Origin of the sequence: Corynebacterium sp. HMSC06D04 (assembly GCF_001807315.1) — a bacterium.
Lineage (GTDB): Bacteria > Actinomycetota > Actinomycetes > Mycobacteriales > Mycobacteriaceae > Corynebacterium > Corynebacterium simulans.
In genome coordinates this window covers 94,819-140,637 of the sequence record NZ_KV788556.1, presented here as the reverse complement: position 1 = coordinate 140,637, position 45,819 = coordinate 94,819, and the positions used below count along the sequence as shown (strand labels likewise).

Below are 45,819 nucleotides of genomic sequence, written 5' to 3'. Positions count from 1 at the left end.
TACATTGGCACACTATTGAGTTCTCAGACATCATTCGCACTAGTTAAACAACATTTAACCTGCTGTTTCTCTAAGCGACTGGAGTTCATACTCTAGCTAACAACATGATAGCTTGTCAACCCGGAGTTAATCTCTCCGCCAACCGCTTGTCGCGGCGACCCCGATAAATATACGCACGACCCCAAAGGTTGACAAATCGCCAGGTCAAAAAAGAAAACCGCCCACCAACGGTGGACGGTTTCACTAATTGAGGCGCTAGAAGCTCCTAAGCCAGGCGCGCACCGGCAAAGTTCTTCTTACCGCGACGCAGGACGAGCCAAGATCCGTGGAGCAGATCGTCAACTGCAGGCTCCCAGTCATCCGATTCAATGCGCTGGTTGTTGACGTAAGCGCCACCTTCCTTAATGGTGCGGCGCGCAGCGCCCTTGGAGTCAGCCAGACCGGAAGCCACCAGAAGATCAACGATGGTCCGCGGATCGCCTTCCGCAATCTCAGCGACTGTGGTTTCAGACAAAGCCCCAGTCAGGGTTTTCTTATCCAGTTCGGTGAGCTCCGCCTTGCCGAAGAGCGCCTGGGCAGCAAGCTCGACTGCCTTGGTTGCCTCCTCGCCATGCACCATGTTGGTCATCTCCTGAGCCAGGCGACGCTGCGCAGCACGCTTGTACGGCTCATCAGCCACGGCCTTCTCGTACTCAGCGATTTCTTCCTGATTCAGGAAGGTGAACCAACGAAGGTAATCGATGACCACAGAGTCACCAGCGTTGAGGAAGTACTGGTACCAGGAGTACGCGGAGGTCTTCTCCGGATCCAGCCACAGCTTGCCGCCACCCGTAGACTTACCGAACTTCTGCCCCTGGGCATCGGTAACCAGCGGAACGGTGAGCGCATGGACCTTAGCGTTATCCATGCGACGGTTCAGATCGACACCAGAGACAATGTTCCCCCACTGATCGCCGCCGCCAATCTGCAGCACGCAGTCGTACTCACGGTGCAGGTGCACGTAGTCGTTGGACTGCAGCAGCATATAGGAGAACTCGGTGTAGGAAATTCCGTCGGATTCCAGTCGGCGCTTGACGGTATCGCGGTCAAGCATCGTGTTCAGGGAAAAGTTCTTTCCGATATCACGCAGGAAGTCGATAACGGAAAGGCTCATGGTCCAATCAGCGTTGTTAACCATGATGGCGGCATTCTCGCCTTCAAAGTCCACAAAACGACGCAGCTGCTTCTGGATTGCCTGGAGGTTCTGCTCGATGACGTCCATGCTGAGCATGGAGCGCTCGCCGACGTCGCGCGGGTCACCAATGGTGCCCGTCGCACCACCTGCAACGGTGATTGGACGGTGCCCGAATTCCTGGAAGCGGCGCAGCATAATCATCGGCACTAGGTGCCCTGCGTGGAGGGAATCCCCCGTCGGGTCGAAGCCGCAGTACAAGGTAATCGGCTTTTCGCACTCTTCGTGCAGTGCGTCGAGGTCGGTGGACTGGTTGATGAGGCCGCGCCAAGACAGCTCGTCAATGATGTTCATAAAAGTCTTCCTAGTCTCTTCCTAGATTCGAGGTGCAGAAAAATTTGTTAGGCCCCAGCTTCTGCAGGCCATGCTTTTGCGTGATCAGCTAGCATCACTGGGATGTCATCTTCGATGGGATAGGCAATGCCGAGACGCTCATTAACCAGAACCTGTGCATCCTCGTTATAAGTCAGCGGTCCCTTGTCTTGGGGGCAGACCAAAATCTCTAGTAGCTGTGGATCAAGACTCATGGCGTTCATCCTACATCTCGGTACGTTTAGCGGCGGCTTCAACCCTGTGATGTGAAATGCACAAGCGAAAAGCCGGCCGCCTTCACGCATTGAAGATGACCGGCTTTTCTGGCTTAGGCCCCTGGAATAGCCGGAGTCTGTGCCCATTCCTTAAATTCCGCGGCGAGCTCGTCAACGCGTTCACGCTGTTCGGCGACGCGAACACCTGCGGTTCCGCCCTTGGTAGAACGCGAGGCTACTGCGCCATCGATGGTGAGTACGTCACGCACTGCCGGCAGCAAGCGCTTATCGACGCCGGCGAGCTCCTCGTCGCTGAGGTCCACTAGGTCCACTCCCCTTGCTTCGGCAATCTGAACGCACGCGCCCGAGGCCTCGTGCGCCTCACGGAATGGAACGCCTTGGCGAACCATCCACTCGGCGAGGTCCGTTGCCAGAGTGAATCCACGTGGGGCAAGCTCACGCATGCGGTCTTCGTGGAATTCCAAGGTGGAAACCAGGCCGGTCATGGCTGGCAGCAGCAGATTGAGCTGCGCCACCGAGTCAACAATCGGCTCTTTATCCTCTTGCAGGTCACGGTTGTAGGCCAAAGGCTGTGCCTTCAGCGTGGCCAACAATCCGGAGAGGTTGCCAATGAGGCGGCCCGTCTTACCACGGGTTAGCTCCGCAACATCGGGATTCTTCTTCTGAGGCATGATGGAAGAACCGGTCGACCAAGCATCATCCAGGGTGACGTAACCATATTCCGGAGTGCACCAATAGATGATTTCTTCCGCCAGGCGAGACATATCGACCGCGATCTGTGCCAAGACGAAAGCTGCCTCCGAGGCAAAGTCACGAGACGACGTTCCATCCAGAGAGTTCTCTGCGGCAGAATCGAAGCCCAGCTCCGCAGCTATTGCCTCTGGGTCGAGGTGCAGCGAAGAACCCGCCAGCGCGCCAGAGCCATAAGGCGATACTGCTAGGCGCTTGTCCAAATCTTTTAAGCGATCGACGTCGCGAAGCAAAGGTTGCGCGTGTGCCAACAGCTGGTGCGCCAGCAAGATAGGCTGCGCAGCCTGCGAGTGAGTCTTACCTGGCATGATTGCCTCCGGGTGCGCCGCCGCCTGCTGAGACAAAGCATCCACCAGATCAGTGACCTGCAAGGCAATATCGCGAATGGCATCGCGGACCCACATGCGAAACAGGGTTGCTACCTGGTCGTTGCGGGAACGACCCGCGCGCAGGCGGCCGCCGACCTCAGGCCCGACGATGTCGATAAGCCCGCGCTCCATCGCGCCGTGCACATCCTCGTCGGTGGGCAACGGGCGAAACTCGCCGGAGGCTACCTTCTCCCCCAGCTGCGTCAGGCCATCGAGCATGGTCTGCAGGTCGGCGTCGGAAAGCAGGCCTGCCTTGTGCAGCACCTTGGCGTGTGCCTTGGAAGCCAGGACATCATATGGCGCCAGGACCCAGTCGAAGTGAGTGGATACGGACAGGGCAAACATTGCCTCGGACGGGCCGCCGGTGAAGCGGCCGCCCCACAATGCGCCCTCGTTAGTCTTATGCATTATTTCTTTCCGGTTGGGAAACCGCCATCGCGGTCACGCTGGTTGGAGATCTGGGTGGACAGGCCATGCAGCTGGACAAAGCCCTTGGCCGCGGTCTGATCGAAGGCGTCGCCAGTGTCATAGGTGGCCAGGTCGAAGGAGTACAGAGACTCCCCCGAGCGGCGACCATTGACAGTTGCGGTGCCGGCGTGGAGAACCATGCGGATATCGCCGGTGACGTTCTCCTGGGAGGACTCGATGAAGGCATCCAGGGAACGCTTCAGCGGTGAGTACCAGAGGCCGTCGTAGACCTCTTCGCTCCAGCGGGCGTCGGTCAGGCGCTTATAACGTGCGAGCTCACGCTCGACGGTGACATCCTCCAGTGCCTCGTGAGCCTTGATGAGCACCATGGCACCCGGGGCCTCGTAGACCTCGCGGGACTTGATGCCTACGAGCCGGTCCTCAACCATGTCGAGACGGCCGACGCCTTGTGCACCCGCGCGGCGATTGAGCTCTTCGATTGCTTCCAGAACGGTCACCGGCTTACCGTCGATGGCGACGGGCTTGCCCTTTTCAAAGGAAATGATGACCTCATCGGGGGCGTTACCCAATGCCGGATCCTCGGTGTAGGCGTAAAGATCCTTTGTTGGCGGATTCCACAGATCCTCCAAAAAGCCGGTTTCTACCGCGCGGCCCCACACATTCTGGTCGATAGAAAATGGCGAGGATGCGGACTGCTCAATCGGCAGGTTGATCTCCTCCGCGAAGGCGATTGCCTTGTCACGAGTCCAGGCGTAATCACGCGCTGGCGCGATGATCTCTAGCGAAGGATCGAGTGCGCGGAAGGAAACCTCGAAGCGGACCTGATCGTTACCTTTGCCAGTGCAACCGTGGGAAACGTGTGTTCCGCCGTGCTCCTGCGCAGCTTTCACCAGGTGCTTGGTGATAAGCGGGCGGGAAATCGCAGAAACGAGCGGGTACTGCTTCATGTACATGCCGTTAGCCTTGATGGTAGGCAGGCAGTACTCTTCTGCGAATTCATCCTTAGCGTCAATGACGATGGACTCGACCGCGCCGCAATCGAGGGCGCGCTGGCGTACCGACTCCATATCCTCGCCACCCTGGCCAAGGTCAAGAGAGACAGCAACAACGTCGCCGCCCGTCATCTTAGCCAGGTAAGGGATCGCCACGGACGTATCCAGTCCGCCGGAATAAGCCAGTACAACACGTGCGCTCATAATCATTCTCCTTTGTTCATCTTCGAGCTACCGTTAATATTATACGATAGAACGTATAAAACCTAAATGTCGCGTGATATGAGCTTCTTCGCAAGTTCCTCGCCGGTGGTCGACTCGCGCGCGAGGACGAAAACAGTGTCATCACCAGCAATGCAGCCGACTACATCGCTCAAACCAACGCGGTCAATAAAGGAAGCCAAATACTGCGCAGCGCCGGCTGGAGTGCGCAGCATGGCGATGTTTCCTGAATGATCATGCGAGACAACAAGCTCGTCGAGCATGCGGCGCAGCTTCTCGCGAGGTCCGTTAAGTTGGTCTTCGAATTGCTCCAGCTCGCCGCCGACCATATAGAAGGAACGCCCGCCACCGCGCTTTACTTTCTTCGCACCGAGCTCGTCAAGATCGCGCGAAAGGGTTGCCTGGGTAATGTCGATTCCCTCATCAAGCAGCAGTTCAGAAAGCTGCACCTGGCTTGTAACGCGGGTGCGATCCAAAATTTCCAGGATCTTGGCTTGGCGCGCATTGCGCGTGGTCGGCGTCGTTGTCATCGCTAGAGAATTCTCCTTAAAACTCATGCCGGCAATCCGATATCCTCAAATGCGCTAAAGCATAGTGCATTAAATTCGCTTTCAAGCATAAACCTTCAGCGTGAAGGATTCCGGAATTGTCCCGGCGGGCGCCATTAACCTTGCGCACGCTCGAAAGTTGCACGGATATAGTCTGCGGATTCAGCCAACTTCTGGGTCTCCCATTCATCGAGCTTGGGGGCCAAGCGCTTTTCGACACCGCGGCGGCCGACAACCGATGGCATGGAAAGTGCAACATCGTCGATGCCGTATTCCCCCTCCAGCATGGAGCAGACCGGATGTACCGCCTTCTCATCCATCATGATCGATCGCGCAATCGCTACCGCGGAACGTGCTACACCGGCGTCGGTCCAGCCCTTTGCATTGAAGACGTCGTAGGCCGCGCCGACAACGGTTTCTTTGAGCTCTTCCCTACCTGGTAGCGAGCCGTGATGGAGCTCTTCAAGTTCTTCCCAGTCCAAGCCTTGGACGTTCAGTTTCGACAGCACTGGGAAGGCAGTCATGCCGTGTTCACCCATCATGTAACCGGTGACAGACTTTGGATCGATACCGAGCTCACGCCCTACAGCCCAGCGCAGACGCGCTGAATCGAGCATGGTGCCGGTACCAAAGAGTAGCGAGCGCGGGTAGTCGAACTCGCGGTGCGCAAGGGTAACCATTGCGTCCAGAGGATTGGTGATAAACAGGATGACCGCTTCACTCGTATGGGCAGTGATGCCTTCCATGACATTGCGAATTACGCGGCCGGAAGATACTGCCAACTCGGCACGGTCAGGAGCAGAACCCGGATTGTCCGGGTCCGGCTGCATGGACGCACCGGCAGAGACGATAATGAGGTCAGCATCAGCGCAGTCCGCGTAGGTACCGGCGTGGACGTGGATATGGTCAACGCCAGGCACGCCGGTGGATTGATCATGGTCCAGCGCCTCACCGTGTGCCACCTTTTCGTTAACATCGATTGCGGCGATATCCGCGAAAAGGCCAGACTCCATGGCATAAGCAAGGACCGAGGATCCAACGTGACCCAGGCCAATACAAACAAGCTTTGTGGTGTTTAGGTTCTTCATATTCCCGAGCATAAACCTCACGCCGGACACGTGGTGCTTTAGCTGACGGTGGCGTCGGAAAGCGCCAGCGCAAAGCGGTTAACCGCGGCGTCCAGCTCTGCCTCTTCAATCACCAGCGGCGGCGTCAAACGCACGACGGAATCATTCGGCGCATTCACAATTACTCCGTGCTTGAAGCCGGCGCTGACCACCTGTTTAGCCACCGGGCGTTCCAGAACCACGCCCAACATCAGGCCGCGACCGCGCACTTCTACTACGCCAGGCAACGCAGCTACGCGTTCTGCGAGCCGCTCTCCTTTGTTGCGTACCTCAGCAATGAACGCGGCATCGATAGTGTCCAGTACCGCATTTGCCGCCGCACACACAACGGGATTGCCGCCAAAGGTCGTGCCGTGGCTACCCGGAGTAAGCAAATCCTTCGCCGCGCCCCGTACGATGGTCGCGCCGATGGGCAGGCCCGCCCCCAAGCCTTTGGCCATGGTAATCACATCGGGCAAGATTCTCGCAGACTGGAAAGCGAAGAAGTCACCAGTACGCCCGACGCCAGTCTGAACCTCATCAACAATCAAGAGGAGCTCGTATTCATCGCATAACTGGCGCACCTTAACCAGAAATCCATCCGGCGCGGGAATCACTCCGGTCTCGCCTTGGATAGGCTCCAAAATGATTGCCGCGGTATTGGCTGGGTCCTGTTCCACCAATGTGCGCAGATATTCAATGTCGCCATAGGGATAAAATTCCACGCCAGCTGGCAGCGGCTCGAAAGGCGCCCGTTTGCCCGGCTGCCCCGTCATCGCGAGCGCGCCCATCGTACGCCCGTGGAATCCGTGGTGCGCCGCCAGCACCCGCTTCTTTCCAGTCAAGCGTGCTACCTTGAACGCAGCCTCGTTGGCCTCGGTACCGGAGTTGCAGAAGAATACCCGGGCATCGCTATCGCCCACCCTAGCCTTGAGCTTTTGCGCGACCTCAACCACAGGCTCACTCGCAAAAAGATTGGATACGTGCGCCAACTTAGCCACCTGCTGGCTTACCGCCTGAACTACGGCAGGATGCCCGTAGCCTAGTGAATTGACCGCAATGCCGGCCAGCATGTCGATGTAGGACTTCCCTTCTTCATCAACCACGGTAGATCCTGCACCTGAGACCAATCCGAGCGGCGGAGCGCCGTAGGTATTCGCGATCGCCTCGTTCCACTGCTTTAAAAACGAAGTCATGCGTTATCGTCCTTTCTAAAGACCGTTCCTTCCGGATAATCAGCGCGGTCATAGTTATCAGGCAGAATCATCGTTCCGATGCCGCCGGAGGTCAGCAGCTCTAGGACCACCGCATGCTCGGTGCGGCCATCAATAACGTGGGCCGCGTTTACCCCTGCCTCCACTGCTTTAAGGCAGGCCTCCATCTTGGGGATCATCCCGCTGTCTAAGGCGGGCAAGAGCTGCGAAAGCTCACTGCACTCAATCTTGGAGACCAAAGAATCGGAATCTGGCCAGTCGGTATAAAGCCCCTCCACGTTGGTTAGGACCACGAGCCTTTCCGCACCCACAGCGCTAGCGAGCGCACCCGCCGCGGTATCCGCATTCACGTTATAAATCTCGCCACCCCTACCGGGCGCAATGGTTGACACAACGGGAATCCTTCCTGCATCCACGATGTCCATCAAGGCTTCGGGGTTGACATCAGTAATATCGCCGACCAAACCGATGTTTGTCAGCTGCCCATCGATGTTGACCAGGCGCTTTTGGGCGCGAAATAGTCCTGCGTCCTCGCCCGAGGTGCCCACCGCGTAGGGCCCGTGGGAGTTAATGAGGTTGACCAATCCCCTGCCCACCTGGCCAAACAAGACCATCCGTACGACTTCCATCACCTCCGAGGTGGTTACCCGAAAGCCACCTTTGAATTCGCCCTCGATGCCAAGCCTGCCCAGCATCTGGTTGATCTGCGGGCCGCCGCCGTGGACGACAATCGGCTTCGCGCCTACCGCACGCAGAAACACCATGTCTGCCGCGAACGCCGCCTTGAGCCGCTCATCCACCATGGCGTTGCCGCCATACTTCACCACGACTATTTTGTCGCGATAATGCTGGAGCCACGGCAGTGCCTCCGCCAAGACCGTGGCCCGCTCCAAGTTCGTTAACTGCATAGTCTCCTCGCCTTTGCCTATTCCCCGAAGCTAAGAGCTATAGGCCGAGTTGATTTCGACGTACTGATGAGACAGATCCGTAGTCCGTACAAATGCTCGGCCTGGCCCGTTAAGACCTAAGTGAACGTGGACGTCAATATCGATTCCTGAAAGGTCCACCTCGCGCGCGCCGGGCGCGCCCGTGGAGTTGATGCAGACAGGCTGATTGTTGAAGGCAACAGAAATGTTTTCCGGATCCATATCCGCGTCCGCCATGCCCACTGCCGCAAGGACGCGGCCCCAACTGGGATCGGAGCCAAACATCGCACACTTGAACAGGTTATCCCGGCCCAGCGTCCGCGCAGCGGCAAGCGCCTGCTCATCGGTAGTGGTGCCCTCGACGGTGATTTTGACGCGCTTGGTCACCCCTTCCGCGTCGGCCTGCAGCTGGTCCGCAATGTCGGCGCAGGCCTGAACGACGGCCTCGTTAAGTTCATCCTGCGAAGGCTCGATGCCCGATACACCATTTGCCAAGATGATGACGGTGTCATTAGTCGAGGTCGAGCCATCAATATCTAAAGTATTGAAGGTCGCATCGCATGCCTTGTGCAGCGCTTGCTGCAAAGCAGCAGGAGTGGCCGCGGCGTCGGTTGTCAGGCACACGAGCATCGTTGCAAGCGAGGGCGCCATCATGCCCACGCCCTTGCCCATCGCACCCAGAGTCCATCCACCACCGTGCACCACAGCTTCCTTCGCCACGGTATCGGTGGTCATTATCGCCTCGGCGGCAGCGTGACCTCCTTCTGAGCTGAGTTGCCCCACGACGCCGCGAACGCCGCCCAATGTTTTATTCATCGGCAAAGGCTCGCCAATCAGCCCTGTGGAGCATACAGCGATATCTTGCCCGACAATTCCAGTTAGAGCAGCAAGTTCATCCACCATGGCTTGGGCATCTTTGTCGCCTTGCTTCCCGTTACAGGCGTTGGCGTTGCCCGAGTTATACAACACGGCCCTTACCTGCCCGTCTGCGACGGCGGCCTTGGAAAGTTTTACCGGTGAGGCAACGACCCGATTGCGGGTAAATACCGCCGCTGCATTAAAATGTGGGCCTTGATTTACAACGAGCGCCATATCTGATTTTCCAGATGGCTTAATCCCAGCAGTGGTTGCTCCCGCCACAAAACCTTTCGGCGCGGTAACGCCAGTTGGTTTGGTCACGGGCACTCCTGGCGTGGTGGGTGATAGTGACATGATCTTCTCCTAATTAAAAAGGTGGCTATTAATAACCGCCTAGGGCGCGACGGCCACTTGTGGCAGGCCGGCGGCTTCTTCAAGCCCTAGCGCGAGATTCATACATTGAACGGCGGCACCGGCGGTGCCCTTGGTCAGATTGTCGAGCGCAACAGTGATGAGCAATCGTCGGGCACGACCGTCCACATGAGCGTGGATATGCACCATGTTGGAGCCCACTACGTTCTGCGTTTCTGGCTGGATTCCTTCTGGCAAAACCAAGCAAAAAGGCTCGTCCTTGTAGAAGTCCGCGAAGGCTTTGTGCACCTGGGAGGCATCCACTCCTCCGGCAAGAGGAGCGCTGATAGTGGCCAAAATCCCCCGCACCAGCGGGGCCAAGACCGGAGTAAAGCTGAGGTTGAGCTCAGCGTCACCGTGCACGAAAGGCGCCAGGTTCTGCACCATCTCCGGGGTATGGCGGTGCGTGCCGCCCGGCGAATAGGCGCGCAAACTGCCCATGGTCTCAGTACCAAGCAACCCCACTGCGGCCTTCTTGCCTGCGCCGGAAACGCCAGTAACCGCAACCACGTTGAGCTCAGGTTCGATGAGCTCCTGCGCCAAGGCCGGCACAGCACCCAAAGTCACGGCGGTGGGAAAGCATCCCGGCACCGCTACCTGCGATGCCCCCTGCAGCTGTGCGCGATTTCCAGGCAGCTCTGGGATGCCATAGGGCCATGCGCCTGCATAATCCTCACCATAAAATTCCCGCCAGTCTTCTTCGCTCCGGAGGCGGAAATCGGCCGCGCAATCAATCAACACCGGCACGGCGACGCCGGTGCTTTGCGACGCCGCCTCAATCTCCCGCGCCAACTTCGCCGAGTGTCCGTGCGGCAGCGCCAGGAAGACCACCGAATGCCCAAGCAGGTTTTCCGCCGCAATGTCTTGAATAGTATTCCCCCACACCTGCGGCGCATTTGGCACGACCTGCGCCACCGGTTGCCCGGCTGTGGAGTGCCCACAGAGGGCGCCAATCCGCAGCTTACCGGACAAATATGCTGGATGGGACAAGAGCAGGCGCAGAATCTCGCCGCCTGCATATCCGGAAACGCCCGCGATGGCTACTGAAATACTCATGCGGGAAACAATAACAAGTTATGCAAGGCGCTGCAATATATACGAGGAGTCTTTTATATCGCTCCAAAACGCAAAGTGCCTCCCGCGGCCCTCCTCTAACAATTGAGTGGAGAAGAAAGCCAAGCGGGAGGCACTAAACACTGAGCCTGAGGGCCTCCACCCTCGAGCCACAGCTTAGGAGTAAATCAGCACCTGAGTTACCAGCATGATGCCGCCGAAGACCAGAAGGAAGACCATCATCGGCCAGACGAAGCGCAGCCAGTGCGTGTACTTCATCTTCAGCATCTGCAGCGTTGCCATGACCAGGCCGGTCGGGCAGATGAACAGCATTGCATACTGTCCCCACTGATAAGCACAGACCACAATCCAACGGTCGATGCCCACCGTATCTGCCAGCGGCGCCATAATCGGCATGGACAGCACAGCTAGGCCGGAGGAGGAAGGAACAACGAAGCCCAGCAGGAAGAAGATGATCATCAGCATGATGATGAAGACTGGACCATGCATTCCCTCAACCAGGTTGGTTGCAGAGTTCAGCAGTGTATCGGAGATATGACCATCATTGAGCACCAGGTTGATGCCGCGGGCCAGACCGATAATCAGGGAAACGCCGACCAGGCTGGAAGCACCCTCAGTGAAGGCGTCGCAAAGCTCAGCTTCGCCCAAGCGATTCTCACCGGTTGCCGCAATGAACATGATGGCCAGGGCCACCGTGAGGAATGCGGCCGCCATCGTTGGGAACCACCAGCCCTGGGACATAACACCCCAGACCATCAACGGGAACGCGATAGCGAAGAGGATGAGGATGACCTTCTGACGAAGGTCGAACTTCTTAACGTCACCGGTGGCGTCCATGGACCACTGGCCCTCAAAGACTTCCTTATCCTCCAGGACATAGGAGAAGTTCGGGTCTGCCTTGAGGCGACGCGCATACCAAGCCATGTAGCTAATCACCACGATGCCGCCGACGACACAGCCGACCAGACGCCATACGATGCCGTCTGTGAAGTTGATACCCGCCGCGTTCGACGCGATAACAACCGAGAACGGGTTAATCGTAGAGAACGCCGTACCCATGGAACCTGCCAGGAAGATGGCGCCCACCACGACGATGGCGTCATAGCCTAGCGAGATAAAGATTGGGGCGAGGATTGGGTAAAAAGCAACAGCTTCCTCCTCCAAGCCACAGGCGGAACCGCCCATCACCATCAGCACGGAGACCACGACGACGAGCAGGAACTCGTGCCCCTTCGTCTTCTTGGTCAGTGCGACCAGGCCCGACTCGAAAGCGCCCGTTGCGCGGACCACGCCAATGAGGCCACCCAGCACGAGGATGAACACGATGATGTCAACGGCCTCGATGGTGCCCTGCACCATGCTGACCGGGATATCCCACAGACCAGCCGGGTTCTGCGTGACATGCTCATAAGTGCCCGGGACGGAAACTGCCTGCGTCAGTGCACCAGAGGTGAACTGATCGATGTTGATCTGCACGCCCAGGCTATCGAGAGTCTTCTGCGTAGCGTCCAGAACGTCGACCGAACCATCAGGGTTGGTCACGTTCAGCTTGCCCGAGTCAGGGTCATACATCAGCTTCGAATACGAGCCTGCCGGAACCAGCCAGGTGGCGATTGCAGAAATGACCGTCAGGGCAAACAGAATCGTAAAAGCAGACGGAACTGAGAAGTGAAACCTCCGCCTCTTCTTGCGGTCTGTATCCTTCTCTTTCATTGGCGCGGTCATGGCGCCTTCCTTTCATGTGATAAAAGGCCGGGGAAGCCAGCACATACTGTCTTACCCGGCCAATAAACTTCTCCTAAGAGGTTATAACGGTTCCGACGGAACCAGTCATGGCTTCACCGGCATGTTCGAGCGAGGTGATGATTGCTCGACGGCCGGCGCCCGAACGGGCGAACTCCAAGCAGGCTTCCACCTTCGGCAGCATTGAGCCTGGTGCAAAGGCTGCATCATCAATCAGCTTCTCTACCTCGTCAACGGTGACCTTCTCCAGAGCCTTTTGTTCTGGGGTGTTAAAGCCGGAGTAGGCGTAGTCAACTGCGGTGAGAATCAACAGGGTGTCCGCCTCAATCTGCTGGGCGATAAGAGCCGCGGTGCGGTCCTTGTCGATGACTGCGGTGACACCGCTGAGCTGGCCTTCCTTGCGGACGACTGGGATGCCGCCGCCACCGGCTGCGATGGCAATGCCACCGGAGCCCAGGATGTTGGCGATGCTCCTTGCCTCTACAACCTCGATAGGAAGTGGCGAGGCAATGACCCAACGCCAGCCGCGGCCGGAATCCTCGACGTAGGTGTTGCCGGTTTCCTTAGCCAACCGCTTTGCCTCTTCCTCGCTGTAGTACACACCGATGGGCTTGGTTGGGTTATCAAAAGCCGGGTCGTTTTCGTCGACAACCGTCTGTGTAATGAGGGAATAGCAGTCGCGCTCGAGGTTCCGCATGCGCAGCACATTCTCAATAGCCTGCTGGAGGTGGTATCCGATGTAGCCTTCGGACATTGCACCGCACTCGGCGAAAGGAATCTCTGGCGTGGTTCCCTCCTGGTGTGAGAAGTCGGAGGAAACCTTAATCATGCCAACCTGTGGACCGTTGCCGTGGGTAACCACGACCTCGTGGCCGGCCTCGATGAGGTCAACGATTGAGTCGGCGGTCTGGCGGATTGCTTCCAGCTGCTCGGTTGGGGTGTTTCCAAGGGCGTTGCCACCTAGGGCAACGACAACACGTCGCTTTTCCATTGCACTTTCTCCTGGTGAAAAGACCTTGATTTTCTAGGACAAGGTGGCGTACATGACCGCCTTGATGGTGTGCAGACGATTCTCTGCCTCATCGAAGACCTTGGAGTAAGCGGACTCGAAGACCTCGTCGGAGACCTCCATCTCGCTGACGCCGAGCTTCTCGGAAATTTCCTTGCCAATAACGGTCTTGACGTCGTGGAAGGAAGGCAGGCAGTGCATGAAGATGGCGTCGTCGGCAGCCATTGCCATGACATCCTTGGTGACACGGTATGGCTCGAGCAGCTTGACGCGCTCCTCCCAGAGCTCAGCCGGCTCACCCATGGACAGCCAGATGTCGGTGTAGATGACGTGAGCGTCGGTGCAGGCTTCCTTGACGTCTTCGGTCAGGGTGACGGAGCCGCCGGTCTCGGCTGCAATCTTGGTGCACTCCTCGACCAGGCCATCTTCTGGCATCTGTGCCTTCGGGCCACAAGCAACGAAGTGCATGCCGAGCTTTGCACAGACAACCATGAGGGAGTTTGCAACGTTGTTGCCTGCATCGCCCATGAAGACCAGCTTCAGACCCTTCAGGCCCTGTGGGAAGTTCTCCTCTACAGTGAGCATGTCTGCAATCATCTGGGTTGGGTGGAACTCGGTGGTCAGGCCGTTCCAGACTGGAACGCCTGCGTTTGCGCCCAAGTCCTCAACAATCTCCTGGGCGAAGCCGCGGTACTCGATGCCGTCATACATGCGGCCCAGCACGCGAGCGGTGTCCTCGATGGACTCTTTCTTGCCCATCTGCGAGCTATCCGGCGCCAAGTAGGTAACGCCCATGCCAAGGTCGGAGCCGGCAACCTCGAATGCACAGCGGGTACGGGTCGAGGTCTTCTCGAAGAGGAGGACGATGTTCTTGCCCTCGAGGTAGCGGTGCGGCACACCGGCCATCTTCATTTCTTTGAATTGCTTGGAGAGGCGGATAAGGTAGCGAATCTCGTCTGGGGTGTAGTCCAAAAGCTTGAGGAAGTTACGTCCGCTGAGGCTTACTGGCATTGTTGCCAACTCCTTTCTTTAATAGGGCCTTTTACCCTATTTTCACTCCGGCTACTCCCCTTCAATTCACACTCATGGGGTGCGCCGGCCGAACCCGGAAGCCTTGTGCTTCTCATCTGAAGTTCTGGCTTTATCGTGACTCGATTTCCCCGCCCGAGCAAGCGCTAATCGAGCTTATTTTTCATTAAATCCGGAGTTGACCGCCACTAAACCCGGTTTAAACCACGTTTGAACTGCAGGTTTACGCGCAAAGCTTAGATTGTGATATACATCTCTTTTTCTACATTTGGTAACACAACGTACAAATTAACCCGGTTTAAACCGCTGCCCAAACGCGAGCAAAAGCCGGTTACATTACCCCTGACCAGTACCCCTCAACCAATAGGTCACGAGACTCGTAGGATGACTTTTTCAAAATATTGTGAACGTGGACCTTTACGGTAGAAAGCGAGATGCCGAGTTCGTCCGCGATCTCGCGATTGCTCTTGCGGGCAAGCACCAGGCCGGCCACTTCACGCTCGCGCTTCGAAAGGCCATGGGCCTCCGAAAAGCGCTCAAGGCTGCGCTCGTGAAAGTCATCCGCTGCCGCATCTGCGATTGGCTTAACCGCCGCATCCGCACCAACGTGGCGCAGAACCACTCGCGCATGAGAGATGACCGCCCAGCCGATGGCAACGATTAGAACGTTTTCCATAAAATTGCGCTCCGGCAAGAATGAGAGCACATCGGGCCCGGCAGCCTCCCAGTCAAAGATGAGCTGATAGTAAACGTTCTCTGCCACCACCAGCACGGCACAGATAGCAACCTGGAAGAAGAGATGGCGGTAGGAATAAAGGCGTGCGCGCTCCGCGGGATCATTCGCGCGCAAGTAGCAGCCAAAGCCATAGCAAAGTAGAAATGCCAGCGTGATAGGCCGCATGTTGAAGAAAAGGAACTGGCGTAGTGCCGGGTCCTCTACTGCCCATAAGGCCGCGACGCTGCCTATCAGGAACAGCCCAACGCAGGCATGCGGCAGAAAGCGCCAGCCATTTAAGTAGCGCTGCACCACGATGGCCATCACAGCCATCATCACGCCACCCAGCAATATCGACTCGAAAGGCGCCGTAATTGCGTAGACAGAAACCTCACGGTTAGCCATCCCGCCGTGGATGAACTGCGTTCGAAAGACAAGCGCTATATCGAAGGCATAGACGCCGAAGAATACCGCCAACAGTTTGAAGACTTGGGAGCGGGTGGCCACCAGGCATCCCACGCAGACTCCGGCGACCAGGACGCTGGCTAGCAGCATGCAGATAGTGAAATAGAAGACGGCATACTCTAGCACCAGCACCTACTTTCCCAGCAGCGAGAGAGAAACTGCCGGTCTCAAGTCACGTTCAATAGCGGGAGTAAGTCTAGCTCAGAAGGTTAAGGATTGATAAGAAAAGGCCGCGCAGCCACCCCATAGAAAAGGTGATCTGCGCGGCCCTTTTACGACGAGCTAGAGTTCGGCAGCTGAACCGAGCTTAAGCGCGCATCTGCGCACCCAAACGCTGCTCGGCCAACTTCGCTGCAGCCAGACGGTGTTCGTTGGCCTCCTCGTCAGTCAGCGTGCGGTCAGAGGCGCGGAAGATCAGCTGGAAGGCGAGTGACTTCTTGCTCTCACCCAGCTGCTCACCGCGGAAGACGTCGAAAAGCTCAACGCCCTCGAGCAGTTCGCCGGCGCCTTCTTCCACGACCTTACGCACGGACTCAGCAGGAGTGTCTTCGTCGACTACCAACGCGATGTCTTGGTGCAGTGCCGGGAATGCAGACAGAACCGGAGCCGGGAACATCTCCTCAGTAGGTAGCGCGTTTACATCCATCTCCATCGCGCAGGTGCGTGCCGGCAGGTTCAGTGCCTCGAGGATCTCTGGATGCAGCTCGCCTGCATGGCCCACGACGACGCTTTCACCATCGACGACAGCCTTGATCGCTGCACAACGGCCCGGGTGCCACGGCAGCTCGGAGGCAGCCTCTACCTCGATCTCTACGCCGGCCGCGCGAGCGACCAGGCGCGCAGACTCAATGGCATCGGCGTAGGTGTAGGCGCGACCCTTGCCCCATGGGCCCTCGTGCTCGACGTTGCCGGTAGCAACGGTAGCCACGTGCAGCGGCTGATGCGGAAGGGAGTCGCGCAGCTGCTGCACTGTAGCGTCGCTAGGACGCTGCGCAACGGAAGGCATCTCGGAAGCGTCCGCACGCTTGAAGGAAACCTGCTGCAGGCCGTACAACGCGAGGTCGTTACGGCCACGAGCAACGTTGCGTGCAACTGCTTCGAGCATGTTCGGCAGCAAGGTGGTGCTCAGAATCGCCTTGTCTGACTCGAGCGGGTTCTGCACGGAAACGGTCTTGCGGCGCTCGTCATCGCCTTCCAGGCCCCAGACATCGAAAGTGTTGTTGGCGATGAACGGCGAAGGCAGCACCTCAGCGTAGCCTGCATATGCCAGGCCGTGACCGATAGCGCGGCGACGCTTCTGAGCCGGGGTCAGACCACGGCCACCAAATGGGGTCGGCAGGATGGTCGGGATATCTTCCAAGCCCTCCAGACGCAGGACCTCCTCGATGAGATCAACGTCCATGGTGATGTCGGTGCGCCAGGTAGCCGGGGTAACCAGCAGGTTGTCACCGGACTCCTCAACCTCGCAGCCGACCTCTTGGAGACGGTTCACGATGGTCTCACCGCAGTATTCAACACCGGCGTACTCGCTCGGCTTGGTAGCGCGCATGGTGATCTGCTGCGGACGAGCGACCTCGCCGACCAGGGTGCGGCCGGCTTCGATGGTTCCGCCAGCGATCTGCACGAGCAGTGCACAGGCGACGTCGAGTGCGACCTCAACGATGGCCGGATCTACGCCTCGCTCGAAGCGGCGGGATGCCTCAGAAGACAGTTTGTGGCGGCGCGAGGTGCGAGCCACGGTGATGGAATCCCAGTTTGCGGCCTCGAAGTAGACGTTGGTGGTGCCGTTTTCGCCCTCGGTAATCTCCGAGCTCGTTCCGCCCATCACGCCGGCCAGGGACTGGATACCGTTGTCGTCGCAGATAACTACGTCTTCGGCGTCCAGGGTGCGCTCAACGTGGTCAAGGGTCTCGAACTTCTCCCCTGCCTGCGCGTTACGTACAACAAGGTCGCCAGAAATCTGATCGGCGTCGAAAGCGTGCATCGGCTGGCCGAGCAGCAGCATGACGTAGTTGGTTACGTCGGTTGCTGGGTTAACAGGGCGTTGGCCTGCCAGCATGAGCTCGCGCTCCATCCAGAACGGAGTGCGCGCGGTCGGGTCAATGCCAGTGACCTTCCGCAGGCCAAAGCGCTGTGCCTTGGTCTCCTCGCGCAGCTCAACATTGATGAGTGAGCCACTAGCCTCCGGCACGGCGCTGACATCGATGCCAGCAACGGAAGGGTCCTGCGCCGGGCACGCGTAATCGAGGCCGAAGGCCGAAGCAACCTCGCTGCCGAGGCCGCGCAGGGAAAGCGCGTAGCCACGGTCCGGAGTGATGTTGACGTCGAAGACAGTATCGTCCAGCCCCAAGAACGGACGGGCATCCTGGCCGACTTTGTCCGCGAACTCCTCGCCCAAGGTGATGATTCCATCGGACTTCTCAGCGATGCCCAACTCGGCCGCGGAGCACATCATGCCCGCAGAGATCTTGCCGTAGGTCTCACGTGCGGAGATCTTGAAGCCGCCTGGCAGCTCAGCACCTGGCAGGGAGACTACGACGTAGTCCCCCAAGCGGAAGTTGCGCGCACCACAAATAATGCCTTGGAGCTCGCCGGTGCCGTTAGCGTCGCCGACATTGATCTGGCAATAACGGATTGGCTTCTTGAAGCCCTCGAGCTCCTCGAAGGAGTCAACGTGGCCGATAACGAGCGGGCCGGTGATTTCTGGCAGGCCCTCGTAGCCCTCGGTCTCAAAGCCGACGCGAACGAAACCAGCGTCAAGTTCTTCCGGGGTGGCTGACCAGCCGAGATTTTTCGCGCCAAGCAACCTGGTTACCCAGCTCTGGGAAATAAGCATTGTGTCTAGATTCCTTCCTAATTGCGGGGTAAACGGTTATGCCTGGACGCCGAACGGCAGGGTGAAACGAACGTCGCCCTCGACCATGTCGCGCATATCGGTCAGGCCGTTGCGGAACTGCAGGGTGCGCTCTAGGCCCATGCCGAAAGCGAATCCGGTGTATTCCTCCGGGTCAACGCCTACTGCGCGCAGGACGTTCGGGTTGACCATGCCGCAGCCGCCCCACTCGATCCAACCGGCGCCGCCCTTCTTGTTCGGGAACCAGACGTCAACCTCAGCGGAAGGCTCGGTGAATGGGAAGTAGTTAGTGCGCATGCGCGTCTTGGTCTCTGGACCAAACAGCACCTTCGCCAGGTGATCCAGAGTGCCGCGCAGGTGTGCCATGGTAAGCCCCTTGTCCACTGCCAGGCCTTCGACCTGGTGAAAGACTGGAGTGTGGGTGGCATCGAGCTCGTCGGTACGGAAGACACGGCCCGGGCAAGCAATGTAGAGCGGAACATCGCGGTCCAACATGGTGCGTACCTGCACCGGTGAGGTGTGCGTGCGCAGAACCTGTCGCGAATCTTCCTTACCCACGTGGAAGGTATCCTGCAGGGTACGTGCCGGGTGGTCAGGCTTGAAGTTCAGTGCGTCGAAGTTAAAGTACTCAGCCTCAACCTCAGGCCCCTCGGCGATCTCCCAGCCCATGCCAACAAAGATGTCAGCAATGCGCTCCGAAAGCGCGGTGATTGGGTGAAGCGCACCGGTCTGGTTGCGGGTGGTCGGGATGGTCACGTCGACGGTCTCTGCCGCCAGCTGCGCCTTCCGTGCCTCTGCTTCCAGCTGCTGCTGGACCTGGGCAAAGCGCTTTTCGACGCGCCCGCGCGCCATGTTGACGTTCTTGCCTGCGTCTTTGCGCTGGTCCTTTGGCAGGCTGCCAAGCATGGTGCGTGCCTGTGGGATATAGCCCTGCTCGCCCAAGTGCTCGCGGCGAGCGGCAGCCAGCTCATCGAGGCTTGTAGCAGCGTCAAATGCGGCTATGGCGGAATCGGCAGCCGCGCCCAGCGCGGCTTCGGTCAATTCGATCTGAGATGTGTCGGACACGTGCCTTGAAACCTTCTTCTTGCGCGAAAACTAACGGCGCTAATCATACCGTAGTGACCGTCACAAGAAGCCAGCAGGGGCACCAGCTAGCGGCTATGAGACTTCGCAGATTCGTAAAGACAGATAGAAGCGGCGGTGGCGAGATTCAGCGACTCCGCGCGGCCCAAGATCGGGATGCGCACGCGCATGTCTGCCTCGTCGAGCAGCTCCCCCAGCCCGTGTGCCTCGTTGCCGAATAGCCACGCGGTGGGCTGGCTGAGATCTGCCTCCGCAAGGTCGACCTCGCCGTCGGCTGCGGTGGCAAGAATCTGCATACCAGACTTGCGCAACTGGCCTAGGACGTCCTTGATGTTAGGGTCGCGCGCAACGGGAACGTGGAAGAGCGAACCTGCTGAGGAACGCGCCACCTTGCAGCCTAGGGGATCCACGGTCTCGCCGGCGAAGATGACGCCATCGGCGCCCATGGCGTCAGAAGTCCTGATCAAGGTACCCGCGTTGCCTGGCTCCGAGGTCAAGACCGGAACCGAGACCAGACGTGGTTTGGCGTTGAGAATCTTGCCCACTGACCACAGCACCGGCTTGCAGAGGGCAAATAGCCCGGTGGTGCTTGCGGTATCAGACATGTGGCGCGCTGCTTTATCCGTGATGGGATGGACGTAGACATCCATGTAGCCGGCAGCGGTGACGATGTCTGCGAAACGCTCGGCTGCCTTCTCGGTGACGAAGACATCGGTTGCGGCACCGGTGGACACTGCCGCGTCCACCGCATTTTCGCCCTCAATGATGAACTGCTTGGCCTTGCGCCTATTAGCCGCGCGGTGCAGCTTGACCGCATTAACGATGCGCGGGGTTCTCTCAGTAAAAGCAGATTCAAAGTCCAATTCCATAGCCCCAAATCTAGCAGCGCATACGCCCCACACACCAAAAGGATTAAGCCACACCCCAAAAGCACCAAAAGCCCCAGAAAACCACCAAACCCACCACAGCAAAAGCCGTAGTGGGCGAGTATTAGAGCGCGGGCTTAAGTGAGCAAACGCTTAGCGACGCAGCGGGATACCGCGGCCATCGCGGTCGTAGCCGCCGGCACCAGCGATGATCATGATGAACTCGACGAACGCCCAGATCGAGAGAGCGCCACCGATAAAAAAGCCGATGAACACGACGAGGGTCACAGCGGAAACCGCGAACGTAATCAGCTGTGCGATACCGCGGTTGGTCTTGCCCAAGTAGAAGTTGTGCGCGCCCAAGTAGCCGAAGAAGAAAGCCAGCAGCATCGCTGCAACCCAGGACTTCTGCTCGACGCCTGCTGGGTACTGCTGAACTGGGTAGGCCTGGCCGTACTGTGGCTGACCGCCCTGGTATGGAGCAGGCGCAGGGGCGTTGTTGTTGAACTGCTGCGGCTGCTGTCCAAACGGGTTCTGCGGCTGGTTGCCGTAGCCTTGAGGGTTTCCGTTGTTTGGATAGGTCATAGAAGGCTCCTGAGAAATGGGCAAAAGATGAAAGAAAAGGAGTACACGCCGGAAAAGTCCGCGCCGTGTGTCACAGACAAATTAGCACGAGCTAACTGCGACTTCCTAGATGGGTATAGATAACTGGGGAAAAATCCCCAAATACATAAAAGCTCCCCCTATCCTTTCACACGATATTTGACGGAAAGTAGTAGCGGGAGCTTTAAAAGTAATACGCTTTGCGCATACCTATTTAACTAGGCAGCCTTCGGAGCGTTGATGTCCTCCGGCAGAGCAGCCTTGGCTGCCTCGCACAGTGCGGAGAATGCCTCGAAGTCGTTGACTGCGAGCTCAGCGAGGATCTTGCGGTCAACCTCGATCTCAGCCAGGCGCAGGCCGTGGATGAGGCGGTTGTAGGTGATGTCGTTCATGCGGGCAGCGGCGTTGATGCGCTGGATCCACAACTTACGGAACTCAGACTTACGGGCGCGACGATCGCGGTAAGCGTAAGTCATGGAGTGCAGCCACTGCTCCTTAGCCTTACGGTACAGGCGGGAACGCTGGCCGCGGTAGCCCTTAGCGGACTTCAGAATCGCGCGACGCTTCTTCTTAGCGTTAACTGAGCGCTTTACTCGTGCCACAGTATTACTTCCTTATCTTGTGTGGGTCTAGTAAGTGGGTTGATTCGGCGCTAATTAGGAGCGGCCGAGCAGGCGCTTTACGCGCTTGACGTCGGAAGGTGCAACGTCCTTGGTGCCCTTGAGACGACGGGTCTGCTTGGATGGCTTGCCCTCCAGCAGGTGGCGGCGGCCAGCCTGCTCACGGCGCAGCTTGCCGGAACCGGTCACCTTGATGCGCTTGGCGGTGCCCTTGTGGGTCTTCTGCTTCATGAGAATTAAGTCCTTAAATCCTAAGTGGAGTTTGGTCTACTTCTTGCCCTTGCGGACGGGTCCCAGAACCATGGTCATGTTGCGACCATCCTGCTTGGGGCGGGACTCGACGGAGCCGTACTCAGCGACATCCTCGGCGAGGCGCTCCAACAGGCGGAAACCAAGCTCCGGACGCGACTGCTCGCGGCCACGGAACATGATGGTTACCTTGACCTTGGAACCCTTCTCCAGGAAGCGCACCACGTTGCCCTTCTTGGTCTCATAATCGTGATCATCGATCTTCGGACGGAACTTCTGTTCCTTGACCACAGTCTGCTGTTGGTTCTTGCGGGCTTCGCGAGCCTTCTGAGCCTGCTCGTACTTAAACTTTCCGTAGTCCATGATCTTGGCTACGGGCGGCTTTGCATTAGGCGCAACCTCAACAAGATCAAGGTCTGCTTCATATGCAAGCTTGCGAGCATCATCAGTACGGACGATGCCCACCTGTTCACCACCGGGGCCAACTAGACGGACCTCGGGTACTCGGATGCGCTCATTGATGCGAGCTTCAGCGCTGATTGTGGTTCTCCTCGATTAAGGGGGTGGGTTAGTGATGTGCCTACCGAGACCACAAACGAAAAACCCGGTCTGCCATAAGGCAGCCGGGAGTTCTCACAAAAATGCCGAGGTATTAACCTCAACCCTTTTACCTTTATCCTTCGAACCAAAGAGATTCGCGGCTTCAGGTGGGAGAAACTCCGCTTGTGACCCGTGACCTCCTGGAGAAGGCCCTACGGGCGGTAGTGCTGATTAGTATAACCCCCACTTCACGCAGAGCCAAATCGCCACGCGCAACTAATTACGCGCTCACTGCCAGAGGTGACTACAGGAGCTCCTTCAGGAACTGACCTGTATAGGAACCTTCCACCTTTGCGACATCTTCTGGAGTGCCCTCGGCTACGACGCGACCGCCGCCATTTCCGCCTTCGGGGCCCATGTCAACGATCCAGTCAGCGGCCTTAATCACGTCAAGGTTGTGCTCGATGATAAGAACCGAGTTGCCCTTGTCCACCAGCCCTTGGATAACCAGCATGAGCTTGCGAATGTCCTCGAAGTGCAGGCCCGTGGTTGGCTCGTCCAGAATGTAGACGGTACGCCCCTTGGTGCGTTTTTGCAGCTCAGCAGCAAGCTTTACGCGCTGCGCCTCGCCGCCAGACAGCGTGGTGGCCGCTTGACCCAGGCGAACATAACCCAGTCCGACGTCGACAAGCGTGGCCAGGTAACGATGAATCGAGGTAATCGGCTCGAAAAACTCGGCAGCCTCGGAGATAGGCATGTTGAGGACCTCAGCGATGTTCTTGCCCTTGTAGAGTACCTCCAGGGTTTCACGGTTATAGCGCGCACCCTCACAGACCTCACACGGGACATAAACGTCCGGCAGGAAGTTCATCTCGATCTTCAACGTGCCGTCACCCTGGCAAGCCTCGCAGCGACCACCCTTGACGTTAAAGGAGAAACGGCCTGGCTTGTATCCGCGCACTTTTGCCTCTTGGGTCTCCGCAAAGAGGTTGCGGATCTTGTCGAATACACCGGTGTAGGTAGCCGGGTTGGAACGCGGGGTACGGCCGATCGGGCTCTGGTCCACCTGCACCAGCTTGTCGAGGTGCTCGACGCCCTCGACGCGCTTGGCGCGGCCTGGCACCTGGCGCGCACGGTTGAGCTTGTTAGACAGAGTCTTGGCCAGAATCTGGTTCACCACCGTGGACTTGCCGGAACCCGATACACCGGTGATGCAGCAAAGCACGCCTAGCGGGATTTCAACGTCGATGCCCTTCAAGTTGTTTTCCCGAGCGCCGACTACCTTGAGCTTGCGTTCAGGGTCAATCTCACGACGCTTATCCGGCACCGCCAGCACACGCTTGCCAGACAGATACTGACCCGTAAGCGATTCTTCCTTACCCATGATGCCGGCGGGCTCGCCTTGATAGACAACCTCGCCGCCGTACTCGCCGGCGCGCGGGCCAACATCAACAAGCCAGTCGGCCTCGCGGATGGTGTCTTCATCGTGCTCAACCACAATCAACGTATTGCCGATGTCACGGAGGCGCTTCAAAGTAGCGATGAGACGCTGATTGTCGCGCTGGTGCAGACCAATGGAAGGCTCATCCAGCACATACAGCACGCCAGCCAGACCCGAACCAATCTGGGTTGCCAGGCGGATGCGCTGCGCCTCACCACCAGAAAGCGTGGAAGCGCCACGATCCAAGGTGAGGTAATTCAGACCCACGTCGAGTAGGAATCGCAGGCGGGCCTGAATCTCCTTCAATACGGCGCCAGCGATGATTTCCTCGCGGTGCCCCAGTACGAGCGAGTCGAGGAATTCCGCGGCCTCTTCGATAGACAGCGCGGACAGCCCCGCAATGGACTTCTCGCCGTGCGCGGTGGAGGCAAGCCGCACAGCCAAGATCTCCGGGCGCAGGCGCGTGCCATTACAGGTATTGCAAGCCACCCGGCGGGTGTACTGCAGCAAGCGGTCCTTCTGCGACTCGGAATCGGCCTGCTCAAGCTTGCGCTCCAAGAAGCCGATCGCACCCTCAAAGGGAGCGGTCCAGTTGCGCTGCCTGCCGTAGCGGTTCTTATAGCGCACGTTTACTTCCACGTCGGTGCCATAAATCAGCGCATCGCGCTGCTGCTTTGTCAGCTGTGAAACCGGAGTCTGCGGATCAAAGCCCAACGTCTTACCAAGGCCCTCGACGAGTTTGACGAAGTAGCGCGAATTCGGGCTGGAATGCCACGGCTGGATGGCGTCGACTGCTGGAGCGTCAGGATCCGGAATCAGCAGATCTACGTCGACCTCAAGTCGGGTACCTAGACCGTCACATTCTGGACAGGAGCCGAAAGGCGCATTGAAGGAAAACGCACGCGGCTCGTATTCCTCGATGGTTAGGGTGTGACCATTGGGGCAGGCGGCCTTCTCCGAGTAGGTATGAGTGAGCTCGGGGCGATCGATGAAGTCGAGGGTAACGAGACCGTCTGACAGGCGGAGCGCAGTTTCGACAGAATCGGTCAGACGCTGCTTCTGTGAGGCCTTGACCTGCAAACGGTCCACCACCACGTCAATATCGTGCTTGATCTGCTTCTTCAGCGTCGGCGGCTCAGTTAATTGATAAACCTCGCCATCAACCCGCACGCGGGAGAAACCCTGAGATGCAAGATCGGCAAAGAGATCCACAAACTCGCCCTTGCGGTGTCGCACCACGGGAGCCAGGACCTGGAACTTTAGCTTTTCCTCGAGTTCAAGCACTGTGTCCACGATTTGCTGCGGGGTCTGACGCTCAATCACGGCGTCGCACTTCGGGCAATGCGGCGTGCCCGCGCGGGAGAATAAAAGGCGCAGATAGTCGTAGATCTCCGTGATGGTGCCCACCGTAGAACGCGGGTTGTGGTTGGTGGACTTCTGGTCAATTGAGACCGCGGGAGAAAGGCCATCAATGAATTCGACGTCAGGCTTGTCCATCTGACCTAGGAACATGCGGGCGTAGGAGCTCAGCGATTCAACATAACGCCGCTGGCCTTCCGCGAAGATAGTATCAAAAGCCAACGATGATTTACCGGAACCGGAAAGGCCGGTAAAGACCACCATCTTGTCGCGCGGCAGGTCGATATCGACGCCCTTGAGATTGTGCTCGCGAGCACCGCGTACGACCAAACGATCAGCCACTTATTGCCTCCTTTGTCAGCCTAGCTTCGCGCCCATCCTAGGTTCTGTTGGGGATAAGCAGCCAGACCAGTGAAAAATGTCTATCTCGAAATCTACCCGTAGGGTTGGACACATGAATAACGCACTAAAGCTCAAAAGTATTTCCGTGTCCGAGATGGACAACAACTGCTACCTCATCTGTGCCGGGGAAGAAGCACTGCTTGTCGACGCCGCGGATGACGCTCCCGCACTCCTCAACTTGGCCAAGGAAAACGGCGTCCGCATTAGCGCCGTGCTTACTACCCACCGCCACTGGGACCATGTCCGCGCCACTAAGGAAGTAATCAAAGCTACCGGCGCTACCCACTACGCCTCCTTCCTCGACTCCCCTGCGATGCCGGCGCCTGTCGACGTCGAGTTGAAGCAGGGAGACACACTGACTTTCGCAGGCCACGAATTCCCGGCGATTATTTTGCGCGGCCATACCCCAGGCGGCGTCGCCATCGCCGTCGATATCGATGGGACCACGAATCTCTTCGTGGGCGACAGCCTCTTCCCCGGCGGTGTGGGCCGCACCGATTCGGAAGGTGACTTTGTACGCCTTTATAAAGACGTCAACGAGCGCATCTTCGATGTCTACCCAGATTCCGCCATCGTGCGACCCGGCCACGGCAAATCCACCACTTTGGGTGAGGAGCGTCCAAAACTTGCTGAATGGTGGCAGCGCCGCTGGTAGATGCGACCTTTGTACACCAAGTGGTGGGTGGATAAGCACGGTTTCCACCCACAGCGGTCGGCGTTTTCCGTACACTGGTGAGAAGTTCATTACTTTACTCAATGAATCTCAACGAATGGAGTAACAAGTGATTCGTAAGTTTGCTCGCCCTATGCTGGCTTCTGTTTTTGTCTGGGACGGCGTCGATACCCTGCGTAACGCCTCCGACCACGTAGCCGAGACCGAGTCCGTTCTGCAGCGTCTGCGCAAGGTTGTCCCGGCACAGTACGCCGGTTACATCCCGAACGACCCAGAGCTGGCTGCCCGCGCAGTCGGCGGCCTGAAGGTCGGCGCCGGCTCCACCCTGGCGCTGGGCAAGGCACCGCGCACCTCCGCAGCAGTGTTGGCGCTTTCTACCCTGCCTAATCTCCTCGGCCGCAACGCTTTTTGGGAGGCAGAGGATTCTGAGGAGAAGAACAATCGCCGCAACGGTTTCATTACCAACACCGCTCTGCTTGGCGCACTGTTCATCGCTACCCAGGACACCGAGGGTAAGCCTTCCCTGGCATGGCGCGCATCCAAGTCCGCAGAGCGCACCAACAAGAAGATCCAGAAGGCTCTGCCGACCAAGTCCGAGCAGCAGAAGTTCGCTGATAACCTCTCCGACCGCGCCGATGAGTTCTCCACCAAGGCCAGCGATTGGTTCGAGGGCGCTAAGGAATACGTCGATGACAACAAGGATGACTGGCAGGCAACCGGCAAGGACCTGGTAGATTCCGCTCGCTCCTTCATCGAGGACAGCGCCGAGCAGGCAAAGAGCTTCATCGATGACAACAAGGATGACTGGCTGTCCACCGCCCAGGAAAACGCTGAGCTGGCTCGCAAAAAAGCTGTGAAGGCAGCTTCCAAGGCTCAGGAGCGCGCTGACTTCGCTCGCGCACAGGTTGATACCAAGGCCAACAAGCGTGCTGCCAAGAAGGCCTCCAAGCGCGCTGAGAAGCTGCAGAAGGAAGCTTCCAAGAAGCTCGACAAGGCAATCAACAAGTTCGGTGACCGCCTGAACTAAGCCTTTAACCTCCAACGGCCCAGCAAGGTATGCTGGGCCGTTGTCGTTTTTATCAATCTCTTCGCGCATTGAGGTGTATTAACCGTCGTGGCCTCCCCAGAACATAGCCCAAATCACCCGCAGAACGAGCAGGTAGCACAGGAGATTGCCGCTGAGCAGGCCTACGTTGACAGCCTCTTTTCAAGGCTGGACCACGAGGTCGCCCAAGCCAACGAACGCCTCAACGAGGTGCAGGCCGCAGTGGACCCGCACACGCCTGATGCGGATGCCCTAGTCCGCCGTGAAACGGAGTACCACGGCCTGCAAGCCAAGCTGGACCGTCTAAATCTCGCGCAGCTAGGCCTCGTCTTCGGCCGCATCGATATCGATGCCCCAGGCGATAATCCCACCGCAGAAGGCCTAGACCGCCGCTACATCGGCAGGATGGGCCTGGATGCCCGCGAAGAGAATTACCGCACTCTCCTGCTGGACTGGCGCGCGCCGATGGCACGTCCTTTCTACCTGGCCACCACTGCGCAGCCAGAGGGCGTTACGGTCCGCCGCCACATCCGTACCAAGGGCCGAACCGTAACTGATATCAACGATGAAGTCCTCTCCGGTGCTGGCGCGGCGGACGAGACCGCGGGCGTCGCCAGTGAGTCCGCGCTCTATCACGCGTTGCAGCGTGCTCGCACCGGCCACATGGAATCCATCGTGGAGACCATTCAGCGCGAGCAAGACGAGATCATCCGCGATAGCACCCGCGGCGTACTCGTGGTCGAAGGTGGTCCCGGGACGGGCAAGACCGCAGTCGCTTTGCACCGCGTGGCCTATCTCCTCTACACCCATCGCGAGCAGCTGGCGGCCACGGGTGTGCTCATCGTCGGGCCTAATTCCACCTTCCTTGACTACATCTCGCGCGTCCTTCCAGAACTGGGTGAAACCGGCGTGGTTCTTTCCACCATCGGTGAGCTCTTCCCCGGCGTTCGCCCCACCCACCAAGAGTCTTTGGCCGCGCGCGAAATCAAAGGCTCGGAGGCGATGGTGGAAATTCTCGCAGCCGCGGTGAAGAACAACCAGACGCTTCCTGCAGGCCCGCGCCGCATTCGCGCGGAGCACTTGGAGCTGACCGTCGACCCCGCGATGATTAAGGCGGCCCGCACCCGCGCGCGTCGTTCGCGCAAGCCGCACAATGACGCGCAGGCGGCCTTCGCCGAGCATCTCACGGAGTCACTCGCCCAGCAGATGGCTGAAAAGATTGGTGCCGACCCGCTAGGTGGCAAGAACCTGCTTTCGCGCGCGGACATCGACCAGCTCCACGATGACCTGGCGGAGGAACCACAAGTGCGCGAGCTCATCGACGAGTTCTGGCCTACCCTGGACCCGCGCGCAGTACTGGCGGATTTGCTATCTTCGCGTGCGCTTATCGACGCCGCGGCACCGGACTACGACGCCGAGACCCGCGACGGCCTGTACCGCGTGCAGGGCGACGCGTGGGCGCCTTCCGACGCCGCGCTCCTCGACGAGCTCGCGGTACTCATCGGCATGCCGAATCCAGAGGAGGAAAAGGCTGCCGCGGATCAGGCCTGGCGCGAGCAAGTTGCCGACGCCGAAGACGCGCTCGACATCTTGTCCTCCTCCGATTCCACAGACAACGACGATGACATGTTCGACGCCGAGATCCTGTCTGCACACGACGTCATCGACGCTGAGACCCTTGCCCGCCGCCAGGAGGTGCGCGATAACCGCACCACCGCGCAACGTGCCCAGGAAGACTACACGTGGGCCTACGGCCACATCATCGTCGACGAGGCCCAGGAATTAAGTCCGATGGAATGGCGCATGCTCTTTCGCCGCAGCCCTTCGCGCTGGATGACGCTCGTGGGCGATACCGCGCAAACCGGAGCGCCCGCTGGCGTAGACGATTGGGCCGAAACGCTTGAGCCCTTCGTGGCCCAGCGCTTCCGCCACCACAAGCTGACCGTGAACTACCGCACGCCGCAGCCGATTACCGAGCTGGCCAATTCCCTCCTCGAGCTCATTAACCCCGAGGCAGCTCCCGCCGTGGCGGTCCGCGACGGCGCGGAAGTCGTCTTCACCGCGCAGCCAGCAACGCACGCACCGGGGACTGTCACCGATGCCGACGGGCGATTGAACGCCGTCATCACGCGCGAGAACGTCGAGGAGATCAAGGGGCTCGAATTCGACCACGTGGTGGTCGTTGACCCTGATGCCATCGTGGCCGCCTCGCCACAGGGCCTGCAAAATCTCTACGTTGCGCTCACGCGTGCGACACAGACGCTGACCTTGGCCGGCCGCTTCCAAGAGACTTTCCACTAGTCTGGTGGGCATGGCTTTATCTGACATCGCACGCAAAATTGAACGCGCCACAAATAAGGCGGCGCTAGAGCGCACCACCCGCAAAGGCTGGACGCCGGAACTTACGGGTTATGCCGGATACGGCAACACGGAATTCGTCCACGTCTTGGGCCGCGTGCTCATGCACGATCCAGCGGCCGAGGCCACCGAGACATGGGCGCAGCGCGGTTACCGTCAGTTTTTCACGATTCAGGTAAACAACCTCGACGTCCGTGTCACGGTCAATGGCAAGACCGTCCACGGCCGGACCAATTACAACGGCTATATCGATATCTTGGTCCACGAGCATGGCCTAGGTGCCGGCTGGCACGAGGTAGTCATCGAGGCAGACGGCGCCGAGCCCATTACCTCCGAGGTGCTCATCGTGTCTGAGGACTCCCCACTGGGCGTCGTCAGCGATATCGATGACACCGTCATGGTGACCTGGCTGCCGCGTGCGATGACTGCGGCATGGAACTCGTGGGTCAAGCGCACCAACACCCGCCAGCCGGTTGAAGGCATGGCGCGCTTCTATCAGCAGTTGCAAGAACAGCACCCGGAGATGCCTTTCATCTACCTGTCCACCGGCGCGTGGAATACCTACGACACCTTGGTCAGCTTCATGGAGCACAACGGCTTCCCGCGTGGTCCACTCCTACTGACTGACTGGGGCCCTACCCCCACCGGGCTTTTCCGCAGCGGTCAAGAGCACAAGCGCGTGCAGCTGCGTAACCTCTTTATCGCTTTCCCATGGATGAAGTGGCTGCTCATCGGTGACGATGGCCAGCACGATCCGCTCACCTATGGTGATGCCGCGAACGAGCACCCAGACCGCGTGGCCGCGGTGGCCATCCGCAACCTTTCGCCACAGGAGCAGTTGCTCTCCCACGGTTCACTGGGCCCGCTTGCCGACGCCAACGAGGAAGGCTCGTTTAGCATCCCCCTCATCCAGGGCGGGGACGGCTCGGAGCTCGCCGCACAGATGCACAAGATTTCGGCGGAGCTTGAGGCTGGGGCCTTTGCAAAGGACGCACCGGAGACCGACGACGTCGAGTAGCACAAGCGAAAAGCCCAGTCAGATTCCCCGCGAGGGAATCTGACTGGGCTTTTTAAAGCAAGATATTAGCTCACGGTGTGAACAATCATGACGTCGCAGTCAGACTGGCGAGCGACGTCAGCCGGTACGGACCCCAGCAGGCGGCCGGTCAGGGAGTTGATGCCGCGGTTACCAACGACGAGCAGCTCAGCCTGATTGTCATTAACGATGGACATCAGAGCCTGGACCGGGGTGCCCGGGCGGACGGCGGTCTCTACCTTGGTGGCACCGAACTTCTCAGCGTGCTCCTTGCCGGTGGTGAGGTTAGCCTCTGCCTTCTGGTCACCCAGAATGGTCACGGAATCTTGGCGCAGGGTCTTGGAAGCCTGCTCCTGGTTCTCGTAATAAGCGCAACCGATGATAAGAGTTGCATCGAATGCGGCGGCGATCTTAGCGGCGCGCTCCACTGCCAGGAGGGAGGACTTGGAACCGTCAGTGCCGACCACGATCTTCTTGTAATCGCTCATGATGACCTTTCTTCAGGGGCCTTATACCCCAAATGATGATGCAGAATGTGCAAATTGCTAATCCTTATAAAGGCGCAAACGTAAGTTTAACAACTTTGTGACCTGTCCGTTGCGCAACGTGGCATTTTATACCCCGAATGGAAAGTGCTGTTTTTCTCACTTTTGGCGCCGTTTGTCGTCACCGCAGCACGCTAGATTCCCGCCTCTTTCAGGCCACGCATTTCCTTCTTCAAATCGGCAATTTCGTCACGCAAACGACCCGCCAATTCGAACTTCAACTCGCGGGCCGCAGCCCCCATTTGGGCGGTGAGGTCGTCGATAAGCTTTTGCACTTCGTCGGCAGCCATGCTCGAGACGTCGGGTTTGTCCACCATCGCCGCTGGGTCGGCGGAGTCCTGCTCTTCCCCATCGGATTCGTAGACCTGGTCCAAGATGTCCGCAATCTTCTTGCGCAGCGGCTGCGGGTCGATACCGTGTTCCTTGTTATAGGCAATCTGCTTTTCACGGCGGCGCTCGGTCTCATCAATGGCCTCTTGCATGGACTCGGTGATTTTGTCCGCGTACATGATGACCTCGCCCGAGACATTTCGAGCCGCACGGCCGATAGTCTGGATGAGCGAGGTAGTCGAGCGCAGGAAGCCCTCCTTATCCGCGTCCAGGATGGCCACCAGAGAGACCTCCGGAAGGTCAAGGCCCTCGCGCAGAAGGTTGATGCCCACGAGGACGTCGTATTCACCAAGGCGCAACTGACGCAGCAACTCCACGCGCTGTAGGGTGTCGATATCCGAATGCAGGTAACGGACCTTGACGCCGTGTTCTAAGAGATAGTCGGTGAGGTCCTCGGCCATGCGCTTGGTCAAGGTGGTAACGAGCACGCGTTCCTGCTTTGCGGTACGGGTGCGGATCTCGTCGATGAGATCGTCGATCTGCCCCTTGGTGGGCTTGACCGTCACCTTTGGGTCGATCAGGCCGGTTGGGCGAATGACCTGCTCGACATACTCGCCCTGGGAGGCAGTCAGCTCGTAGTTGCCCGGAGTAGCAGACATATAGACGGTCTGGCCCACGCGCTCTTCGAACTCGTCAAAGGTCAGCGGGCGGTTATCCGTGGCCGAAGGAAGGCGGAAGCCAAACTCCACGAGGTTGCGCTTGCGCGACATATCGCCTTCAAACATGCCGCCGATCTGCGGAACCGTCACGTGGGACTCGTCGATGATGGTCAGGAAGTCCTGCGGGAAGTAATCCAGCAGCGTGGCCGGCGCAGAACCTGCCGGGCGGCCGTCGATATGGCGGGAGTAATTCTCGATGCCTGAGCAAAAGCCCACCTGCTCGATCATCTCGAGGTCATACTCGGTGCGCATGCGCAGGCGCTGGGCTTCGAGCAGCTTGCCGCGATTTTCTAGATCCTCCAGGCGCTCAGCCAGTTCCGCCTTGATGTCTTCCACGGCCTTGGCCATGCGCTCCGGCCCCGCCACGTAGTGCGTCGCCGGGAAGATGCGCACCTCGTCGACGCGTTCTAAGACGTCACCGGTCAGCGGGTGGATGTAGTAAAGCTCATCGACATCGTCGCCGAAGAACTCAATGCGCACCGCACGCTCCTCATATGCCGGAATAATATCCACGGTATCGCCCTTGACACGGAAGGTACCGCGGGTAAAGCCGACGTCGTTGCGCTCGTATTGGATATCTACCAAAAGGCGCAGGAAGCGATCGCGGTCGATCTCCTCGCCTTCCTCAATGACCACCGAGCGGTCCAGGTAGGACTGCGGGGTACCCAAACCGTAAATGCACGAAACGGAGGAAACTACGACGACGTCGCGGCGGGACAGCAGCGACGAAGTGGCAGAGTGACGCAGCCGCTCGACGTCCTCATTGATGGAGGAATCCTTCTCGATGTAGGTATCGGTCTGCGCGATATAGGCCTCGGGCTGGTAGTAGTCGTAGTAAGAGACGAAGTACTCCACGGCGTTATGCGGCAGGAGCTGGCGCAGCTCGTTCGCAAGCTGTGCCGCCAGGGTCTTGTTCGGCGCCATAACCAGCGTGGGGCGCTGCTGTTGCTCAATCAGCCAGGCCGCCGTTGCCGACTTACCGGTACCGGTAGCGCCCATGAGCACGACATCGCTTTCGCCACGGCGCAGGCGCGCGTCTAGCTCCGCGATGGCGGAGGGCTGGTCTCCGGAGGGTTCAAACTCTGATTCCACCTTGAATTCGGCGGAGCGACGCTCCACCTCGCTCACTGGGCGATGCTCAGAGACCGGCAAAATTGGATGTTCCGCTGCAAATGCCATGCCCGCAAGTCTAGCGTTTTAGGGCAACGCGGCGCGCACAGCCATAATCCACGTCTCTAGCTCGCCGGTGGGTTCCCACAGTGCGTACACGGAAGAGGTATCCGGGTCGAGGGTGGCGTTAATCTGCTTGCGTAACCACGCCCGCGACTGCGGCTTGTAGAGCGCGTTGATGCTTTCTGCGCTGACACCCTGAGGCAAATGTTCAGGTGAGATCTTGGCCAACATACCAAGGGCAATGACCATCTCGGCCTCGTCGACGTCGAGTTGCGGGGCGGCGCACATGCGCTTGAAACGTTCGAAATCGAAGGAGCCATCACGAATGGCGGCGAGCAGGTCGCACGCCGCGTGATTGTCGAAAGGTCCTACATCCCACGTTCCCATAGATTGGAACAATAGGAAAGGAAAGTGAACGTAGCTAAAGCGCAGCGTTAACATTCATCGCTACAAAATTTAAATTTTCGCGTCGAGGGCCACCACCAGTCGCTCTACTTGCGGCACCAACGCCTCGCGCGCACCGTTGTTGTCGATGACGAAATCCGCTGCGGCCAGGCGCTCCTCATCCGGGATCTGTGCCGCTATCCGACGCCGCGCGTCTTCCTCGTCCAAACCTCGGAACTCGACGAGGCGGCGCACGCGCTCCTTAACAGCGACGTCGACCACGACCGTATAGTCCATGCCGTGGTGCAGGCCTTTGTCCACCAACAAGGGCATGTCATAGACGGTAAAAGCTTCACCGCGTTTGCGGGCATGCGCGAACCGGGATTCGGTCTCGGCCGCAATGCGCGGGTGGGTGATTTCGTTGAGGCGCGCGGTAGAGGCGGCGTCGCCAAACGCGCGCTGTGCCAACAAGCCTCGATTCAAGCTGCCGTCCGCCTGGAGGATATCGGAACCGAACGATTCTGCCAGCTCCGCTAGGGCGGGCTGGCCCGGCTCGACGATGTCGCGCGCAATCTGATCTGCGTCGACCACGTTCCAGCCGCGTTCTGCCAGAAGCTCGGCCACGGTGGACTTGCCGCTTCCTATGCCACCGGTTAAACCAATCAGTTTCATAATTGGCCAGGGTACGCGAAAAGGCCGCACCCCGCGTTTGGAAGCAAACGGAGGATGCGGCCTTTATGAGCTAGCTGGGATTAGTTGCCAGCGAGCTTGTCGCGCAGAGCAGCAAGCTGCTCGTCGGAAGCCAGGGAGCCGCCAACCTCAGCCGAAGCCTCGGATGCCGGAGCTGCATCGTTGGACTCGGAGGAGTAGTTGGAGGACTCGTTAGCCTCTGCAGCCTCAGCGGCTGCGGCACGGTTGCGCTCGATCTGAGCGGTGTGCAGGTTGAAGCGACGCTCGGACTCTGCGTAGCGTGCCTCCCAAGCCTGACGCTGCTCGTCGTAGCCCTCGAGCCACTCGTTGGTCTCTGGGTCGAAGCCCTCTGGGAAGACGTAGTTGCCCTGCTCGTCGTAGGAGTCAGCCATGCCGTACTTGGACGGATCGAACTCTTCGGTGTAGTCCTCGTCTGCCTGCTTAACGGACAGGGAGATACGACGACGCTCGAGATCGATGTCGATGACCTTGACCATGACTTCCTGGCCAACGGTGACAACCTGGTCCGGAACCTCGACGTGGCGCTGAGCCAGCTCGGAGATGTGAACCAGGCCCTCGATGCCCTCTTCGACGCGAACGAATGCGCCGAACGGAACGAGCTTGGTGACCTTGCCCGGGACGATCTGGCCCACAGCGTGGGTGCGGGCGAATACGCGCCACGGATCTTCCTGGGTAGCCTTCAGGGACAGGGAGACGCGCTCGCGGTCGAGATCAACGTCGAGAACCTCAACGGTGACCTCGTCACCGACGGTGACGACCTCAGATGGGTGATCGATGTGCTTCCAGGACAGCTCGGAAACGTGAACCAGGCCGTCGACACCGCCGAGGTCGACGAATGCGCCGAAGTTGACGATGGAGGAAACAACGCCCTTGCGGACCTGGCCCTTCTGCAGCTGGTGCAGGAACTCGGAGCGAACCTCAGACTGGGTCTGCTCGAGGAATGCACGGCGGGACAGAACAACGTTGTTACGCTGCTTGTCCAACTCGATGATCTTTGCTTCCAGCTCCTGGCCGATGTACGGCTCCAGGTCGCGGACGCGACGCATCTCGACGAGGGAAGCAGGCAGGAAGCCACGCAGGCCGATGTCCAGGATGAGGCCACCCTTGACAACCTCGATAACGGTACCGGTAACTGGCTCTTCCTTGGCGTGCAGCTCCTCGACTGCGCCCCAAGCACGCTCGTACTGTGCGCGCTTCTTGGACAGGATCAGACGGCCTTCCTTGTCCTCCTTGGTGAGAACGAGTGCGTCGATCTGATCGCCGACCTCGACGACCTCATCTGGGTCGACGTCGTGCTTGATGGACAGCTCGCGGGATGGGATGACGCCTTCGGTCTTGTATCCGATGTCGAGCAGGACCTCGTCGTGGTCAACCTTGACCACGGTGCCCTCGACGATGTCACCATCGTTGAAGTACTTGATGGTGGCGTCAACGGCAGCGAGGAAGTCCTCAGCGGTTCCGATGTCGTTGATCGCAACCTGAGGGGTGTTAGAAGTTGGCATATGTAGAAATGCTCCGAGTTGATGTAGGAGATCGTAAATGGACAGTTACGCGTCTCTCGAAAAGCGTCTCTAAACAGGCAAGATAGCGATAGTTTAGGATGGATTCCGATCCCGCCGTGACGATGTATAAAGCCCTCCTACGGAAGCCTCAGACAACCCACGGCATAGACACGCCCGTGCAATACTACATCCGCGCAGTTAAAACGGCAAATACTTCAATTTTTCACAAGGACTTCATCCATGCAGACTCCCTCTCGCGCAAACCAATCCTTTTGGGACAACGATGCCGCGGCCTATCATGCCGCGCATCCGGAATATCTTTCCTCCTTTTATTGGTGCCCGGAGATGCTGCACGAGGCTGACGCACACCTGCTTGGCGACGCCGCCTTCCTCGCCGCCGCGCGCGTGCTCGAGATTGGCTGTGGTTCAGCACCTTGTACCGCGTGGTTGCAGGATAAGGCGGGCTTTGCCACCGGCTTCGATATCTCACGCGGCATGCTCTCCCACGCGCCGAGCGGCCTGCCGCTAGTACAGGCAGATGCCCTAGCGCTGCCCTATGCCGACGAGTCCTTCGACATCGCCTTTTCCGCTTTCGGCGCTTTCCCTTTTATTGCTGACTTAGACGCGGCGCTGACCGAGGTCCGCCGCGTGTTGCGCCCGGGCGGGCGCTTGGTCATCTCCGCTACTCACCCGATGCGCTGGATTTTCCCCGATGACCCGCTAAACCTCACCGCTGAGCTCTCCTACTTCGACCGCGCCTACTTAGAGCACGACACTGATGGCAACTTGAGCTACGCGGAGTTCCACCGCACACTCGGCGACTGGGTGCGCGCGCTACAAACCCGCGGCGGTTTTCTCATCGAGGACGTCCTCGAGCCGGAGTGGCCGCAAGACCTCGACATCACCTGGGGCCAGTGGTCGCGCGAGCGCGGCGAAATCTTCCCCGGCAGCATCATTTTTATCTGCACCGCCGTTTAGTAGCAATCGACTATGAGTAATCTATAGCGCATGGATTTTTTGGTTAAAGAGCGCCTGGGCATCACCCTCCGCCGCGTCGTGGCGTGGTGGATTGATGCCTTCCTCGCCGCCGCCATCATCATGGTGGTGCGGTGGACCATCAACGCGCTTTTCGACGCCCCCATCACCGGCCACGCCGCCGCCATCTACGACATCGCGGCCCTTGCCGGCGTGTTCTACCTCTACCGCGTTATCTGTGAGGCACGCAAGCGCACCTCGCTGGGCAAATGGTCGCTGCAGCTGCACGTCATCACTGACAAGCCCGGCTGGTGGTCGGCCGCGCTGCGCAATAGCTGGATTCTTCTCACGCTCATCTCTTTAACCGGCGTGCCACACGTGGAGGCAGTAGTTCTCGGCGTGCTGGGAATATCGGTTTTGGCAACGGGCCAAACGCCCTTCGACCTGCTGGCTAATTGCCTAGTCGAGCGCCGCCCACTGCCTTTCTAACTTCGCCTTCGCGTAGGCCGGGATACCGTGGTCCTCGATGCCCTGGGCTACCAGGCGTGCGCGGGCCTTAGTGCGCTGCGGCATCCCAATCCTTACCGGCACCGGCGGAGACCTCGAGCGGGACGTTGAGCTCGATGGCCGAATCCATCTCGCGTTCTAGAATCTCGCGGACCGCATCAGCCTCGCCTGGGGCGACTTCCACCACAAGCTCGTCGTGGACCTGCAGCAGCACGCGGGAGCGCATGCCCTCAAGCGCCCTATCCACGCGAATCATGGCGACCTTGATGATGTCCGCAGCCGTGCCCTGAATCGGAGCGTTCAGCGCTGCACGTTCGGCATTCTCACGCGCGAGGCGATTATCGGAGTTCAGCTCCGGCAGGTAGCGACGGCGCCCGAAGACGGTCGCGGTGTAGCCATCCTTGCGGGCTTGCTCAACGACGTTGTCGAGGTAGCGCTTCACGCCACCGAAACGCTCGAAATAGCTTTCCATGATCTCCTTGGCCTCGCGGGCCGGGATGCCCAGCTGCTGGGACAAGCCAAACGCGGAAAGCCCATAGACTAGACCATAAGACATCGCCTTGACACGGCGGCGTAGCTCCGAGGTCACCTCATCGACCGGCACGTCGAAGACCTTCGAGCCGACGTAGTTGTGCAGATCCTCGCCCTCGCGATAGGCCTCGATAAGCCCTGGATCCTCAGACAGGTGCGCCATCACGCGCATCTCAATCTGGGAATAATCGGCCGTCATCAAGGTCTCGAACTCCGCGCCCACGATGAACGCAGAGCGAATCTGGCGCCCTGCCTCCGTGCGCACTGGGATGTTCTGCAGGTTCGGCTCGGTGGAGGAAAGTCGACCCGTGGAAGCCACCGTCTGGTTGAAGGTGGTGTGGATGCGACCGTCCGGCTGCACGGTCTTAATGAGGCCTTCCAGGGTGGTCTTCATCTTCTGGTACTCGCGGTGGGCAAGCAGATGATCGAGGAACGGGTGCGGGTGGTTGACCGCCAGCTGCTCAATCTCCTTGGCCGCGGTGGAATAGCCCGTCTTAGTCTTCTTCGTCTTCGGCATCTCGAAGGTCTCGAAGAGCACGGTCTGCAGCTGCTTTGGCGAGTTCAAGTTCAGCGTCTCGTCGCCAGCCAGCTCGCGGGCAGCGCGCTCCTGCTCGGCAACCTGCTCGATGAAGGCATCGCGCTGGGTTTCTAGAATCTCCACGTCCACGGCGATACCGGTGGCCTCCATGCGCGCGAGGATGCTCACGAGCGGCAGCTCCAAGTCGGCATAAAGCTCGAAGGAATCGATATCCTGCAGCTGCTTAGTAAGCGCCGCGGCCAGCTCCATGATGGCACCCGCCTGCTCCACCAGGGAAGAATCATCCAGCAGCGAGAGCTGGTCGCTGGCCTGGGCGAGAGTCTTTTTCAGGTGGCGTTGATAGACATCCGGCAGGTCATAGGTGCGCTGGCCTGGGCGCAGCAGGTAGGCAGCGATCGCGGTATCGTGCGCGATGCCACGCAGCTCGATGCCGCGGCCTGCCAGCATATGGAAAGCGGCCTTGGCCTCATGAAAATACTTCGGCGCAGAAGAAGAAAGCCAGGCGGCGAGCGCGGCGTCATCCTCCGCGCTCAATTCGCCAAGTTCGACCTGCATGCCTTCAAAGTCGGCGTCGACAAGCGCGAGCGCGCTGGCATCGCCCTGGCCCGGGCGGGAGTCACCAGTGACGAAGACCGCGACGTGCTCCTTGCCCTCCAACCACTGGGCCAAAGGCTTGTCGACGACCTTAATCTCCTGCGTCGGCGCCTCCTCCACGGCCGGCGCCCCACCGCCGTCGTTCGGGATGGCCTCCAGCACGCGCTCGCGGAGATTGGTGCCGAACTCGAGCTCGTCGAACTTCTCGGCCACCTCGCTAACGGTCGCGCCTTGGAATGCCAGATCGTCTGGACCGATCTCCAAATCCATGTCCGTGATCATCTGCGTAAGTTTGCGGTTCATGCGTACCTGCTCGATGCGATCGCGGAAGTTCTGGCCGGCCACGCCCTTGATTTCCGCGGCGTGCTCGATAAGACCCTCGAGGGTGCCGTATTGGAGGATCCACTTGGTGGCCGTCTTCTCGCCCACCTTGGGAACGCTCGGCAGGTTATCGGAAGGATCGCCGCGCAGGGCCGCAAAATCCGGATACTGCTGCGGAGTCAGACCGTACTTCTCCTCCACCGCGGCCGGGGTAAAGCGATGCAGGGTGGAAACTCCACGCATGGGATACAACACGGTGGTGTCCTCGTTGACCAGCTGCAGGTAGTCGCGGTCGCCGGTAACGATGAGGGTTTCATAGTTATCGGCCTGGGTAGCCAGCGTGGCCACGATGTCATCGGCCTCGAAGTTCTCGCGGGATAGCGTGGTGATGCCCAGGGTTCCGAGCACCTCGCGGATGAGCTCTACCTGGCCGCGGAACTCCTCAGGCGCGGCCTCGCGCTGGGCCTTGTACTCCGGGAACATCTCGGTACGGAAGGTCTTGCGCCCGACGTCGAAAGCCACGCCCACGAACTCCGGCTTCTCCTCGGCGACGATGTTGGAGAGCATGGACAAAAATCCATACACCGCATTCGTGTGCTGGCCGCCGGAAGTGGCGAAGTTTTCTGCCGGCAGCGCATAAAAAGCGCGGAAGGCCATAGAGTGGCCGTCGATAAGCAAAAGGCGCGGTTTGGTGGTCTTATTGTGTTTTGTCGAAGAAGTCACTCGCCCCATCATAGAGCCTTTACCCCCACCTAATTAGTAATTGCTCGCCCGGCTGCGCTAAACTGCTTTCCAGTCAACAAGACGCGCCCCTGTAGCCCAATTGGCAGAGGCAATGGATTCAAAACCCATTCAGTGTGAGTTCGAGTCTCACCAGGGGCACTACCTTCATCCCCTCGCTTGGCAGCTTTGCCCGGCGAGGGGATTTTTGCGTTCGGGACCCAAAATTTTGCCACGTTGAGTGAATAATATGCCGCGAGTGGTATTTATTGTGATAGGTTTATTCCTCGGGCGGCGCGGCGTTTCTCCGATCCGCTTAAAATCTCGGCCATATTGCGGCACGTCACGCCCCAGAGCCCGATCATTCAAGGTTAGTTTCGAAAGTATGCAATATATTCTCAACGCCATTCGCGGCGCACTCATAGGCTCGGCAGAGCTCGTCCCCGGAATCTCCGGTGGCACTGTCGCGCTTATCGTGGGCATTTACGAACGCGCGCTGCACAATGCAAACTTTCTCATCTCTGGCCGGTTCAAAAAGGTGGAATGGGGCTTTCTCGCCTCCGTCGCGGTAGGCATGTTCGCGGCCGTATTTGGACTGTCGACGCTGTTGCACAACTTCGTCGAGAACCAAGTATCGATATCAAGCGCCCTGTTTTTAGGAATGGTGGCGGTATCCATCTTCGTGCCGATCTCCATGATGACTCGGGCTGAGCGCTTCAAGGTCTCCTCCATCGCCACCTTCGCGGTGGCGTCTGCGCTTATTTTCTTCGTCACGGGATTTACCTCGGAACCGGTGGACAATCCCTCGCTCATCGTGGTCTTCTTGGCCGCCATGGTAGCGGTCTGCGCGCTCGTGCTCCCCGGTGTCTCGGGCTCGCTGATTCTACTGACGATGGGCCTTTACCAGCCGGTCATCGGCGCCGTTTCCGACCGCGAGCTGGGCACCATTGCCGTATTCGCCTTGGGTGCCCTGTGCGGCCTTGCGGCGTTTGTAAAGCTGCTCAACTACCTATTGGATAATCACCGCTCGCTGACCCTGGCAGCCATGGCCGGCTTCATGTTCGGCTCCCTGCGCGCTTTGTGGCCGTGGGGCGCGGACCAGGACGCGTCGAGCGGGGCAATCATCGCGATGATGGTGCTCGGCAGCATCATCGTGTCCGTATTCATCCTCATCGACGCGCGCAAGGCCAAGGCCTACAACGAGCCAGAAAAGCAAAGTTAGAACACCCCAATGAAAAGAAAAGTCGCCACCACAGCCGTGGTACTAAGTTGCACCGTCCTAGCGACGGGATGCGTCACCAACAAGGAATCCTCCATGCCTGAGGGTTGGCAAGCACCTGACATCGAGATGGTTCCGGAAATCGCGGCGATGTACCACGACAACGATGGCGTGCTCACGGCGGGCACCAACCCGCCGTTTGCGCCCTTCGAGTTCAAGGACTCCGATGGCGCGCTCGTCGGCGTTGAGATGGACATCACCAACGCTATTGCCGACGTCCTGGGGCTCGAGTTCCAGCCCGTTGAACAGGATTTCTCGCTCATCCTGCCCGCGGTGCAATCCGGACAAATCGACATCGGCGCCTCCGGATTTACCGATAACGAGGAACGCCGCAAAAACTTCGACTTCGTCGACCACCTCTACGCCGGCATCCAATGGGCCGAGCGCACCGAGGGCATTAAAGACGTAGACCCGCAAAACCCGTGTGGGCTTACCGTCGCGGTCCAGCGCACCACGGTCTCAGAAACCGACGACCTTAATCCGAAACGCGATGCCTGCGGCGGTGACCTGCGCATCCTGGCCTATGACACCAGCGACAACGCGGCGCTTGCCGTGTTGATGGGCCGCGCGGACGCAATGTCCGCCGACTCGCCTGTCTCCTCCTGGGCAGTCAACCGCTCTGAGGGCAAAATGCGCATGGTCGGCGACATGTTTGACGCCGCACCGTATGGGTTGGCGGTGCCGAAAGACTCCGAGCTCGGTCCTGCTGCCGCTGCGGCACTGGACTACCTCATCGAAACAGGCGAATACGAAAAGATTTTGAGCCGCTGGGGCATCTCTGAGGGCCTCGTGGACCAGGCAATGATTAACGAAAGGCCAGTCAATGACTAAGACAACTCCGGCCGCGCAGCCGCAAGAAATTCAGGCTCGTCCCCTGCGTCACCCATGGCGCTGGGTCTTTGCCACTATCCTCGTCCTCCTCGGCCTCTGGTTTGTCATCGCCTCCGCGCGCAACGAGGCATTTGGCTGGGATACCTACTTCCAGTACCTCTTTGACAAGCGCATCGGGGCCGCGTCCCTGCATACCCTGGCCATTACCATCCTCGCGATGCTCATCGGCGTCGTCGGTGGCGCAGTGCTCGCGGTGATGCGCATGTCCCCCAACCCGGTTTTGCGCGGCGTCGCCTGGCTATTTTTGTGGATCTTCCGCGGCACCCCGGTCTACGTACAGCTGGTGTTCTGGGGCCTTTTATCCGCGCTCTATCAATCCATCAACCTCGGATTCACCGAGATTTCGCTCTCGGGAGTGTTGACCAACGCCTTCCTGCTGTCCGTGCTGGGGCTTGGCCTGAACGAGGCGGCCTACATGGCAGAAATCGTTCGCTCCGGCATTTCTGCAGTGCCGGAAGGCCAGAAAGAAGCCTCCAAGGCTCTGGGCATGGGCTGGTGGATGACCATGCGCCGCACTGTGCTTCCGCAGGCGATGCGCATTATCATCCCGCCGACGGGCAACGAGTTCATCTCCTTGCTCAAGACCTCCTCGCTCGTGGTTGCGGTGCCCTATACCTACGAGATTTTCGGCCGCGCCACCGATATCTCCGCTGCTCTCTTCGAACCCATCCCGCTGCTTATGGTCGCGGCCACGTGGTACCTGGTGATCACCTCCTTGCTTATGGTGGCCCAGTACTTCTTGGAGCGCCGCTTCGAACGCGGTGCCACGCGTGAGCTCACCGGGCGTCAGCTAGCAGCGCTTGCCGACGCCGAGGGCACCATCCCCCGTAACGTTTCCGTCATCCCGGAGGTAAATAACTAATGGCTACGCCAATGATTTCCGCACAAAACGTGCACAAGTCCTTCGGCAGTTTGGACGTGTTGAAAGGCGTCACTCTCGACGTCATGCCGGGCGAGGTCGCCTGCCTGCTGGGGCCTTCGGGCTCGGGCAAGTCTACGTTTTTGCGCTGCTGCAATCACCTAGAAAAGGTCACGGCGGGCCGACTATACGTCGACGGGGACCTGATCGGTTACCGCGAGCGCGACGGAGTGCTCTACGAGATTACGGAAAAGCAGGCGGCCGCCCAGCGCACCGATATCGGCATGGTCTTCCAGCAATTTAACCTTTTCGCCCACCGGACGGTGCTCGAAAACATCATTGAGGCGCCGGTGAACGTGAAAAAGCAGCCGGTGGAAAAGGCCAAGAAACGCGCGATGGAGCTGCTCGAGCAGGTAGGCCTTGCGCACAAGGCGGATGCCTATCCGGTGCAGCTTTCGGGCGGCCAGCAACAGCGCGTGGCCATCGCGCGGGCGGTGGCGATGGAGCCGAAGCTGATGCTTTTCGACGAGCCGACCTCTGCACTCGATCCCGAACTCGTCGGCGAGGTATTGCGCGTGATGAAGGTTCTCGCCGCGGGTGGAATGACCATGCTGGTGGTCACCCACGAGATGGGATTTGCCCGAGAAGTCGCCGACAAGATTTTCTTCATGGATGGCGGCCAAGTCATCGAATCTGGCACTCCGCAGCAGGTCATCGACGATCCGCAGCACCCGCGAACCAAGGAATTCCTCTCCTCGCTGCTATAGCGAGCTTACGATGAGTTATCCACAGATTTAGCCCGAAAAAGAAATTAAGGCTAGCAATCGGTTGACTAACGCTCCTAGCGTTTAAGGCATGACTCTTCAGGCATACCTTGATGCACTGCGCCCCGGCATGGAAATCATCGCCGGGGCCCAAGGCATGTCTGCCGCCCAACTAGAAGCCCTCGGCGCCCCAGATACCGAGGCCCGCATGCTCGCCCGCCTGGCGCATACCTACTTCGGCCCCACCAAATTTAGCGCCAAACAGCGAACGGCCCGCGAGTCCACGCACAGTCTGCCGGTGCTAAAAATCATCGAACGCTACGCCGCCAAGGCGGCCAACCAGGCCGAAGCGTGGCGGCTGCGCGAGAAGCTCTGCGCGCTGCAGGCGCCCGCCAGCGACATCGAAAAGCAGGCGCGCCGGCTGACCCGCAGGCCGGCACGGGGGCCGCGTGCTGGGGCGCGGTTGTATCGACGTCGCAAAGCGTGGACGCTCGCCATCACCGGCCCCAGCGACATGATCGCGGACTTGTGGGCGCGCTTGGATAAGACCAAGCCTGTGGAGCAACTGACCGGCCTTCTCTACGGCGGCGTGAAGGCTGCACAGCGCCCGACGCCGCGCACCAACGTCATCGTGCGCCTGCCGGAGTTTATCGACGTCCTGCACGGCACGGGCGACGAGATCACCCTGCGGCTGACCAACGGCGCCACCATGACTGGAAAAGATTACCTGGAGCGCGTGCTTGCCGACGCCGGCCTCGGCGAGCTGTTTACGCTCATCCACCCGGTGGAAGGCCCGGTGAACCTATATCGCGCGCAAAGGCACGCCAGCTCGAAGCAGCGACTTATGGCGGCCGCGGAAAATCCGACGTGTCCGTGGCCGGAATGCAACATCGGCGCCGATGAAGCCCAAATCCACCACATACACCCCTGGCGCTTAGGCGGCGAGACCAACATGGCGAATCTGACCACCTGCTGTGGCTACCACAACGGGGTCAATCAAGACGACCCGAACGCCCCACCAGGCCGCGGGAGGCTAGACCGCATCGATGGTGTGGTCACTTGGCACCGCGGGCGATGCTAAACGCGCAAAAGCGCTGCTCCTTAAGGGGAACAGCGCTTGTTGGCGTGCCTAAATTTCCTCTGACATAGGGTTGTCTGCGGACTGGGCTTGGATGACGTCGTCAAGCACAGCGTGAATATACGGCGGTGCCTGATGATTGGAGTACTCGGAAGCTAGCTCCACGCCCTCCACGAGTGCGGTTGCGTTCGGGACATCCTCGTTGAAAAGAATCTCCCACACGGCCACGCGCATAATTGCGCGGTCGACGGCCGGAATACGATGCAGCTCCCACTCAGAAGAAAGGTAACGCTCGATGGTCTCGTCGATGGCGTCGAGCTCTTCGGCCGCGCCCTTGACGATGACCTGGGTGTACTCGGCAACCGGGGCGACGCCGTTGGCATCCTCGCGGGCCAGCTGGACGCGGTCCTCGATGATGCTTACGGGATCGACGTCGCGGTTTTCTGCCTCGTACAGAATGTCCGCGGCGCGGCGGCGCGCGCGGTAGCGCGCCGTATGGCGCTTGTAGTTGATGTCTTTTTGCTCAGACACGTTGCGCCCTAGTTGTTGACGCGGGAGAGGTACTCGCCGGTGCGGGTATCGATCTTGAGGACGTTGCCGATCTCGATAAACAGCGGTACCTGGATCTCGG

Annotated in this window: 41 protein-coding genes and 1 tRNA gene (1 of these 42 only partly in view); 12 read left to right on the top strand and 30 right to left on the bottom strand. The window is 59.2% G+C overall.

The genetic code is table 11. The annotated features are described in order from the left end of the window. Positions 1-265: 265 nt before the first annotated feature. The 22 genes from tyrS to uvrA all read right to left on the bottom strand — a co-directional run bounded on the left by tyrS (position 266) and on the right by uvrA (position 25,595). Positions 266-1,525, bottom strand: coding sequence for a tyrosine--tRNA ligase (gene tyrS / locus HMPREF3155_RS09645; RefSeq protein ID WP_070433194.1), 1,260 nt, complete (start codon positions 1,523-1,525; stop codon positions 266-268). A 47-nt stretch (positions 1,526-1,572) separates the two neighbouring features. After that, a complete protein-coding gene (locus tag HMPREF3155_RS09640; protein ID WP_062034932.1) occupies positions 1,573-1,758 on the bottom strand; it encodes a Trm112 family protein in 186 nt (61 codons plus the stop codon). Between the two features lie 113 nt (positions 1,759-1,871). Continuing rightward, positions 1,872-3,305, bottom strand: a complete 1,434-nt coding sequence (argH, locus tag HMPREF3155_RS09635) for an argininosuccinate lyase (RefSeq protein ID WP_070433193.1) — start codon at positions 3,303-3,305, stop codon at positions 1,872-1,874. Then, complete coding sequence (locus HMPREF3155_RS09630; RefSeq protein ID WP_070433192.1) at positions 3,305-4,522, bottom strand: argininosuccinate synthase; 1,218 nt, start codon at positions 4,520-4,522, stop codon at positions 3,305-3,307. Before HMPREF3155_RS09630 ends, argH begins: the two co-directional genes overlap by 1 nt. A 62-nt stretch (positions 4,523-4,584) precedes the next feature. Further along, positions 4,585-5,097, bottom strand: coding sequence for an arginine repressor (locus tag HMPREF3155_RS09625; protein WP_256374631.1), 513 nt, complete (start codon positions 5,095-5,097; stop codon positions 4,585-4,587). Between the two features lie 107 nt (positions 5,098-5,204). After that, positions 5,205-6,176 carry a lactate/malate family dehydrogenase gene (locus tag HMPREF3155_RS09620; protein ID WP_148138235.1) on the bottom strand — a complete coding sequence of 324 codons (972 nt, stop codon included), beginning with the start codon at positions 6,174-6,176 and terminating at the stop codon, positions 5,205-5,207. A gap of 38 nt (positions 6,177-6,214) precedes the next feature. Beyond that, positions 6,215-7,390: an acetylornithine transaminase gene (locus HMPREF3155_RS09615; RefSeq protein WP_070433189.1), complete on the bottom strand. Its 1,176-nt coding sequence runs from the start codon at positions 7,388-7,390 to the stop codon at positions 6,215-6,217. Then, on the bottom strand, positions 7,387-8,316 hold the full coding sequence (gene argB / locus HMPREF3155_RS09610) for an acetylglutamate kinase (RefSeq protein WP_070433188.1): 930 nt from the start codon (positions 8,314-8,316) through the stop codon (positions 7,387-7,389). Before argB ends, HMPREF3155_RS09615 begins: the two co-directional genes overlap by 4 nt. Positions 8,317-8,346: 30 nt before the next feature. Then, positions 8,347-9,546 (bottom strand): bifunctional glutamate N-acetyltransferase/amino-acid acetyltransferase ArgJ, encoded by a 1,200-nt coding sequence (gene argJ, locus HMPREF3155_RS09605; protein ID WP_070433187.1) that lies wholly within the window; start codon positions 9,544-9,546, stop codon positions 8,347-8,349. A gap of 39 nt (positions 9,547-9,585) precedes the next feature. Next, the gene (gene argC, locus HMPREF3155_RS09600; protein WP_070433186.1) at positions 9,586-10,659 is read right to left on the bottom strand and encodes an N-acetyl-gamma-glutamyl-phosphate reductase; all 1,074 of its coding nucleotides are present in this window, start codon (positions 10,657-10,659) and stop codon (positions 9,586-9,588) included. Positions 10,660-10,833: 174 nt separating this feature from the next. Continuing rightward, on the bottom strand, positions 10,834-12,402 hold the full coding sequence (locus HMPREF3155_RS09595) for a YfcC family protein (RefSeq protein ID WP_062038954.1): 1,569 nt from the start codon (positions 12,400-12,402) through the stop codon (positions 10,834-10,836). A gap of 73 nt (positions 12,403-12,475) precedes the next feature. Further along, entirely contained in the window at positions 12,476-13,411 is a 936-nt protein-coding gene (arcC, locus tag HMPREF3155_RS09590; protein ID WP_062038951.1) for a carbamate kinase, read from the bottom strand. A gap of 33 nt (positions 13,412-13,444) precedes the next feature. Continuing rightward, a complete protein-coding gene (argF, locus tag HMPREF3155_RS09585) occupies positions 13,445-14,440 on the bottom strand; it encodes an ornithine carbamoyltransferase (RefSeq protein ID WP_049147601.1) in 996 nt (331 codons plus the stop codon). A 349-nt stretch (positions 14,441-14,789) separates the two neighbouring features. Then, positions 14,790-15,770 carry a helix-turn-helix transcriptional regulator gene (locus HMPREF3155_RS09580; protein ID WP_070433185.1) on the bottom strand — a complete coding sequence of 327 codons (981 nt, stop codon included), beginning with the start codon at positions 15,768-15,770 and terminating at the stop codon, positions 14,790-14,792. 175 nt (positions 15,771-15,945) lie between these two features. Then, positions 15,946-18,474: a phenylalanine--tRNA ligase subunit beta gene (gene pheT, locus HMPREF3155_RS09575; RefSeq protein ID WP_070433184.1), complete on the bottom strand. Its 2,529-nt coding sequence runs from the start codon at positions 18,472-18,474 to the stop codon at positions 15,946-15,948. A gap of 36 nt (positions 18,475-18,510) precedes the next feature. Further along, a complete protein-coding gene (pheS, locus tag HMPREF3155_RS09570; RefSeq protein WP_070433183.1) occupies positions 18,511-19,557 on the bottom strand; it encodes a phenylalanine--tRNA ligase subunit alpha in 1,047 nt (348 codons plus the stop codon). A gap of 86 nt (positions 19,558-19,643) precedes the next feature. Then, positions 19,644-20,444, bottom strand: a complete 801-nt coding sequence (locus HMPREF3155_RS09565; protein WP_061922657.1) for a TrmH family RNA methyltransferase — start codon at positions 20,442-20,444, stop codon at positions 19,644-19,646. Between the two features lie 150 nt (positions 20,445-20,594). Next, a complete protein-coding gene (locus HMPREF3155_RS09560; RefSeq protein WP_070433182.1) occupies positions 20,595-21,026 on the bottom strand; it encodes a TM2 domain-containing protein in 432 nt (143 codons plus the stop codon). A 236-nt stretch (positions 21,027-21,262) separates the two neighbouring features. After that, positions 21,263-21,646: a 50S ribosomal protein L20 gene (gene rplT / locus HMPREF3155_RS09555; protein WP_061922666.1), complete on the bottom strand. Its 384-nt coding sequence runs from the start codon at positions 21,644-21,646 to the stop codon at positions 21,263-21,265. Between the two features lie 54 nt (positions 21,647-21,700). Further along, complete coding sequence (rpmI, locus tag HMPREF3155_RS09550; protein WP_046646844.1) at positions 21,701-21,895, bottom strand: 50S ribosomal protein L35; 195 nt, start codon at positions 21,893-21,895, stop codon at positions 21,701-21,703. A 36-nt stretch (positions 21,896-21,931) separates the two neighbouring features. Further along, positions 21,932-22,453 (bottom strand): translation initiation factor IF-3, encoded by a 522-nt coding sequence (infC, locus tag HMPREF3155_RS09545; protein WP_082778602.1) that lies wholly within the window; start codon positions 22,451-22,453, stop codon positions 21,932-21,934. Between the two features lie 304 nt (positions 22,454-22,757). Then, on the bottom strand, positions 22,758-25,595 hold the full coding sequence (gene uvrA / locus HMPREF3155_RS09540) for an excinuclease ABC subunit UvrA (protein WP_070433181.1): 2,838 nt from the start codon (positions 25,593-25,595) through the stop codon (positions 22,758-22,760). 112 nt (positions 25,596-25,707) lie between these two features. Here uvrA and HMPREF3155_RS09535 point away from each other — a divergent pair, with 112 nt between their 5' ends. The 4 genes from HMPREF3155_RS09535 (at position 25,708) to HMPREF3155_RS09520 (ending at position 30,749) form a co-directional block, all read left to right on the top strand. Then, positions 25,708-26,310: an MBL fold metallo-hydrolase gene (locus HMPREF3155_RS09535; protein WP_061922676.1), complete on the top strand. Its 603-nt coding sequence runs from the start codon at positions 25,708-25,710 to the stop codon at positions 26,308-26,310. 127 nt (positions 26,311-26,437) lie between these two features. Next, positions 26,438-27,355 (top strand): DoxX family protein, encoded by a 918-nt coding sequence (locus HMPREF3155_RS09530; RefSeq protein WP_062038930.1) that lies wholly within the window; start codon positions 26,438-26,440, stop codon positions 27,353-27,355. 87 nt (positions 27,356-27,442) lie between these two features. Further along, entirely contained in the window at positions 27,443-29,674 is a 2,232-nt protein-coding gene (locus HMPREF3155_RS09525) for a HelD family protein (RefSeq protein ID WP_070433180.1), read from the top strand. Between the two features lie 10 nt (positions 29,675-29,684). Next, positions 29,685-30,749 (top strand): App1 family protein, encoded by a 1,065-nt coding sequence (locus tag HMPREF3155_RS09520; protein ID WP_070433179.1) that lies wholly within the window; start codon positions 29,685-29,687, stop codon positions 30,747-30,749. A 65-nt stretch (positions 30,750-30,814) separates the two neighbouring features. Here HMPREF3155_RS09520 and HMPREF3155_RS09515 read toward each other — a convergent pair whose 3' ends face one another. From HMPREF3155_RS09515 to rpsA, 5 genes are all read right to left on the bottom strand, one after another. After that, positions 30,815-31,255, bottom strand: coding sequence for a universal stress protein (locus tag HMPREF3155_RS09515; protein WP_061922687.1), 441 nt, complete (start codon positions 31,253-31,255; stop codon positions 30,815-30,817). 191 nt (positions 31,256-31,446) lie between these two features. After that, positions 31,447-33,540 (bottom strand): excinuclease ABC subunit UvrB, encoded by a 2,094-nt coding sequence (gene uvrB, locus HMPREF3155_RS09510; RefSeq protein WP_062038921.1) that lies wholly within the window; start codon positions 33,538-33,540, stop codon positions 31,447-31,449. Between the two features lie 18 nt (positions 33,541-33,558). After that, positions 33,559-33,921 carry a DUF4259 domain-containing protein gene (locus HMPREF3155_RS09505; RefSeq protein WP_096336802.1) on the bottom strand — a complete coding sequence of 121 codons (363 nt, stop codon included), beginning with the start codon at positions 33,919-33,921 and terminating at the stop codon, positions 33,559-33,561. Between the two features lie 69 nt (positions 33,922-33,990). Then, complete coding sequence (coaE, locus tag HMPREF3155_RS09500) at positions 33,991-34,590, bottom strand: dephospho-CoA kinase (protein WP_070433178.1); 600 nt, start codon at positions 34,588-34,590, stop codon at positions 33,991-33,993. Positions 34,591-34,670: 80 nt separating this feature from the next. Then, positions 34,671-36,131 (bottom strand): 30S ribosomal protein S1, encoded by a 1,461-nt coding sequence (gene rpsA / locus HMPREF3155_RS09495; RefSeq protein WP_062038914.1) that lies wholly within the window; start codon positions 36,129-36,131, stop codon positions 34,671-34,673. Between the two features lie 240 nt (positions 36,132-36,371). Between rpsA and HMPREF3155_RS09490 the strand changes: the two genes are divergently transcribed. Both HMPREF3155_RS09490 and HMPREF3155_RS09485 read left to right on the top strand, forming a co-directional pair. Further along, positions 36,372-37,109, top strand: a complete 738-nt coding sequence (locus HMPREF3155_RS09490; protein ID WP_070433177.1) for a class I SAM-dependent methyltransferase — start codon at positions 36,372-36,374, stop codon at positions 37,107-37,109. 30 nt (positions 37,110-37,139) lie between these two features. Then, positions 37,140-37,595 (top strand): RDD family protein, encoded by a 456-nt coding sequence (locus HMPREF3155_RS09485; RefSeq protein ID WP_210385660.1) that lies wholly within the window; start codon positions 37,140-37,142, stop codon positions 37,593-37,595. 67 nt (positions 37,596-37,662) lie between these two features. Here the strand turns inward: HMPREF3155_RS09485 and polA are convergent, their stop codons facing one another. Continuing rightward, entirely contained in the window at positions 37,663-40,254 is a 2,592-nt protein-coding gene (polA, locus tag HMPREF3155_RS09480; protein ID WP_246817724.1) for a DNA polymerase I, read from the bottom strand. A gap of 151 nt (positions 40,255-40,405) precedes the next feature. Here polA and HMPREF3155_RS09475 point away from each other — a divergent pair. The 6 genes from HMPREF3155_RS09475 (at position 40,406) to HMPREF3155_RS09450 (ending at position 45,191) form a co-directional block, all read left to right on the top strand. After that, positions 40,406-40,479, top strand: a tRNA-Leu gene (locus HMPREF3155_RS09475). Between the two features lie 223 nt (positions 40,480-40,702). Then, positions 40,703-41,539 (top strand): DUF368 domain-containing protein, encoded by an 837-nt coding sequence (locus tag HMPREF3155_RS09470; protein WP_070433175.1) that lies wholly within the window; start codon positions 40,703-40,705, stop codon positions 41,537-41,539. A gap of 9 nt (positions 41,540-41,548) precedes the next feature. After that, positions 41,549-42,427 (top strand): ABC transporter substrate-binding protein, encoded by an 879-nt coding sequence (locus HMPREF3155_RS09465; RefSeq protein WP_061922709.1) that lies wholly within the window; start codon positions 41,549-41,551, stop codon positions 42,425-42,427. Beyond that, positions 42,420-43,349: an amino acid ABC transporter permease gene (locus HMPREF3155_RS09460; RefSeq protein WP_061922712.1), complete on the top strand. Its 930-nt coding sequence runs from the start codon at positions 42,420-42,422 to the stop codon at positions 43,347-43,349. The genes HMPREF3155_RS09465 and HMPREF3155_RS09460 overlap by 8 nt, the downstream gene beginning before the upstream one ends. Continuing rightward, on the top strand, positions 43,349-44,113 hold the full coding sequence (locus HMPREF3155_RS09455; protein WP_061922716.1) for an amino acid ABC transporter ATP-binding protein: 765 nt from the start codon (positions 43,349-43,351) through the stop codon (positions 44,111-44,113). Before HMPREF3155_RS09460 ends, HMPREF3155_RS09455 begins: the two co-directional genes overlap by 1 nt. Positions 44,114-44,201: 88 nt before the next feature. Beyond that, on the top strand, positions 44,202-45,191 hold the full coding sequence (locus HMPREF3155_RS09450) for an HNH endonuclease signature motif containing protein (RefSeq protein WP_070433174.1): 990 nt from the start codon (positions 44,202-44,204) through the stop codon (positions 45,189-45,191). Between the two features lie 48 nt (positions 45,192-45,239). Here the strand turns inward: HMPREF3155_RS09450 and nusB are convergent, their stop codons facing one another. After that, positions 45,240-45,719 carry a transcription antitermination factor NusB gene (gene nusB, locus HMPREF3155_RS09445; RefSeq protein WP_061922723.1) on the bottom strand — a complete coding sequence of 160 codons (480 nt, stop codon included), beginning with the start codon at positions 45,717-45,719 and terminating at the stop codon, positions 45,240-45,242. Between the two features lie 8 nt (positions 45,720-45,727). Further along, positions 45,728-45,819: the final stretch of an elongation factor P gene (efp, locus tag HMPREF3155_RS09440; RefSeq protein WP_061922726.1), read on the bottom strand. Its footprint extends 472 nt past the window's final position; 92 of the gene's 564 nt are visible here — the last part of the coding sequence; its start codon lies off the right edge, out of view — the gene reads right to left on this strand; its stop codon occupies positions 45,728-45,730.

Bases quoted from the DNA above. Each gene is read 5' to 3' on its own strand.
- HMPREF3155_RS09640 (WP_062034932.1), bottom strand. From the start codon at position 1,758: ATGAGTCTTGATCCACAGCTACTAGAGATTTTGGTCTGCCCCCAAGAC.
- pheT (WP_070433184.1), bottom strand. From the start codon at position 18,474: ATGCTTATTTCCCAGAGCTGGGTAACCAGGTTGCTTGGCGCGAAAAAT.
- coaE (WP_070433178.1), bottom strand. From the start codon at position 34,590: ATGAAACTGATTGGTTTAACCGGTGGCATAGGAAGCGGCAAGTCCACC.
- HMPREF3155_RS09485 (WP_210385660.1), top strand. From the start codon at position 37,140: ATGGATTTTTTGGTTAAAGAGCGCCTGGGCATCACCCTCCGCCGCGTC.
- HMPREF3155_RS09630 (WP_070433192.1), bottom strand. From the start codon at position 4,522: ATGAGCGCACGTGTTGTACTGGCTTATTCCGGCGGACTGGATACGTCC.
- arcC (WP_062038951.1), bottom strand. From the start codon at position 13,411: ATGGAAAAGCGACGTGTTGTCGTTGCCCTAGGTGGCAACGCCCTTGGA.
- HMPREF3155_RS09460 (WP_061922712.1), top strand. From the start codon at position 42,420: ATGACTAAGACAACTCCGGCCGCGCAGCCGCAAGAAATTCAGGCTCGT.
- HMPREF3155_RS09470 (WP_070433175.1), top strand. From the start codon at position 40,703: ATGCAATATATTCTCAACGCCATTCGCGGCGCACTCATAGGCTCGGCA.
- HMPREF3155_RS09565 (WP_061922657.1), bottom strand. From the start codon at position 20,444: ATGGAATTGGACTTTGAATCTGCTTTTACTGAGAGAACCCCGCGCATC.
- tyrS (WP_070433194.1), bottom strand. From the start codon at position 1,525: ATGAACATCATTGACGAGCTGTCTTGGCGCGGCCTCATCAACCAGTCC.
- rpsA (WP_062038914.1), bottom strand. From the start codon at position 36,131: ATGCCAACTTCTAACACCCCTCAGGTTGCGATCAACGACATCGGAACC.
- rpmI (WP_046646844.1), bottom strand. From the start codon at position 21,895: ATGAAGCAGAAGACCCACAAGGGCACCGCCAAGCGCATCAAGGTGACC.
- HMPREF3155_RS09490 (WP_070433177.1), top strand. From the start codon at position 36,372: ATGCAGACTCCCTCTCGCGCAAACCAATCCTTTTGGGACAACGATGCC.
- HMPREF3155_RS09465 (WP_061922709.1), top strand. From the start codon at position 41,549: ATGAAAAGAAAAGTCGCCACCACAGCCGTGGTACTAAGTTGCACCGTC.
- HMPREF3155_RS09560 (WP_070433182.1), bottom strand. From the start codon at position 21,026: ATGACCTATCCAAACAACGGAAACCCTCAAGGCTACGGCAACCAGCCG.
- polA (WP_246817724.1), bottom strand. From the start codon at position 40,254: ATGGCCTTCCGCGCTTTTTATGCGCTGCCGGCAGAAAACTTCGCCACT.
- HMPREF3155_RS09535 (WP_061922676.1), top strand. From the start codon at position 25,708: ATGAATAACGCACTAAAGCTCAAAAGTATTTCCGTGTCCGAGATGGAC.
- argJ (WP_070433187.1), bottom strand. From the start codon at position 9,546: ATGTCACTATCACCCACCACGCCAGGAGTGCCCGTGACCAAACCAACT.
- argC (WP_070433186.1), bottom strand. From the start codon at position 10,659: ATGAGTATTTCAGTAGCCATCGCGGGCGTTTCCGGATATGCAGGCGGC.
- HMPREF3155_RS09625 (WP_256374631.1), bottom strand. From the start codon at position 5,097: ATGAGTTTTAAGGAGAATTCTCTAGCGATGACAACGACGCCGACCACG.
- HMPREF3155_RS09515 (WP_061922687.1), bottom strand. From the start codon at position 31,255: ATGAGCGATTACAAGAAGATCGTGGTCGGCACTGACGGTTCCAAGTCC.
- HMPREF3155_RS09520 (WP_070433179.1), top strand. From the start codon at position 29,685: ATGGCTTTATCTGACATCGCACGCAAAATTGAACGCGCCACAAATAAG.
- argF (WP_049147601.1), bottom strand. From the start codon at position 14,440: ATGCCAGTAAGCCTCAGCGGACGTAACTTCCTCAAGCTTTTGGACTAC.
- HMPREF3155_RS09450 (WP_070433174.1), top strand. From the start codon at position 44,202: ATGACTCTTCAGGCATACCTTGATGCACTGCGCCCCGGCATGGAAATC.
- argH (WP_070433193.1), bottom strand. From the start codon at position 3,305: ATGCATAAGACTAACGAGGGCGCATTGTGGGGCGGCCGCTTCACCGGC.
- uvrB (WP_062038921.1), bottom strand. From the start codon at position 33,540: ATGGCATTTGCAGCGGAACATCCAATTTTGCCGGTCTCTGAGCATCGC.
- HMPREF3155_RS09455 (WP_061922716.1), top strand. From the start codon at position 43,349: ATGGCTACGCCAATGATTTCCGCACAAAACGTGCACAAGTCCTTCGGC.
- HMPREF3155_RS09620 (WP_148138235.1), bottom strand. From the start codon at position 6,176: ATGAAGAACCTAAACACCACAAAGCTTGTTTGTATTGGCCTGGGTCAC.
- HMPREF3155_RS09615 (WP_070433189.1), bottom strand. From the start codon at position 7,390: ATGACTTCGTTTTTAAAGCAGTGGAACGAGGCGATCGCGAATACCTAC.
- HMPREF3155_RS09595 (WP_062038954.1), bottom strand. From the start codon at position 12,402: ATGACCGCGCCAATGAAAGAGAAGGATACAGACCGCAAGAAGAGGCGG.
- argB (WP_070433188.1), bottom strand. From the start codon at position 8,316: ATGCAGTTAACGAACTTGGAGCGGGCCACGGTCTTGGCGGAGGCACTG.
- HMPREF3155_RS09505 (WP_096336802.1), bottom strand. From the start codon at position 33,921: ATGGGAACGTGGGATGTAGGACCTTTCGACAATCACGCGGCGTGCGAC.